At 65.6% G+C, this 57343-nt stretch carries 52 protein-coding genes and 2 pseudogenes (1 of these 54 cut by a window edge); 18 read left to right on the top strand and 36 right to left on the bottom strand.

Annotated elements, in window-relative coordinates:
- The 9 genes from HWX22_RS18035 to HWX22_RS17995 form a co-directional block, all read right to left on the bottom strand.
- Window positions 1-647, bottom strand: partial view of a fatty acyl-AMP ligase gene (locus HWX22_RS18035; protein ID WP_244135240.1) — the beginning only. 1147 nt of this gene lie to the left of the window's left edge; the window shows 647 of its 1794 coding nt (coding positions 1-647); the start codon lies at window positions 645-647; its stop codon lies beyond the left edge, outside the window.
- 73 nt (window positions 648-720) lie between these two features.
- Window positions 721-2139 (bottom strand): MFS transporter, encoded by a 1419-nt coding sequence (locus tag HWX22_RS18030; protein ID WP_175916148.1) that lies wholly within the window; start codon window positions 2137-2139, stop codon window positions 721-723.
- A gap of 4 nt (window positions 2140-2143) precedes the next feature.
- A complete protein-coding gene (locus tag HWX22_RS18025) occupies window positions 2144-3016 on the bottom strand; it encodes a hypothetical protein (protein WP_244135239.1) in 873 nt (290 codons plus the stop codon).
- 47 nt (window positions 3017-3063) lie between these two features.
- Window positions 3064-4068 (bottom strand): aromatic ring-hydroxylating dioxygenase subunit alpha, encoded by a 1005-nt coding sequence (locus tag HWX22_RS18020; protein WP_175906816.1) that lies wholly within the window; start codon window positions 4066-4068, stop codon window positions 3064-3066.
- Between the two features lie 77 nt (window positions 4069-4145).
- Window positions 4146-5228 (bottom strand): fatty acid desaturase, encoded by a 1083-nt coding sequence (locus HWX22_RS18015; protein ID WP_175906818.1) that lies wholly within the window; start codon window positions 5226-5228, stop codon window positions 4146-4148.
- Between the two features lie 108 nt (window positions 5229-5336).
- Window positions 5337-6722 carry an NAD(P)/FAD-dependent oxidoreductase gene (locus HWX22_RS18010; RefSeq protein ID WP_175906820.1) on the bottom strand — a complete coding sequence of 462 codons (1386 nt, stop codon included), beginning with the start codon at window positions 6720-6722 and terminating at the stop codon, window positions 5337-5339.
- Between the two features lie 171 nt (window positions 6723-6893).
- Entirely contained in the window at window positions 6894-8186 is a 1293-nt protein-coding gene (fabF, locus tag HWX22_RS18005; RefSeq protein ID WP_175906822.1) for a beta-ketoacyl-ACP synthase II, read from the bottom strand.
- Window positions 8187-8280: 94 nt separating this feature from the next.
- Window positions 8281-8889 (bottom strand): acyl-homoserine-lactone synthase, encoded by a 609-nt coding sequence (locus HWX22_RS18000; protein WP_244135238.1) that lies wholly within the window; start codon window positions 8887-8889, stop codon window positions 8281-8283.
- A gap of 440 nt (window positions 8890-9329) precedes the next feature.
- Window positions 9330-9713 carry a DUF4902 domain-containing protein gene (locus HWX22_RS17995; protein ID WP_175906825.1) on the bottom strand — a complete coding sequence of 128 codons (384 nt, stop codon included), beginning with the start codon at window positions 9711-9713 and terminating at the stop codon, window positions 9330-9332.
- A 509-nt stretch (window positions 9714-10222) separates the two neighbouring features.
- Here HWX22_RS17995 and HWX22_RS17990 point away from each other — a divergent pair.
- The 3 genes from HWX22_RS17990 (at window position 10223) to HWX22_RS17980 (ending at window position 13170) form a co-directional block, all read left to right on the top strand.
- On the top strand, window positions 10223-10936 hold the full coding sequence (locus HWX22_RS17990; protein WP_059532258.1) for a LuxR family transcriptional regulator: 714 nt from the start codon (window positions 10223-10225) through the stop codon (window positions 10934-10936).
- 209 nt (window positions 10937-11145) lie between these two features.
- Window positions 11146-12492 (top strand): MFS transporter, encoded by a 1347-nt coding sequence (locus tag HWX22_RS17985; RefSeq protein ID WP_175906827.1) that lies wholly within the window; start codon window positions 11146-11148, stop codon window positions 12490-12492.
- A 105-nt stretch (window positions 12493-12597) separates the two neighbouring features.
- Window positions 12598-13170, top strand: coding sequence for a PAS and helix-turn-helix domain-containing protein (locus HWX22_RS17980; protein ID WP_059818573.1), 573 nt, complete (start codon window positions 12598-12600; stop codon window positions 13168-13170).
- Between the two features lie 123 nt (window positions 13171-13293).
- On the opposite strand, the gene HWX22_RS17975 is transcribed toward HWX22_RS17980, so the two are convergent.
- From HWX22_RS17975 to HWX22_RS17960, 4 genes are all read right to left on the bottom strand, one after another.
- Window positions 13294-14466, bottom strand: coding sequence for an FAD-binding oxidoreductase (locus HWX22_RS17975; protein ID WP_175916146.1), 1173 nt, complete (start codon window positions 14464-14466; stop codon window positions 13294-13296).
- 194 nt (window positions 14467-14660) lie between these two features.
- The gene (locus HWX22_RS17970) at window positions 14661-15812 is read right to left on the bottom strand and encodes a branched-chain amino acid ABC transporter substrate-binding protein (RefSeq protein ID WP_059819714.1); all 1152 of its coding nucleotides are present in this window, start codon (window positions 15810-15812) and stop codon (window positions 14661-14663) included.
- Between the two features lie 427 nt (window positions 15813-16239).
- On the bottom strand, window positions 16240-16431 hold the full coding sequence (locus HWX22_RS17965) for a CsbD family protein (RefSeq protein ID WP_059532268.1): 192 nt from the start codon (window positions 16429-16431) through the stop codon (window positions 16240-16242).
- A gap of 155 nt (window positions 16432-16586) precedes the next feature.
- Window positions 16587-18131 carry a helix-turn-helix transcriptional regulator gene (locus HWX22_RS17960; RefSeq protein ID WP_175906830.1) on the bottom strand — a complete coding sequence of 515 codons (1545 nt, stop codon included), beginning with the start codon at window positions 18129-18131 and terminating at the stop codon, window positions 16587-16589.
- Window positions 18132-18535: 404 nt separating this feature from the next.
- On the opposite strand from HWX22_RS17960, the gene HWX22_RS17955 reads away from it, so the two are divergent.
- Genes HWX22_RS17955 through HWX22_RS17945 form a run of 3 tightly spaced genes read left to right on the top strand, consistent with a single transcriptional unit; the run spans window position 18536 to window position 19356 of the window.
- Window positions 18536-18700, top strand: a complete 165-nt coding sequence (locus HWX22_RS17955; RefSeq protein ID WP_167357956.1) for a hypothetical protein — start codon at window positions 18536-18538, stop codon at window positions 18698-18700.
- Window positions 18701-18757: 57 nt separating this feature from the next.
- A complete protein-coding gene (locus tag HWX22_RS17950) occupies window positions 18758-19105 on the top strand; it encodes a BON domain-containing protein (RefSeq protein ID WP_059819716.1) in 348 nt (115 codons plus the stop codon).
- Window positions 19106-19158: 53 nt separating this feature from the next.
- Complete coding sequence (locus HWX22_RS17945) at window positions 19159-19356, top strand: CsbD family protein (protein ID WP_059819717.1); 198 nt, start codon at window positions 19159-19161, stop codon at window positions 19354-19356.
- A gap of 228 nt (window positions 19357-19584) precedes the next feature.
- Here HWX22_RS17945 and HWX22_RS17940 read toward each other — a convergent pair whose 3' ends face one another.
- Complete coding sequence (locus HWX22_RS17940; protein ID WP_175916145.1) at window positions 19585-20613, bottom strand: DUF1338 domain-containing protein; 1029 nt, start codon at window positions 20611-20613, stop codon at window positions 19585-19587.
- A 227-nt stretch (window positions 20614-20840) separates the two neighbouring features.
- On the opposite strand from HWX22_RS17940, the gene HWX22_RS17935 reads away from it, so the two are divergent.
- Complete coding sequence (locus tag HWX22_RS17935) at window positions 20841-21797, top strand: LysR family transcriptional regulator (RefSeq protein WP_175906832.1); 957 nt, start codon at window positions 20841-20843, stop codon at window positions 21795-21797.
- A 12-nt stretch (window positions 21798-21809) separates the two neighbouring features.
- Here the strand turns inward: HWX22_RS17935 and HWX22_RS17930 are convergent, their stop codons facing one another.
- Window positions 21810-22046 (bottom strand): hypothetical protein, encoded by a 237-nt coding sequence (locus HWX22_RS17930; RefSeq protein WP_175906318.1) that lies wholly within the window; start codon window positions 22044-22046, stop codon window positions 21810-21812.
- A complete protein-coding gene (locus tag HWX22_RS17925) occupies window positions 22043-24172 on the bottom strand; it encodes a TonB-dependent siderophore receptor (RefSeq protein ID WP_175906834.1) in 2130 nt (709 codons plus the stop codon). Before HWX22_RS17925 ends, HWX22_RS17930 begins: the two co-directional genes overlap by 4 nt.
- 916 nt (window positions 24173-25088) lie before the next feature.
- On the opposite strand from HWX22_RS17925, the gene HWX22_RS17920 reads away from it, so the two are divergent.
- A complete protein-coding gene (locus HWX22_RS17920; protein WP_175906836.1) occupies window positions 25089-26717 on the top strand; it encodes an NADP-dependent glyceraldehyde-3-phosphate dehydrogenase in 1629 nt (542 codons plus the stop codon).
- 91 nt (window positions 26718-26808) lie between these two features.
- Here the strand turns inward: HWX22_RS17920 and HWX22_RS17915 are convergent, their stop codons facing one another.
- Window positions 26809-27441 (bottom strand): LysE family translocator, encoded by a 633-nt coding sequence (locus tag HWX22_RS17915; protein WP_059819738.1) that lies wholly within the window; start codon window positions 27439-27441, stop codon window positions 26809-26811.
- A gap of 620 nt (window positions 27442-28061) precedes the next feature.
- Here HWX22_RS17915 and HWX22_RS17910 point away from each other — a divergent pair.
- Window positions 28062-28385 carry a hypothetical protein gene (locus HWX22_RS17910; protein WP_059466123.1) on the top strand — a complete coding sequence of 108 codons (324 nt, stop codon included), beginning with the start codon at window positions 28062-28064 and terminating at the stop codon, window positions 28383-28385.
- A 36-nt stretch (window positions 28386-28421) separates the two neighbouring features.
- Here HWX22_RS17910 and HWX22_RS17905 read toward each other — a convergent pair whose 3' ends face one another.
- Window positions 28422-29657: an NADH:flavin oxidoreductase/NADH oxidase family protein gene (locus tag HWX22_RS17905; protein WP_175916144.1), complete on the bottom strand. Its 1236-nt coding sequence runs from the start codon at window positions 29655-29657 to the stop codon at window positions 28422-28424.
- A 78-nt stretch (window positions 29658-29735) separates the two neighbouring features.
- Between HWX22_RS17905 and HWX22_RS17900 the strand changes: the two are divergent.
- Window positions 29736-30146: pseudogene (locus HWX22_RS17900) on the top strand (MerR family transcriptional regulator); the annotation flags it as partial.
- 163 nt (window positions 30147-30309) lie between these two features.
- Here the strand turns inward: HWX22_RS17900 and HWX22_RS17895 are convergent.
- Complete coding sequence (locus tag HWX22_RS17895; protein WP_175916143.1) at window positions 30310-31146, bottom strand: NAD(P)-dependent oxidoreductase; 837 nt, start codon at window positions 31144-31146, stop codon at window positions 30310-30312.
- Between the two features lie 113 nt (window positions 31147-31259).
- On the opposite strand from HWX22_RS17895, the gene HWX22_RS17890 reads away from it, so the two are divergent.
- Window positions 31260-32363 (top strand): LacI family DNA-binding transcriptional regulator, encoded by a 1104-nt coding sequence (locus tag HWX22_RS17890; RefSeq protein WP_059690394.1) that lies wholly within the window; start codon window positions 31260-31262, stop codon window positions 32361-32363.
- Window positions 32364-32475: 112 nt separating this feature from the next.
- On the opposite strand, the gene HWX22_RS17885 is transcribed toward HWX22_RS17890, so the two are convergent.
- A complete protein-coding gene (locus HWX22_RS17885) occupies window positions 32476-33768 on the bottom strand; it encodes an MFS transporter (RefSeq protein WP_175916142.1) in 1293 nt (430 codons plus the stop codon).
- Between the two features lie 343 nt (window positions 33769-34111).
- Between HWX22_RS17885 and HWX22_RS17880 the strand changes: the two genes are divergently transcribed.
- Both HWX22_RS17880 and HWX22_RS17875 read left to right on the top strand, forming a co-directional pair.
- Window positions 34112-35587, top strand: a complete 1476-nt coding sequence (locus HWX22_RS17880) for a DNA-3-methyladenine glycosylase 2 family protein (RefSeq protein WP_175916141.1) — start codon at window positions 34112-34114, stop codon at window positions 35585-35587.
- Window positions 35584-36117 (top strand): methylated-DNA--[protein]-cysteine S-methyltransferase, encoded by a 534-nt coding sequence (locus HWX22_RS17875; RefSeq protein ID WP_175916140.1) that lies wholly within the window; start codon window positions 35584-35586, stop codon window positions 36115-36117. Before HWX22_RS17880 ends, HWX22_RS17875 begins: the two co-directional genes overlap by 4 nt.
- Before the next feature lie 37 nt (window positions 36118-36154).
- On the opposite strand, the gene HWX22_RS17870 is transcribed toward HWX22_RS17875, so the two are convergent.
- Window positions 36155-36652 carry an Lrp/AsnC family transcriptional regulator gene (locus tag HWX22_RS17870; protein WP_175916139.1) on the bottom strand — a complete coding sequence of 166 codons (498 nt, stop codon included), beginning with the start codon at window positions 36650-36652 and terminating at the stop codon, window positions 36155-36157.
- Between the two features lie 157 nt (window positions 36653-36809).
- On the opposite strand from HWX22_RS17870, the gene glmS reads away from it, so the two are divergent.
- Window positions 36810-38639, top strand: coding sequence for a glutamine--fructose-6-phosphate transaminase (isomerizing) (gene glmS, locus HWX22_RS17865; protein WP_175916138.1), 1830 nt, complete (start codon window positions 36810-36812; stop codon window positions 38637-38639).
- 54 nt (window positions 38640-38693) lie between these two features.
- Here the strand turns inward: glmS and HWX22_RS17860 are convergent, their stop codons facing one another.
- The gene (locus tag HWX22_RS17860; RefSeq protein ID WP_244135243.1) at window positions 38694-39443 is read right to left on the bottom strand and encodes a hypothetical protein; all 750 of its coding nucleotides are present in this window, start codon (window positions 39441-39443) and stop codon (window positions 38694-38696) included.
- 168 nt (window positions 39444-39611) lie between these two features.
- Complete coding sequence (locus tag HWX22_RS17855) at window positions 39612-40442, bottom strand: helix-turn-helix domain-containing protein (RefSeq protein ID WP_175916137.1); 831 nt, start codon at window positions 40440-40442, stop codon at window positions 39612-39614.
- Window positions 40443-40562: 120 nt separating this feature from the next.
- Here HWX22_RS17855 and HWX22_RS17850 point away from each other — a divergent pair, with 120 nt between their 5' ends.
- Window positions 40563-41222, top strand: a complete 660-nt coding sequence (locus tag HWX22_RS17850; protein WP_175912457.1) for a glutathione S-transferase family protein — start codon at window positions 40563-40565, stop codon at window positions 41220-41222.
- A 53-nt stretch (window positions 41223-41275) separates the two neighbouring features.
- Here HWX22_RS17850 and HWX22_RS17845 read toward each other — a convergent pair whose 3' ends face one another.
- The 11 genes from HWX22_RS17845 to HWX22_RS17795 form a co-directional block, all read right to left on the bottom strand.
- Window positions 41276-42364, bottom strand: coding sequence for a porin (locus tag HWX22_RS17845; protein ID WP_175916136.1), 1089 nt, complete (start codon window positions 42362-42364; stop codon window positions 41276-41278).
- A gap of 245 nt (window positions 42365-42609) precedes the next feature.
- The gene (locus HWX22_RS17840; RefSeq protein WP_175912454.1) at window positions 42610-42945 is read right to left on the bottom strand and encodes a Rieske 2Fe-2S domain-containing protein; all 336 of its coding nucleotides are present in this window, start codon (window positions 42943-42945) and stop codon (window positions 42610-42612) included.
- Window positions 42946-42948: 3 nt separating this feature from the next.
- Window positions 42949-43260: a YciI family protein gene (locus HWX22_RS17835; RefSeq protein WP_059532344.1), complete on the bottom strand. Its 312-nt coding sequence runs from the start codon at window positions 43258-43260 to the stop codon at window positions 42949-42951.
- 5 nt (window positions 43261-43265) lie between these two features.
- The gene (locus HWX22_RS17830) at window positions 43266-44141 is read right to left on the bottom strand and encodes an intradiol ring-cleavage dioxygenase (RefSeq protein WP_175916135.1); all 876 of its coding nucleotides are present in this window, start codon (window positions 44139-44141) and stop codon (window positions 43266-43268) included.
- 28 nt (window positions 44142-44169) lie between these two features.
- Window positions 44170-45237: a maleylacetate reductase gene (locus HWX22_RS17825; RefSeq protein ID WP_175916134.1), complete on the bottom strand. Its 1068-nt coding sequence runs from the start codon at window positions 45235-45237 to the stop codon at window positions 44170-44172.
- Window positions 45238-45244: 7 nt separating this feature from the next.
- Window positions 45245-46711 carry an aldehyde dehydrogenase family protein gene (locus tag HWX22_RS17820; RefSeq protein WP_175912448.1) on the bottom strand — a complete coding sequence of 489 codons (1467 nt, stop codon included), beginning with the start codon at window positions 46709-46711 and terminating at the stop codon, window positions 45245-45247.
- Between the two features lie 32 nt (window positions 46712-46743).
- The gene (locus HWX22_RS17815; RefSeq protein WP_175912447.1) at window positions 46744-47763 is read right to left on the bottom strand and encodes a hydroxyquinol 1,2-dioxygenase; all 1020 of its coding nucleotides are present in this window, start codon (window positions 47761-47763) and stop codon (window positions 46744-46746) included.
- A gap of 41 nt (window positions 47764-47804) precedes the next feature.
- Entirely contained in the window at window positions 47805-48299 is a 495-nt protein-coding gene (locus HWX22_RS17810) for a hypothetical protein (protein WP_059819734.1), read from the bottom strand.
- Window positions 48300-48413: 114 nt separating this feature from the next.
- Window positions 48414-49343, bottom strand: a complete 930-nt coding sequence (locus tag HWX22_RS17805) for a LysR family transcriptional regulator (protein WP_175916133.1) — start codon at window positions 49341-49343, stop codon at window positions 48414-48416.
- A 139-nt stretch (window positions 49344-49482) separates the two neighbouring features.
- Window positions 49483-50733, bottom strand: a complete 1251-nt coding sequence (locus tag HWX22_RS17800) for an MFS transporter (protein ID WP_175912445.1) — start codon at window positions 50731-50733, stop codon at window positions 49483-49485.
- Between the two features lie 135 nt (window positions 50734-50868).
- Entirely contained in the window at window positions 50869-51162 is a 294-nt protein-coding gene (locus HWX22_RS17795; RefSeq protein WP_175912444.1) for a hypothetical protein, read from the bottom strand.
- Between the two features lie 76 nt (window positions 51163-51238).
- Here HWX22_RS17795 and HWX22_RS17790 point away from each other — a divergent pair, with 76 nt between their 5' ends.
- Window positions 51239-52723, top strand: a complete 1485-nt coding sequence (locus tag HWX22_RS17790) for an aminotransferase class V-fold PLP-dependent enzyme (RefSeq protein ID WP_175916132.1) — start codon at window positions 51239-51241, stop codon at window positions 52721-52723.
- A gap of 178 nt (window positions 52724-52901) precedes the next feature.
- Here the strand turns inward: HWX22_RS17790 and HWX22_RS17785 are convergent, their stop codons facing one another.
- Window positions 52902-54017 carry a DJ-1/PfpI family protein gene (locus tag HWX22_RS17785; protein ID WP_175916131.1) on the bottom strand — a complete coding sequence of 372 codons (1116 nt, stop codon included), beginning with the start codon at window positions 54015-54017 and terminating at the stop codon, window positions 52902-52904.
- A gap of 88 nt (window positions 54018-54105) precedes the next feature.
- On the opposite strand from HWX22_RS17785, the gene HWX22_RS17780 reads away from it, so the two are divergent.
- Together HWX22_RS17780 and HWX22_RS17775 are read left to right on the top strand one after the other, a co-directional pair.
- Window positions 54106-55116: a helix-turn-helix domain-containing protein gene (locus HWX22_RS17780; RefSeq protein ID WP_175916130.1), complete on the top strand. Its 1011-nt coding sequence runs from the start codon at window positions 54106-54108 to the stop codon at window positions 55114-55116.
- 296 nt (window positions 55117-55412) lie between these two features.
- Entirely contained in the window at window positions 55413-56945 is a 1533-nt protein-coding gene (locus HWX22_RS17775) for an amino acid permease (protein WP_175916129.1), read from the top strand.
- Window positions 56946-57067: 122 nt separating this feature from the next.
- Here the strand turns inward: HWX22_RS17775 and glyA are convergent.
- Window positions 57068-57343 (bottom strand): annotated as a pseudogene (glyA, locus tag HWX22_RS17770) (serine hydroxymethyltransferase); the annotation flags it as partial.

Raw genomic sequence — 57343 nt, 5'->3', positions numbered from 1 at the left:
ATCCGTTCGGCGATCACCGCGCAATTGCTGACGAGATTCTCGTGCGTGACGACTACGCCCTTGGGCTCGCCCGTCGATCCGGACGTGTACTGAAGCAGCGCCGGCCGGTCCAGGTCGACACGCCACTCCAGCGAGCCCCCAACGCCAAATGCCGAAGCTTCGATTTCGTGGAACGCACTTTCGTCGAGCGTCAGCAACGCAGGCGCGGCACGCTGACCGCCGTAGAGCTCGTCGAGCTGTGGCTGCAGTGAGCGATGAAGCTTGCCGGCGATGACCACGTCCGGGTGAGCGTCGCGACAAATCGATGCGAAGCGGGCCACCGCGCGCGCGCCGGCCGGTGGAAACGAGGGTACCGCGGTGGCACCCGCCAGCAGAATGCCGAACAGCGCCGCGACGTAACCCAGACCGGGTTCGAGCAGAAGCAATACGCGCCGGTCGTGCAACGGGTGCTGCAGAACCATGTCCCGCACATGGACAGCAGCGGCGGCGAACTGCCCGTACGACCAGCTCACGACATCGTCCTCGCCGTCGCGAAGAAAATGAAATGCGATCCGCTCCGGCGTTTGCTCGGCACGCTCTCGAAGAATGTCGAGCAGGGACGAGCGCTCCGCTGTCGCAGCGGAGGGGAAAATACTACCGGTCATCATGAGGCCCTCGGATAATCGATGTTGTTTTTGTGAAAGCTTTGTACGCGAACCGTTGCCGGACGATCCGCGCCCCTCAGCGTGCCACCGCGGATGCAAGCGCTCGAGGTCGCGTATCCACCGGCGCGCACAGGATCGCGGTAGCCAGGCCAAGCGCAATCTGCAGATAACAGAGCGTGTGGAATTCGGCGAGGCGCGTTATCGCGTTACCGGTGATGGCGACCGTCAGCGCCACGCCGAACACGGATCCCACCTGGCGTATCGCCTGGTTGACGGCCGAGCCGACACCGAATCGCGCCGGCGGCAGATGCGCGACGGCCGCCGCGGACAGCGAAGGCATGACCATGCCGACCCCCAGCCCGGTGAGGAGCGCGCCCGGCAGCCACGCATGCACATAATCCGGATTGACCCCAGGCACCAGCGCGAACCATATGCTCGCTGCCGTCGAGATCAGGCTGCCCGTCACCAGCAGAACCCGGTGCCCCGCGCGCGCCGCGAACCGTCCGCACACGATCGCCGTCGGAACGACGAGCAGCGGCCCGGGGCTGCCGGCCAGTCCCGCACGCGTCAGCGAATACGACCAGACTCCCGTGGTGAACAGGAACGTCTGAAAGAACATCATCGCAAAGCCGATCGCGAAGCACAGCGAAGCCAGATTGATGTAGCAGTAAGTCCGATCCCGAAACAGCGAGAGATCGATTGCCGGCGACCGTACCGTGCGAGCCCATGCAACGAATGCCGCCAGCATGCCCATCCCGCCTGCGATCGCGAATGCGACTTCCGGCGAAGTCCAGCCGACCGCCTCGGATCGCACCAGACCGACCGCGATGGAACCGACGCCGAGGATCAGCAGGACGACGCCAACCAGATCGAGCGGTGCACCGCGCTCGGGATCACGCGACTCGTCGAGAATGCGCCGTCCTTGCCATAGCGCGATTGCGCCAAGCGGCAGGTTGAGAAAGAAAGCCCAGGGCCAGCCGAAGCGATCCACCATGAACGAGCCGACGCTTGGACCCAATGCCCCGGCCACCCCGCTGACCGCGCCCCACAAGCTCACGGCCACGGACCGCTTGCCGACCGGAAACGCCGCGAGCAGGATCGACAGCGATGCAGGCAACAACAGCGCCGCCCCCGCGCCTTGCACCGCACGCATTGCCCAGAGCATCTCGACATGCGTGGCGATGCCGCAGCCGAAAGATCCTCCCAGGAACATGGCGAGTCCAAGCAGGAACGTGCGCTTGCGTCCGCGCAGGTCGGCGAGGCGGCCCGCGGGCACGAGCAACGCGGCGAAGACGAGCGTGTACGCGTTCAGAACCCACGACAGGCCGGCAGAGTCGGTATCGGGAAACGCCCGTCGCAAAGCGGGAAATGCCGCATACAGCACGGTTACGTCGATCGAGACGAGAAACACCGCGACACTGGCGATCCAGAACACCGGCCACGGCGAAATCGCGCTCGGCTGCGCCTGCGCGGCGGACACGCTGGGTCCGTTCATGGACTTATACCTCGCGAAGCTGAACGGGCGTCACGTCGTCATTCGATTCGGATTCCGATTCGGATTCCGATTCCGATTCGAAATACGACCGATCGAGAAACGGGAGCGTTCGCGCCCGCATCCGCGCCTGAAACAGCGCGACGACCGGCCACGGGCGCATCGCCATTGCCATGCCCTTGACCGTACGCGCATCTTCCCAATAGATGACGTTCGCCACTTCCAGCGGCAGCCCGCCGACCTCGCCCGTCCAGAGGCTCAGCGTCGTGGCGTTTGCCGACAGACGCGGCCCGCTCGCACGTCCGCCGTAGACCGCCATCGAATGGCCGCACACGCGCTCGACGTCGTCACGGCCGCGAATCGGTTTGCAGGCCACCGGGCTGGTCAGAAACATCTCGTCGACGATGGGGAACGGCAACTTGGCGTCCAGCACCTCGTCGGCAGGTATCGGCGGCAACGCCGTTTCGATTCCCGGCGGCAGCACCCACGCGTCTGCGTCGACGAGATCCCGGCTCGCGTCATACAGCGCCCGGCGCACCGGTGCGGGAAACGAGCCAAGGAAGATGTCGACCTGGATGCGTGTACCGGACCGGCGCGCCACCGTCACGCCGCGAATCCGGCGACCCTGGAAGAGGCCGTGCCATTCGCGCCCGCCGATGTCCGCACCGCTCCACGCGTTTTTCGACTCGACTTCGGAAAAGATGCCGGCGGCGGCCGTCGCAAGACGCTCGACGCGGTCGCGACCGACGATCTCTCCGAACGTCATGGGATGCAGCAAGCCGACTTCGTCCTGCGTCGACATTCCGAGTTCGCTGAGCAACTCGCCGACATAAAGGCTGGACTGTCCTTGGTGACGCATCGTCGCTTCCTTCTCGATCATCGTCGTTTCCTCTTCCGCGTGCGGCACGCGCTCCGTCCCGACGTGCGTCATACGGCCGCTCGAATGGATGCGTTCGCACCCATTCGCTCCAAGATCCGCCGCGCGGCGAACGCCGGGCGATCGAGCTGGATGTCGATCATCGGCGCCGTGGGGCTCCAGTTCGCCTGCAGGCTCTCCGCGACATCCTTGTCCTCCATCACGGTGGCGAACACTTCCTTCGCGGTGAACTCGGTAAACCGCTCGTTGTCGACGTCGAAATCGCGATGCATGCCCACGAACACATGAGTCGTGGTATCCGTGGCGGGCGTGAAGATCGTCGTCGTATAGACGTGGAAGACCTGGCCGCTCGAATCGTCGCAGGCGTGAGCCCTCGTTTCGACCCGCGTGTTGCCGATGGGCCAGTAGAGCACCTCCTGGAAGCGGTCGATGTAGTCGAGCTTCAGGATATGGGTGTAGAGCGGCGGCGTCTTCTCGCGGCGCAGGTAACGGCGCACCCGGACTTCATCGTCGTTGATCACGATTTCGGGCGGCGTCTCGACGATGTCGAGCGAGCCGAGCGTCTTCGCATGCACGAAGGCGGCGTGCGAAATGTCGAGGATGTTGTCGATGCCGAACAGGTAGCTACACGCGATCGTGCAATAGCTCATCTTCCCGGCAAGCTCGGGCGCCGAACAGACCCAATGGTTGGGGATCGCCGCCTCGTCGACCTTGTCGGGCTCACCGGTCCACAGCCAGATGAAGCCGTATTTCTCGACGGCGGGAAACGACCGCACACGTGCGCCCTTCGGGATCACGGTCTGGCTCGGAATGCTGACGCACGCACCGGAGCAGTCGTACCGGAGCCCGTGATACCAGCACTGGAGTTCGTCGCCGACCACGCGCCCCCGCGATAGCGGAACCTGCCGGTGCGGGCACCGATCCTCGAGCGCGACGATCTGATTCGCCTGCGTACGGTACATGACGATCTTCTGGTTCAGAATCGTCCGGGCAAAGGGCTCCCTCTGGACTTCCGCTGAAAGTGCTGCTGCGTACCACGCATTCTGGATAAACATGATTCCTCACTTTGCTACATGGGCGGCGGTGGCACACCGACGCGAGCTCGCGTCGCCGTGTGCGCTCGTGATCGGTTCTATCTGCGCGCGACGGCGACCATCCGTTCGTCGTCCCGGGCGTCGGCTCCGGCCGCTTCGCGATCGAGACGGCCGTCCGCCATCTGCTCGAGAAATTCGTCCGACGCGGACTGCAAATTCACGCAGGGATACTGAAAGCGGCCGGTCGTATAACGAAGCGCGCCAAGGAAGGACGGCTCGACCGGCGCGCCTTCCGCCTCGAACAGCCCGTGCGACGCCAGATACGTGTGAAGCGCGGGCAACCGGTAGCACGGGACGGCCGGATACTGGTGGTGTTCAAGGTGGAAGTTGCTGCCGAAGAACAGCGCCGTATAGATCGGCGACGTGTAGCTGCGACTGTCGCGATATCGCCCCGGCACGGTATCCGTGTGTTCGATGTATGCGCGAATGGTGCTGAATACGTACACCCCGATATACGGAATCAGCATGACGGTGAAACCGAGCCACAGCGAGCGATGCCAGATGAATCCATAGGCCGTTATCGCGCACAGGCTCAGCGCGATGTTGATCCGCGAGATCCAGCGCATTTCGCGCTGGCTGAACGGCAACCGCGTGTTCTCCGGCCACGGCAAACCTGCCGCCATGCGCGCGGCGTTCCGAGTGTAGATCCGCACGCCCTTGGAACGCGCGAGAAAGAAGCGCGACCAGAAGGTTCTGTACTGCGAATAGATCTGCACATCCGGATCGATGTCCTGACCGGTGAAGCGATGGTGCTTCCAGTGCGTCATGCTGAAGCCCACGATCAGGAAGCCCGGCACCAGCGACGAGCAGATGAGCGCCAGCGCGGCGCTCACGTACTTGTTGCGATGCAGGTTCGTATGCATCCCCTCGTGTCCGACGAAGGTCAGCAAATGCATGCCATGTCCGCCGATCACACCCAGGACGATGGCCAACGCAATTCGGACCGGCGTCGACATCGGGATATCGACGACGGCGAATGCCACTGCGGCCGGAATCAGGAAGAACGCGAGCGCGTGCGCCAGATAGAGGATCGTGGCGACGGCGCTGATCCGGTGGAAGTGCCGTGGCAGCTTGAGCCGCGACAATGCGACGTCACTGTCCAACGTGGCTGCGATGGTCATGGCCTCTCTCCTCGATTGATGCGATGCAGTGCCGGCGATTGGCGAACGTGCCGCGCCGTGGCTTGAAATCGCGTGGCCGCAACGACCACGCACCGCTGTTGCGCGCGTTCAAATGGATTCCCCGACCGACGCGACGTGCTCGGCGCCGGCGGCAAACGATTCCAGCTCGTCCGACTCGCGCACGCGGGACCGCCGGGCGCGCGCCTCCTCTGCGATCTGCACGCGCCGCGCCATCTCGGCGCGAATCGCCTCGCCTCGCCGGGACATGTCGATCAACGGCTGGATCACGCCCGTTTCGCCGCCGGCCATTGCCTCGTCCGCCCACTTCTTGATATCGCTCGGATCGAATACGGCAAACGGCGAGCACTGGCGATTCTGCGAAGCGAGCAAACGCGCCTGCAGTTCCGGATCGTTCGCAAGCTTGCGATAAAGGATCCGGCTGAGCGGATTGTTGTGGCCGAGTGCGCCGCGGCCGCGCGAGTATTCGAACAGGTCGATCGAGGTTGCGTCGCGCTGGCGCCAGTAGCACTCCAGCGCATGCTCATCGCCCTCGACGATGGCCTGGGCGAGCGAACGCGCATCGCGAAGTGCGTCGGTAATCCCGAATCCCGGCGACGGGTCCATGAAGAGACCCGCATCGCCCACGAGGGCCCAGCCGGGTCCTGCGGCCTGACGGAAGAAAAAGTGCAGCTTCAATGCGCCGAGCACCTTGCTGGCGGGCGCGTCGGCAACCAGCGGCGCCGTGTGAGGGTTGCCCTTCAGCGTCTCCGTGAGCTTCTCGAGCACACGGCCCTTCCATTCCGGCAACTCCATTTTCGGGAACGCCACCCCGATCAGCAGCAGGTCACGGTTGGTCGGAAAAACGAAGACGATGTCGTCGCCGAAGGTGCAGTTCATCGCTCCGCCGCGATAGCGCGGATCGGTGTCGAACCAGTCCGGCCGCGGCCAGTACGCCCAATACATTGCACGCGGGCCGTCGTAGCCGTGGTACTCCTCGGCACCGACGAGATCCGCCATCGTCGAGTGCTGGCCATCCGCGCCCACCACGACCCGCGCCCGGATCTCTTCACGCACGCCGTCATGTTCCACCACGGCGCCCGTCACCCGTTCGCCGTCGCGCAACAGACCGACCAGCCGGGTCCGCGTGCGGACCTGAGCCCCCGCCGCCCGCGCCTCCTCCAGCAACAGCGCATCGAGATCCATCCGACGCGGACAGGAGCAGCCTCCGCCGACGGGATACTCGATGCAGCCGAGCACGTCGTCGCCCCCATACATCATGCTGGGCACCGGCGGCGCGAAACGGCGAACCTTGTCGCCAAGCGCCAGTTCGTCAAGGAGCGCCATGCCGTAAGGCGAAATCCAGTGCGTGGACAATGGCTGGTCGCTCGGGAGATTGCTCGCATCGATTGCCAGAACGCGCTTGCCGGCGCGCGCCAGATGAATCGCGAGCGTGGCGCCCGCGCAGCGAGCGCCGACGATGAGGGTGTCTAACACGGAGAATTTCCTTCGGATAACGATCGGAACCGGAATGGCACGTGACGCGACCTCGCCATCGCCGTCACCATCGAGTCGATGAAGAAGCGGCGAACCATGGCACAGCGCCGGACACGGACGACACGACGTACTTGCGAAATCGGACGCGTACGCGAAGCCGGTGCGCGTTGCTCAATGCGCGCCTGCGGCGCGATCCGACGGATATCGCTTGAACAGTACCGACGCGTTCACGCCACCAAACCCGAAACCGTTGGACAGCGCGATTTCGACGGGAACGTGCCGGGCAGAGGGGCCGATCAGATCGAGTCCGGCGGCCGCCTCGTCGGGGTGCTCGAGATTCAGCGTTCCGGGCAGCACGCCATCCCGCAGCGCGAGAATGGAGAACGCCGCCTCGATCGCGCCGGCCGCCCCGAGCAAATGCCCGGTCGCCGACTTGGTCGATGAAATCGCCGGGCCGGCGCCCACGCCGAAGACCGTCTTCAGCGCCTCGATTTCTCCGGAGTCGCCGACCGGCGTCGATGTCGCATGCGCGTTGACGTAGTCGACCTGCTCCGGGGCGATGTCGCCCATCGCGAGGGCCAGTTTCATCGCGCGCATGGCGCCGGATCCGTCGTCGGGCCCGGCGGTCATGTGGTAGGCGTCCGCCGTGGTTCCATACCCGATGATCTCCGCGATCGGGCGGGCACCACGCGCGATGGCGTGGTCGAGAGACTCGACCACCAGCATGGCGGCCCCCTCGCCCATGACGAATCCATCCCGCTCGCGGTCGAACGGCCGCGACGCGCGAATCGGCTGATCGCCGAAGCCGGTCGACAGCGCTCTCGCCGCAGCGAATCCGCCCAGGCTCACCTTGTCGAATGCCGCTTCCGCGCCGCCGGCCAGCACGACATCGGCCTCGCCGTTCCGGATCAGGCGCAGTGCATCGCCGATTGCCTGCACGCTCGCCGCGCAGGCAGTCACGGGACAGCCGATCGGCCCGCGAAACTGATGCTTGATCGAAATCTGGCCGGCTGCCAGATTCGACAGAAAGAACGGAATGGTGAACGGCGACAACCGGCGCACGCCGCGCGTCTCGCCGATTCTCACCGCCTCGGCCAGGCCCGGAAATCCGCCGATGCCCGACGCGACGACGGTGGCCGTCCGCTCGCGCTGATGTTCCGCCTGTGGCGCCCATCCCGCTTCCGCGAGCGCCTCATCCGCGGCAACCATCGCCATCTGGATGAAGCGGTCCATCTTCCTCAGCTCCTTGTTCGGCACCGAGCTCTCCGGATCGAAACCGCCGTCAGGGTCGTCGGCCTTCGCCGGTACGGTCCCGCCGACCTTGGCGGGCAGATCGCCGACGATCTCGTCACCGAGCCGGCGAAGCCCCGACGATCCGCCGATCAGGCGCTGCCACACCAATTCCTTGCCGCAACCCAGCGGAGACACAATGCCGATACCGGTTACCACCACTCGAAGCGTCATTTCACATTCCTCTCGCGGACCGGGACTTGCCGAGCCACATCGTTAAGCTGTTCATCTTCATGCGCACCTTTTGAAACACTGCATGCACGCCCAATCACACGGCTTGCTCGAACGCATGCGACGCACGCAGACCGCGCGGCATGTCGAGCGGCACGCCGTACTCCGATCCGTCGAGGTCCAGCGCGGAACGCGTCTGTTCATCGATCTCGATCCAGAACGGCAGAGTCGGCTTGCCTTCGATCATTTGGGGCGGCGCGGCGCGATGCACATTGACACCCATGCGCTTCAGAAGCCGTTCGTTACCGATCACGGAAAATGCAATGAGACGGTTCGCGCCATGTGCGTGCGCGACGCGGACGATTTCGGACATGAGCGCGCGCGTGTTTTGCCACGACGCTTCGGCAGTCAACGACTCGCCGCGCGGCATGCTCATCGCGAAGCGGGACAACTCCCAAACATCGCGCGCCCGGGGAAGAGAAGCGTCGCCCATCAAATCCGAAAAAACATTACCGAGAAGATAGGGCTCGTCGGTCGGCAGCAATCGACCGCAACCGACAATTTCACTATTGCGATCGCAAGCGACAACGTAAAGCGTGTCCGCGTGATCGAAATCGTCAAATTCGATGCCATTGTCAGTCGGCAATGACCAACCGAGTTCCTGTATGAAGACCTTATGCCGAAACTTCGCGAGTCGATACATCATCTCGCGACTCAAATCAGCGCTTCGCCCCGACAATAAAGTCAACATCTGAAAGCCCTCTCTCTCATCTCAGAATTGTTAGCGCGATTGAACCCGAAATTGCCGCGACAACATAGCTGCCCGAATGGGCAGGTCACGCGCTTTGGACGAGGCTCATCGCGCCGAGTGGGCTGAAGCACGCCGGCGGGAAAACGGATTCTGGATTTAACTGGCGAGGGGAAGCGGGGCGCTTGCGAACAAACATCGCGAGCACGCCTGTCATGAACGGCTCGAAGCACGGCTCGCGTGGTGCCGTGTCACGGCATGGATAATCGTGCCGCCATCGAAACTTCGCTGAGGCCGATGAGGACGATCGGCGGAAACTGGCGGCTGCGCGGCACGAGACTTTAACGGCGAATCATTATTTACTCGCCGAGAAATAATGAGGCACCTTGAACACAGAATCAGTGATCGGCAACAATGGCCGATTCAAGTTCGCGTTGACGCATTCCCGAGCACAGCCAGTTCTGGATCAACGCCCGGCTGTATCGCGCGCCATAATCGTCGCCGTCCGTGTCGAGGAGCATGACGTTGCTGCTGACGTCGTCCGTCCCGACTTTCACGTCGGACCGCCCCGCTGCCACGTACCATACGCAGCCGACGCTCGCGGCGGGTTGCGTCTCGGTGCAGACCAGCTCGTAGTAGCCGGCATTGACGGCGCTGATCCCCTCACCCCATAAGTCATGTAGCAAATCCGGGGCTTGCTGACACATATGTTGACGGAAACGCAGCGCGTAGAACGCGGGCAGGGTCAATCGCACATATCCGTCATTCAGCTTTTTTGGCATGTTCGTTCTCACAACGTGGCACCTGTTAAAATTCGCACGGCATAGTTCTGACAAGATTAGCAGCAGAAGCCGGCCACAAGGCCTTTCAACGCTCGTAGCGCTCCTGTTACGACTTGAATATCCGCTGCCATCACGTACGGGTTATTTACAATTATTACAGACCATCCGGGGAATGCCATTGCATCACGCACGGTCACCGCGAGCGGAAATTGCCCGATGACGCATCGATCATGAAGCAATTCCAGGATTTTCGAATTTGCGACTCCCGAAATTGAAACGCTCTGTGCGATCCAGATATATACCTACCCACATGCAAGATCCCGAAATTCGATCAACGGAAAGTCCCTACGCCATCTCGAAATCGATTCAATAAGAATTTGCATTCGACGTCATGTTTGCCGCTCGATACGTCGAAGCGTGAGACCAGCCCCTGAACGACTTTTGAAGGACCGGCCAACGCCCCTGGCAACACGATTCCTTGGGGCACGATTGACCGCAAAGGTAACGATATGCATGCATGGAAAGAAAAGTATCTGAATGGATACGCCGCGGCAAAATCCGAGGCCGACGTGTTTTTGGAGTTTTCGGCGGACGTGCGCGCCCTTGGATTCGAGTACTGTTCGTTCGGTCTGCGCATTCCGTTCCCGGTGACCAATCCGCAGTTCATGCTGCAGTCCAACTATCCGGAGACGTGGGTCACGCGTTATGTGAGTCAGAACTACTTTGCCGTCGACCCGACCGTCCGACACGGGCTCAGCCAGTTGATGCCATTGATCTGGCGTGCCGACACCCAGACTCAAAGCATCGAATTCTGGAAGGAGGCGGATCATTTCGGCTTGCGCCACGGCTGGTGCATGCCGTCCGTCAGCCGAACCGGCGCGATTGGACTCGTGACCATGGTGCGGTCGAGCGAGCCGATCGACGAGTGTGAGCTCGAGCAAAAGGGATACCAGATGTCATGGCTCGCGAACACCGCCAACTGTGCGATGAGCATGCATCTGCTCGCGCAGCGCGCGCCCGAATATGCCGTCGAGTTGACCGCTCGCGAGCGGGAGTCGCTGCAATGGTCTGCCGCCGGGAAAACCTACGTCGAGATCGGCAAGATCATGCATGTCGACGAGCGCACCGTGAAGTTTCACCTCGTCAATGCGATGCGCAAGCTGAATGCGACCAACAAGACCGAGGCCGCGGTCAAGGCGACAATTCTGGGACTCCTGTTCTGACGCCATTCTCTTCACCGGCCGCGCGGAACCATGCTCGCGGGACGGAAACACCGTCAAAACGGCAACGCCGGTTGCCCGTTCCAATACCCGTCGGCCCCGCCCCCCGCCCCCGATTACCTAGGTAATTGACACGTATGGACCTAGGTAATTGGCGTCCCTACCATGGTTTTCGACGCGAATCCAAGCGCCCACATGAAGAGGACACGACCATGACCACCCAGGACGTCGATACCCGCACGCTACGACGCGTGATCGCCGCAGCGTCGATCGGCAATTTCGTCGAATGGTTCGATTTCGCCGCATACGGCTTTCTCGCCACCATCCTGACGCGCGAATTCTTCCCCAGCGGCGACCCCACGGTCGGGCTCCTGAAAACGTTCGCGGTGTTCGCGGTGGCCTTCGCGTTCCGCCCGCTGGGCGGCCTCGTCTTCGGTGTGATCGGCGACCGGATCGGACGCAAGCGCACCCTTGCGCTGACGATCCTGATGATGGCCGGCTCGACGACGTTGATCGGCCTGCTGCCGACCTACGCGAGCATCGGCTACTGGGCACCGTTGCTGCTCACGATCATTCGCTGCGTCCAGGGGTTCTCGGCAGGCGGTGAATATGCCGGCGCATGCGCGTACGTGATGGAACATGCACCGCGCCGCCGCCGCGCCTTCTTCGGCAGCTTCGTGCCGGTATCGACCTTCTCGTCGTTCGCTTGCGCGGCAGTGGTGGCCTATCTGCTCGAATCGTCGCTGTCGTCGCAGGCAATGGTCGAATGGGGCTGGCGCGTGCCGTTCCTGATCGCGGCGCCGGTCGGCCTCATCGGCGTCTACCTGCGTGTCAGCCTGAATGAAACGCCCGCGTTCCAGGCGCTCGAAGGCAAGCACGACATCGCGCATGCGCCGTTGATGGAAACGCTGCATTCGCAGTCGAAGAATATCCTGAAGCTCGGCGCGTTCGTGTCCGTGACGGCGCTGTCGTTCTACACGTTCACGACGTATTTCGCGACCTACCTTCAAGTCGCCGGGCACCTGTCTCGCGGCACGTCGCTTCTCGTGACGGTGCTCGCGCTCTTCTTCGCCGCGGCCCTGTGCCCGGTCGCCGGCTTCTTCTCCGACCTCGTCGGCCGCCGCGCGACGATCGCCACGACCGGCATCTTCATCATCGTGTCGGTTTATCCGGCGTTCTCGCTCGGCGGCTCGGGCGTGCTGTCGCAATCGCTGATCGGCGTCGCGCTGCTTGCGATCGGCGCGGTGTTCTCGGGCGTGGTGACGGCGCCGCTGATGTCGGAAGTGTTCGCGACGAAAACGCGCTACACGGCATCGGCGATCACGTACAACCTCGCCTACACGATCTTCGGCGGTACCGCGCCGCTCGTCGCCACATGGCTGATCGCCGCGACCGGCACCAACCTGTCGCCCGCGTATTACCTGATCGCCGTGTCGATCTTCGCGATGATCGGCGGCCTGGCGCTGCCGGAAACGTCGAAGACGGCGCTCGAGGAAGCCGGTCCGGCGACCGCGGGCGCCGCTCGGGCCGCCAAGCGCGGCGTCTCGGGCGCCGTTTGAGCACGGGCCACGGATGAGTTGCCTGCAGGCGCTACCGCTACAATCCGGCAGGAGCAAACCCGCCCGATAGCCTTGGTCCGAACACGGTTCGGACCCGTCGACACGATGCCGACCATGACCGACACGATGCCAAGCCTCGACTACGAAGATCTCTTCAGGCATCTGCCCGTCGCGGCCATCGTCGCCAGAGAACGCATCATGGTCGACTGCAACGAGAAGGCGCTGCAACTGTTCCGGGCCACCCGCGACGACATCGTCGACCAGTCGTTCGCGAAGCTGTATCCGCAGCGGAAGGACTTCGCGACGACGGGCCGCCGCCTCGCGCCGCTGCTCGCGAAACATGCGGGGTTCAGCGATGACCGCATCATGCGTCGCGTCGACGGCAGTCATTTCTGGGTCACCGTATGCGGCTTCGGCTACAACTCGAAGCGGCCCTTCGAGCTGGCCATCTGGACCTTCACCGACCTGTCGGAGAACGCAAAGCATCCCGACGTCGCCAGCACGTTGACCGATCGCGAGCGCGACGTCGCGGCATTCCTGGTTCACGGCCTGACCAGCAAGGAAATCGGCAAGGAACTGAGCATCAGCCCGCGCACGGTCGATATTCATCGTGCGAGCTTGTTGAGGAAGTACGAGGTACGCACGACCCACGAACTGATCACGTGCCTGCTGGCGTGAGTTGCGCGCGCAGGAACGGCGCATCCGGCATCCCGCTCCGAAAAAAAGCCCGGCAAAGCCGGGCCAATCAGATTGAGACACAAGGAGAATCCCGCCCACCCCACACCGGGCGGTCACGCCGCGCTACACGACGTTCTTTTCGACGATCGGCCGGTTTTCGAGCACACGCTCCCAGCCGAGCGACGACAGGTCGAGCGATTCATACCGCCCGCCCAGGATCAGTTCACTCACGCCACGCCCCGTCGCGGGCCCTTGCTGCAGCCCGTGTCCGCTATACCCGTTCGCGAATACGACGTTGTCGAGTTCGGGGTGATATCCGATGATCGCGTTGTGATCGAACACGTTGTACTCGTAGTACCCGGACCAGCAGTTCTCCACGCGCAGCGCTTCGAACTCCGGCACGCGATTCGCGAGCGTCGGCCAGATCACCTCGTCGAACAGGTCGTGATCGACCTCGTCGAGCGGCAGGTCGTCGGGATCGCGATCCGGGCTCGGCGACGTCCCGCAAATGTACGTGCGCCCTTCCGGCCGGAAATACACGCCCGTCGGATCGATCAGCAGCGGGCAATCGGTCAGCTTCGCCGGCGACGACACGTTGAAGATGCTGCGACGCCGCGCATACACGGGAATGTCGATGCCCATCATCGACGACAGCGTGCGCGTCCACGCGCCGGCCGCATTGACGAGCGTGTCGCATGCGTAGCGCTCGCCGTCGTTCGTCACCACGTGCGTGATCTTGCGACCGTCGCGAACGACGCCGGTCACATCGGCCGGCACATACCGCGCGCCCAGTGCCTGCGCCTTCTTGCGCAGCGCCTGCACGAGCCCGTAACCGTCGAACCACCCTTCGCCGCTCACGCCATAAGCGCCCGACACGAGATCGTCGACGTTCAGCCACGGAAACTTCGCGCGCAGCGCATCGCGATCCATCAACCGGATATCGGCGCCGAGCTTGGTCTGCAGCGCATGGTTCTCGCGCAGCGTCACATCGCCCGCCGGCGTCGCGAGAAACAGGTAACCGCCTTCGTGCAGATCGATCGACGGCCGCGTGCCGTCGACCTCGAGCCGGTCGCCGATCGTGCGCAGGAAGTCGATCCCGAACAGCGACATCTCGATCGACAGCGGCGTCGAGAACTGCTGGCGAATCGACGCGGCCGACAGCGCCGACGACGACTTCGCATAGGTGGGATCGCGTTCGATGACGGTCACGGACACCGTCGGATCGGTAGCGCGCAGGAAATAGGCGATCGAGCTGCCGATCACACCACCGCCGACGATGACGACTTGAGAACTCACGACTGACTCCAGTTACACGTATAAGGCGCGGCCGGCCGGCCGCGCCCGAAGGTTGTTCGTGCCGCGTCGCGCGCGGCGTCGTGCGAGCAGGCCACTCGGCGAATCGCCCCGACGTGCGCCGCGACCGCATCCGATCGCTTCGGCTATTTCAGCACGTCCTGCATCGCCGCGAAAGTCCGCGCGCGTTCGGGTATTCAGTCCGCCGTTTGCGTGGTAACGGGCTGCCACGCGGCGTTCTTTACTTCATACAGCGTCGAGCTCGGGTTCTTCAGGTCGCCCGTGCTCGTGAACGCGATCGTGCCGGTGATGCCGTCGTAGCGCGTGCCCTTCAGCGCGCCGTTGAAATCGGCCGGCTTCGTCGAGTTCGCCTTCTGCATCGCGTTGATCGCGATCCACGTCGCGTCGTACGCGAACGGCGCATACGCGAGCATGTCGACGCCGTACTTCTGCTTGAATTTCGTTTCGAACTGCTTGCCTTTCGCGAGACGCGCGAGCGGCTGCCCGTATTCCCACACGGCCGCGCCTTCGGCCGCGTTGCCGGCGAGCTTGATGAAGTTCGCGTTCATCACGCCGCCGCCGGCCAGGAACTGCGCGCGGATGCCGAGCTGACGCATGCGCTTGACCAGCATCGCGGACTGCGCGTCGAGGCCGCCGAAAAACACCAGGTCGGCATTCGTACTCTTGATCTTGGTGAGCTGCGCGCTGAAGTCGACGGCTTTGTCGTTCGTGAATTCGCGCGCGACGATCGTGCCGCCGTTCGCCTTCGCGGCCTTTTCGAATTCGTCGGCTTCGCCCTGGCCGAACGCGGTGCGGTCGTCGATGATCGCGATGCGCTTCGCCTTGGTCACGCTCGCCGCATACGCACCGGCATTGCCGGCGTTCTGCGCGTCGGTCGCGATCACGCGATAGACGGTGCCGAGGCCGGCGCGCGTGATGTCGGGATTGGTCGCCGACGGCGTGATCATCGGAATGCCGGCCTTCGCGTAGAGCTTCGACGCGGGCAGCGTCGTGCCGGAATTGAAGTGGCCGATCACGACGGCCACCTGCGCGTCGGTCAGTTGCTGCGCGGCCTGCACGCCGATGCGCGGATCGCTCTGGTCGTCCTGCGACGCGACGACGAACTTCACCGGCTTGCCGCCGATCGTCGTGTGCGCGGCGTTCGCCTCGTCGACGGCCATGCGCACGCCGTTCTCGATGTCCTTGCCGTATGCGGCGCCGCCGCCGGTCAGCGGCACGGCCACGCCGACCTTGACGACCGTCTCCTGCGCGTGGGCCGCGCCGGTCTGGAACGCGAGGATCGCGGCGGTCAGTGCAATGCCGGAAAGCGAACGAATGCGGAACGTCATCGGCCAATCCTTCTTCTGTGGGTCGGGATGCGACGCGCGATCATCGCGCGCCGGCGACCTCCCGCGTGCCGGTGATTTTTCCGTCGCCGGCGTGCCGCCGATGGCGCATCACGTGCCGGTCGATCACCGCGGTTCCGTCTCCGGGAAACCTGTCGGCGCGAAAGAGGTGAACCGATTGTGGGTAGCCAATACGCGTGCAGCAAACGAAATATCGGAACTATGTTGTGAGGAATTATCATCAAGTGCCGACGCTACCGAGGGCACGCGGCCCGCGCGACGGCGGGCCGGGAAGAGGAAATGTCAGCGGGATGCGCGCATGCCGCGTTGCATCGGGCCTGCCCGGGTAATGCAGATGGAGCATCACCGCCGTATCGGGCAGCGGCAATGCACCGCACATCGCGCGATTCGGTCGCGGGCGCCGGGCCGGTCAATGCCTGTCGGTGCCCGTCTGCTTGCGCACCGCATCGGCCGCCTCGCCGGCCTTCTCCTGAATCTTGCCAGCCTGCTGTTCCGCCACGCCTTCCGCTTCCGTCTCGCGGTCGCCCGTCACCTTGCCGAGCGCTTCCTTGACCGAACCCTTCACCTGTTTGAGTTTGCCTTCGATGCGATTCCTGTCCATGGTCGTCTCCTGCGATGAGTTGGGGAGAGAGCCGACGGCACGGCAGCCTGCGCCGCACCGCCGAGTGGACAGGATCGCAGCCGCGCGCCATGCGCGGCAGATGCGGATGCACCAGCCTGCATGGTGCATTCGCACCGATGGCCCGACGCCCGGCGTCAGTCCTTGCCGTTCGCGCCGCCCTTGTCGGCGCCCTTTTCGCCTCGTGCGCCGTTCGCGTCGGATGCGCCGACGATCCCGCGCTCGCGCGCCCATACGATCGCCTCGCCGCGGCTATGCACGTCGAGCTTCGCGTAGATCGTCGCGACGTGATTGCGGACCGTGTTCGGCGCGAGCCCGAGGCGCGCGGCGATCTCCTTGTCGGCGAGGCCGTGACACAACAGGTCGAACACGTCGCGCTCGCGCGCGGTGAGGTCCGACAGCTGCGCGCCCGCGTCCGGCGCATTCGCGCGGCGCACGTTCGCCAGTTTTTCGATCAACGTGCGGCTGAACCACGACGCGTCCTGCATCGCGGTCTCGATCGCGTAGACGAGTTCCATCTCGGTGCGCTTGCGATCGCTGATGTCGAGCAGCGCGATCAGCAGGCAATCCTGCCCGTGAATCGCGACCGGTTCGGCCGACACGACGCAATCGCGTACGTCGCCGTCGCGCGTGCGGATCTGCACGTCCGCGTTGCGCACGTTGCCGTCGCGCGCGAGCTGGCCGTCGATGCACTGCCGGGCGCCGCGTTCGGCCCACAGCCCGATCTCGTCCGCGGACTTGCCGAGCAGATCGTCGCGCGCATGGCCGGCCATCGCGACGAAGGCATCGTTCACGTCGAGCAGCTCGAAGCGGTCGGCCGTGACGATCGCGGTTGCGACCGGCGCCATCCGGAACGCCTTCGCGAAACGCTCTTCGCTCTGCCGCAGCGCAAGCTCGGCCTGCTTGCGCGGCTCGAGATCCATGAACGTGAACAGCATGCACGCCTCGCCGTTCATGTCGATCGGCTGACCGGCGACCACCACCGCTTTCGTGCCGCCGTCCGCGCGCTTGAGCACGGCCTCCATCTGCGGGATCGTCGCGCCCTCGCCCAGCCGCTCGATCGCGAGTTCGCGCTGCTCGGCGTGTTCGAGCACGTCGAGTTCGTAGACGGAGCGGCCGAGCACGTCGTCGCGCGCATGGCCCGTCATCTCGAGGAAGCCTTGATTGACCTTCACGTAGCGCAGGTCGTCGAGCCGGCAGATCACGGCCGGCGCCGGGTTCGCGTTGAACGTGCGCTCGAAGCGGTCCTCGGCGCTCGCCCATTCCGTCGCATCGTGCAGCACGAGCGCGAGGCAGTCGGGCTCACCGGCCGCGTTCGTCAGCACGAGGCTGCGGATGCGGTGAACCCAGCTCACGTTCTCGTCGGCGGCCGATTCGACTTCGACGGTCACGTCGCCGAATTCCTCGCCCGCGATCACGCGATCCATCGGATAGTGGCCGTCGCGCACCGGATGGTTGTTCCGGTAGCGCAGCCGGAAGCGCTCGCGATACTCGGTGACGTCCGCGCCGAGCGCGTCGAGCTCGGTGACGCCGTGCATCGCGAGCGCGGCCTCGTTCGCCCACACGATGCGCTGGTCGGGTTCGATGAGGATCACGCCCTCGGTGAGCCCCGCGATGATCTGGTGCAGCTGGCGCCGGTCGGTATGCGACTTGAGCGCCTGTTCGTTGACTCGTTCGTCCATGGGTCGGTGGTCCACGTGGTCGACAGGGTTGCCGGGTCGGTCGCGTCCGCGCCGATGCGCGCCAGCCTGCTCCGGCCGGCGCGTGCACGCGATGATCGCGTGCGGCCGACGCAAGCGACAGGCGCGGATGCACCATGCGCAATAGTACATTCGCATGCCGCACAGGCTGCGTGCGCCATCCCGCCGAGCCACGCGCGGCACGGCTTGCGCGCCGGCATCCCGCATCGCGCGCATCACCACGCACACGACGCACTTCCCGTTCCCGCTCCTTCGTTCCGTCCCCGTGCAAACGCACTAGCCGATCCGGTGAATTTGCGCGATGTCCGCGTGCATTCGCGCCGGTACGCTGGTACTGCATCGGCGCCCACGCGCCGCCCTTTCATACCGCAGAGGAGGATCACCTGATGAAGCTCCATCAGACACCCGATCCGACGCGCCCCGAGCCGGCCCCGGACAATCCGCCCGAACCCTCGCCCGGCACCGATCCGCCGGTGCCGCTGCCGCCCGACGTGCCGCGCCCCGACATGCCGCCGCGCGAGCCCGGCTACGACACGCCGATCGCGCGGTAACGCGCGGCGCGCCTGCGCAGATTCCCCATCCACCACGCCAATCGAAGGAGCACATCCATGAACAAGACCTCGAACCTGTCGGCGCTGCTCGCCGTCAGCGCGGCGTTCCTGCTTTGCGCCGCTCCGCTCACGAACGCACAGGCGGCGTCGTCGACCGACGACGGCATGAAGACCGAATCGAACCAGCCCGTCACCGACACGTGGATCACGACCAAGGTGAAGAGCGAACTCGCGACCACGGATGGCGTGAAAAGCATCCACGTCGGCGTGAAGACGGTCGACGGCGTCGTCACGCTGACGGGCGTGCTGCCGTCGAGGGTTGCGGTGAAGAAGGCCGTCGCCGTGACGCGCTCGATCAAGGGCGTGAAGCACGTCGACGCATCCGGCCTGAAGGCGAAGGCCTGAACTGTCGCGCGGCCGAGCGCCGCGCTTTTTTCCCCTTACTCCAGGAGCACACCATGAACGAAGACAAGATCAAGGGTCAATGGAAGCAGCTGACCGGCAAGCTGAAGGCCAAGTGGGGCAAGCTGACCGACGACGATCTCGCGGTCGCCGAAGGCAACCGCGACTATCTGACCGGCCGGATCCAGGAACGTTACGGGATCGCGCGCGACGAGGCCGAGAAGCAGTTGAAGGAATTCGATCGCGAGCTTTGACGCGCCGGTCGTCTCACCCCGCCGCGATGCGTCCTGCGTCGCGGCCACGCGGAGGACCACGACATGGGCAAATATCTGATCGCATGGCTGCTCGGCGTACCGCTCGGCGTGCTGGTGCTGTTCTATCTGGTCACGCACCTGTTCTGACGATCGCGGCGCCCATCCAATGCAAACGGGCCGGCGGCTGTCATCAGCCGCCGGCCCGTTCGTCTGCATGCGTCGTCGCGCTTACTTCGCCGCGTTCGCCGTCATCTTGAAGATGCCTTGCGCGTTGCCCGCGTCGAAACGCAGGTCCGTCACCCAGCGGCGCGCCGCCTGGTCGAACGTGCGGCGGCGCGTGATGAATTCGTAGAACGAGCCCGGCACGTTGCGCTTCACGGTCCCGCCGTCGCGCGTGCGGAATTCGCGCTCGACGATGTCCGCGCGATACGCGGTCTGGAACACGCGGCCCGAACGCGAGCGCTCGACTTCCGGCTTCATCGGCCGGCCCTTCGCCTTCTCGTCGTCGGACAGCTTGAACACGTCGGTCACGCGATCGGTCGCGTGGTTGAACGCGTTGCCTTCGGTCGCGATCCACGCCATTTCGGCCGATTCGAGCAGCAGAGTCTCGTAATCGAGTTCGCTCGGCAGGTCGTGCTGACGCGCGAACGCGCCGACGATCTCCGGCAGCAGCGCATGCGCGGCGTCGAGCGGCAGCCAGCCTTCGCGCTCGATCTCCCACAGCAACGCGACGGCCGCCGGCGACAGCGGATCGCGCGACGAGCTCACGACGTTCGTCACGGCCTGCTGGAATTCCCGGGAGAAGCGCTCCGGATGCAGTTCGCTGACGAAGAACTGCGCGATCTCGTCCGGCGCGTCCTCATGCGCATATGCGCGGCCGGTCATGCCGAGCTTGTCGAGCGGATAACGGCCGTTCAGGCGGAAGCCGAGCGGACGCAGGATGCGCGTGAACGCGGCTTCTCCCGGCGGCAGCGCGCCCGTGTGCGACCAGCGCACCGTGCGCAGCGCGCCGTGGTCGAAGTAGACCGAGCCGCCGTTTTCGATCGCGTCGGCCGTGTATGCGCGGCCGTTCGCCGAACGTTCGAGCAGCCCTTCGAACAGCGCCATGTTCATCGCCTGCGCAATCTCCGCGCGCGTGACGACGTCGGTTTCCCATTCGTCGAGGATGGCCGGCATGTTCAGGGTCGCGAACAGGGCGTCGGTCTTCGCCTGTCCCAGCAGCTTCGTCAGCAGGCTCTCGATATTCGGATTGCGCATCAGGATTCTCGTGTTCGGGGGACCGCCGGCAAGCGTGCCGGCAACTCGAATGGCCGGCCGCCCAGCGGGCGCCTGGCCTTGCGTGGGATGCATTATTCAAAGGGTTGCAGCGGGGCGTAAAGCGAGATTAAATTGACACGTGATGAGTTTTTGGAATTATCGGCCGTCTCCGCATTCGTCCTCCGGCCCGCCGCGGGCGGGTCCGTTCGTCAGACAAAACGAGCATCATGCGCAAATTCAAGATCCCCAACATGGGTGCGCTCGTGGCTTTCGAAGCCGCGGCGCGCCACGAGAGCTTCACGCACGCGGCCAAGGAGCTGTTCCTGACCGAAAGCGCGGTATCGCGGCAGATCGCGACGCTCGAGGCAAGCCTCGGCGTGCGGCTGTTCGCGCGCGTGAAGCAGCGCGTCGTGCTGACGCGCGCCGGCAAACTGTACGGCACGCAGGTGCGGCGCGCGCTGGAGGCGCTCGATCGCGACACGCTGTCGATCATCGCGCACGGCAGCGGCGGCGGCTACCTGGAGCTCGCGGTGCTGCCGACCTTCGCGTCGCACTGGCTGATCCCGCGCATCAAGAGTTTCTACGACCGCACGCCGGACGTGCGCGTGAACATGGGCAGCCGCACCGACCTGTTCTCGTTCGAGGACACGCACTTCGAGGCCGCGATCCACTACGGCAAGCCGACCTGGCCCGGCACGTCGTCCGACTACCTGTTCGGCGAGGAAGTCGTGCCGATCTGCTCTCCCGCGCTGCTCGACGGGCCGGTCGAACGCGTGGAGGATCTGCTGGCGTATCCGCTGCTGCACTCGACCACGCGTCCCGGCGCTTGGGCGCAGTGGTTCGAGACGCATGGCGTCGAGGACATCCGCACGATGCAGGGCGTGCGCTACGAGCTGCACACGATGCTGATCAGCGCGGCCGCGGCCGGGCTCGGGATCGCGCTGGTGCCGAAGTTCTTCGTCGAGGAACAGTTGCAGCAGCTCGGCCTCGTCGTGCCGTGCGACGCGGCGACGGTCGGCGATTCGGCGTACTACCTCGTGTATCCGACGGAGTTCAGTCACAGCAAGCCGCTGGAGTCGTTTCGTGCGTGGTTGCTGGAGCAGGCGAGCGCGTATGCGGCGCCGGGGCGGGAGGGGGAGGGGGAAGAGGACGGCGACGCGGAGGATGACGAGGACGTCGAGTAACAGCGCTTCCGGCTATTTACGGTACGGCGCGGCGGCATTGCATGCGTGCCGCACCGGCGGCACACCGGCCGCGACGACCCTCACCAGCCGCGCACTGTCAGGCGTTTCCAGCCCCGGGCACGCCGTATTCAGATCGCGGATCACGAGCGTCGCACCCCCGTCGAAGACGGCATATCCCGTCTGGCCGGGGGACGGGCCATCACGACGATGACCCGCATTGTCGCGCACCACATGCGTGACGTGCGTCACATGTGCCACTTCACCGTGGCGGTCAGCGTACGCGGATCGCCGGGCATGTTGTACAGGTCCGCGTTGCCGTGCGCGGCGATGAAGTAGCGGCGATTGAACAGATTGTCGAGCGTGAGCGTCACGTCAACCTTCTTGCTGCGATAGCCGGCCCCCAGGTTGAATACGGTAAACGACGGCAGCGTGACCAGATCGCTCGCCGACGTATAGCGCGCCGACTGGAACTGCATGCCGGCCGCCGCATAGAAGCCGTACGGCAGCTCGCGCTTTAGCCACAGGTTCGCGCTGTGGCGAGGCATCAGCCCCGGCGTGTTGCTCGACACCGTGAGGCCGGCCGCCGTCGATTGCGGGGAGCCGTCAACCGTGCCGTTCATATACGCGTAACCCGCATACACCGACCACTTCGGCGCAATCTCACCGGTGAAGCCGAGCTCCATCCCGCGCACGTGCTGCGTGCCGATCGGCAGCGCATAGCCCGGGTTCGCCGGGTCGCCGATCTGCTGATTGGTCTGGCGCATGTCGAACAGCGCAACGCTGGCCGTCGCCTTGCCGCCAAGGTCGAAGCGCGAGCCGACTTCATACGCGGTGGTCTTCTGCGGTGCGAGCGCGGCGCCGTTCGCGAACGCGCCGGAACTGATCAGCGTATCGGCCAGCGGCGAGAACGACTGGCTGAACGAGCCGTACAACGTCAGCCATTCGAGCGGTTCATAGATCAGGCCGACGCGCGGGCTCCACGCGTGATCGGTCCGGTCGAGATTGACGTTCGACGACGTGTAGTCATGCCGGATCTGGCTCAGGTAGTCGAAGCGCAGGCCCGCGAGCACCTTCCAGTGTTCGGTCAGCGAGATCAGGTCCTGCGCGTAGACGCCCGTGAGCCCGACCACGGTCGACGCGTTCGTCTTCGCCGGCGCGCCGGTCGGCACGCCGGGCAGGACCACCTGCTGCGGATTGAAGAGATCGTAGGTCGCGACCTTCGTCACGCTGTAGACCGTGTCGAATTTCTGCTGCTGCGAGAGTTCGAGCCCGTACAGCAGCTCGTGACGCATGCCGAACAGCGATGTCTTCTGCGTGAGCTCAAACAGCCCGTCGATGCCGTGGTCGGTGCGCTGGCGCGTCGACTGGTCGAGCGTGACGACCGGATGCGCGGACGTCCTGATCGGCTCGAACGTCACGTAGTTCTTGCGTTCGAGCGAGAAGTCATACGCACGGATCGCGCCGTGAAACGACAACGAATCGCTGATGCGACGATCGAGCGACACCGTCGCGCTCTTCGCGGAGATGTCGTTGTATGAGCTGTTCCCCCCATCGGCCGAACCGAAATACGTGTTGATCGGCACATCGACGGGCCGGCCGCGGTACGCTGGCAGCCCCTGGTCCGACGTACGGCGATCGTGCAGATAGTCGAATTCGACGTTCAGCACCGTGTCGCTGTCGAGCTTGAACTGCGCGGACGGCGCGATCGCCTGTCGGTTGAGCTGAAACTGGTCGCGGAAGCTGTTCGAGTTTTCGGCTGCTCCGGTAAGGCGAAAGCGTGCGGCGTCGTTCGCATTCCAGCCGAGGTCGAACTCGCCGCGCCGCTCGCCGCGCGTGCCGAGCGTCACGCCCACATCGTTCACCGGGTTCGCCTGCGGCCGCTTCAGCACGCGGTTCACGATACCGCCCGCCGAGCCGCGCCCGTACAGCACGGCAGCCGGCCCCTTCAGCACCTCGACGCGATCGACGTTCGACAGGTCGCGGTAGTACAGCGCATCGTCGCGAATGCCGTCGACGTACTGGTCTGTAATGCTGTTGAAGCCGCGGATCGTGATCTGGTCGCGCTGGCCGTCGCCCACCGAGAAGCCGACGCCCGGCACGTTGCGCAGCGCATCCTGCATCGACGTGGCGTTCTGGTCCTCGATCACCGCGTGCGGGACAACGTTCACCGTCTGCGGCACGTCCATCAGCGACATGTCGGTCTTGGTCGCGGCGCGCGAGCGGCCACCGTCATACGACGCGTGGTCGGCGGCCGCGTTGACGGAGATCGCGGGCAGGGTCGCGGCGGCATCGCTCGCCTGGGCAAACGAAGTGCGGGCGCCAGCCAGCGCCGTGGCGATCAGAAGCGCATGACGGGCGCTCTTGTTGAGTTTCATCGTGAACGTAGAGGTGTCGAATAAAAACGGCGAACGGGAACGTGTCCGGCCAGCGCGCCACTCGCGTGGCGAATCGACCGACGAAGCCCGTTCCTTCAGGAAGACGACGCGCGCGGAGGACCGCCCCGTCGTGCCTGCCGGGCGGCACGACCGGCACGAAAAAAGCCGTAACGTGGCATCACGGCTCGTAATGGGGCGAAATAATAAACGAGAATGATTCGTGTTTTTAGTTAATTTTCGGCGTGTCGCCTGCCCGCAACGCGAGCGCGCATTCGCGCCTCACATTCCTGACGAATGCCTTTCTGTTTTGCGCTATCGAGCCGCTTGGCTCGCATCAAAACGAAAGGATTCAATCGGCCGCAACGTGCGGTAGCCGCTATGAAAAAAGGTGGACTCGGGGAGACTGCGGCGGGGAAGGAACGCTGAAGAGGATTGCGAAGGATCGGGGTAAGGCAGGCAGGATGCATTCAAAGTCCGGTGCGCGCCGAGCCGGGCAACCCCGACCCGGCGCTCCGGGCAGCCGACCTCGCTTCGGCAGCGCGGCGGACCTTCTCTCTTTTCTTCACTGCGTATGTTTTCTCTCAGGTTCCGGGGCAATTTTTTCTTCGCCGCGTCGGGCCATTATCCGCCCAATCCCGCCGAAGTGAAACGTTTGCGCACGCTCTACGCCGCTTATACCCGCCATTCGGACACATTCCTTCAAATCGCTTACGCGTCGTGCGATCGCATTCGGCAAATCTTGCAATCGGTTCGGCGTTCCTTTTAAATGGAACTGGTTCCATTCCGCGTTTCGGCCACGCCGTCGCGTGACGCCGCTTCGTCCGCGCGTCATGATGCCGATTCAGGATCGAGGATCGTTCAGCTCAGGATTCCGCATCGCCCGTCCTTCCCGGACACCCCGTCAAACGAGACCGTCATGCCCGATTCCGCCTCCCTGCAGCAGCTGTTTCCCGCCTATCAAGACATCCCCGCCGAGTTTCGGCTCGCCGCGCCGATCCACCAGCGCGTGTCGCTGGTCGACGGCGAGTTGCGCCCGTGGGACGGCGCGACCAAGACCGTGCTGTCGCCCGTGTGCGTGCGCCAGCCGGACGGCAGCGTCGCGCAGATGGAGATCGGCAGCTATCCGGTGATGGGCGAGACGGAAAGCGATGCGGCGCTCGACGCCGCGGTGCGCGCATACGACTCGGGCCGCGGCGAGTGGCCGACGATGAAAGTCGAGCAGCGCATCGCGTGCATGCAGGACTTCATCAAGCGGATGGTCGCGCAGCGCGAGCTGGTCGTGAACCTGATCATGTGGGAGATCGGCAAGAGCCTCGCCGATTCGCAGAAGGAGTTCGATCGCACCGTCACGTACATGACGCAGACGATCGACGCGCTGAAGGAGCTCGACAACGCGAACTCGCGCTTCGTGATCGCGGAAGGCACGATCGGCCAGATCCGCCGCACGCCGCTCGGCGTCGTGCTGTGCATGGGGCCGTACAACTATCCGCTGAACGAAACCTTCGCGACGCTGATCCCCGCGCTGCTGATGGGCAACACCGTGGTGTTCAAGCCGCCGCAGTACGGCACGCTGCTGTTCGAGCCGCTGCTCGAGGCGTTCCGCGACGCGTTCCCGAAAGGCGTGATCAACACGATCTACGCGCCGGGCGCGGTGGTCGTGCCGCACATGCTCGCGTCGGGCAAGATCAACGTGCTCGCGCTGATCGGCTCGAGCAAGGTCGCCGATCACCTGAAGAAGCAGCATCCGAAGTCGCACCGCCTGCGCGCGATCCTCGGCCTCGATGCGAAGAACGCGGCGATCGTGCTGCCCGACGCCGATCTCGATCTCACCGTGAAGGAGTGCCTGCTCGGCGCGCTGTCGTTCAACGGCCAGCGCTGTACCGCGCTGAAGATGCTGCTCGTGCATCGCTCGATCGTCGACGAGTTCCTGAAGCGCTTCACCGCCGCGCTCGAACAGCTGAAGATCGGCATGCCGTGGGAGAAAGGCGTCAGCATCACGCCGCTGCCGGGCATGCATCGCACCGCATACATGACCGACGCGATCGACGACGCGAAGGCCAGGGGCGCGCAGGTCGTCAACCACTCGGGCGGCGAATTCAGCAAGACGCTGTTCTACCCGGCCGTCGTGTATCCGGTGTCCGAAGGGATGAAGCTGTATCGCGAGGAACAGTTCGGCCCGATCATTCCGGTCGCGCCGTTCGACGACGTGGAAACCGCGCTCGACTACGTGACGACGTCGGAGCACGGCCAGCAGGTCAGCATCTTCGGTTCCGATCCGGCGCAGATCGGCGCGCTCGTCGATCCGCTCGTGAACCAGGTGTGCCGCGTGAACATCAATTGCCAGTGCCAGCGCGGGCCGGACGTGTTCCCGTTCGCGGGGCGCAAGGATTCGGCGGAAGGCACGCTGTCGGTGACCGACGCGCTGCGCGCGTTCTCGATCCGCTCGATGGTCGCGGCGAAGCAGACCGACGGCAGCAAGCAGCTGCTCGATTCGATCGTGTCGGATCACTACTCGAAGTTCGTCAACACCGGCTTCATTTTCTGAAGCGCCGAAGCCGATCCGCCGCGTGTTCGCGCGGCGGATCGCTCGTCTGGTTGCACGCGTGCGGGCTGTCCGCTCACACGGTTCACACGATTCAAACGTTCGACGCCAGCAACCGGATCCCCGCCACGCCGAACACCACGGCGAGACACGCTTCCATCGCGCGGCGGCCGCGCACGTACAGCCGGCGTGCGCCGTCCGTCGAGAACACCAGCGCATAGCCGCCGAACACCAGGCATCCGATCGCGATGCAGCCCGGCACGACCGCGCCGTGCGACGCGCCCGCGCCGTTCGACGACAACGCGACGATCGACACCCACACCAGGATCGCTTTCGGATTCGTCAGATGCAGCATCGCGCCGCGCACGTAGAAGCGCGACAGCTTCCGGTCTGCCGTCGCCTTCGGCGTGGCCGCCGCCTTGGCCGACCACGCGGTGCGGCCCGACTTGAACGCGAGCCACAGCAGGTACACGCCGCCGAACAGCTTGATCGCGACCAGCAGTTGCGACCATGCGAGCAGCGCGGCCGACACGCCCAGCGCGGCCACCGTCGCCCAGAACATCGAACCCGAGATGACGCCGAGCGCGAACACGAGCGCCGCCTTGCGGCCGTGGTTCGCGGCGACCGACATGATCGCGAGATTGCTCGGGCCGGGGCTGGCCGTACCGACGAAATAGGCCGTGTAGGCCAGCAGCAGATTGGCCGAGAAGAAGGCGTGGACGCTCATGTCGAACCTCGCGGAGATGATGCGGTGATTGTTCGCAAACACGGCGCGGCTGCCCATGGACAGTTCTCCGGTTATTCGCTGGGCCAGTTGGGCGGCGCGCGTGACACAGGTTGCGCACACATCCGGCATGCGGCGAACGAGACGTCTCGGATATGAAACATCCGGCGCATGCGTCGCGAGCGTTCGTCGTGAGGCGGGTGACGCCGCGGCTCGCCGCGCGAGACCGTCCCGACCTCGGGCCGACGCCCGGAGCGGCACCGGCACACGCGCGACACGACATTCCCCCGGTTCGTCGACGAAACACACGGCCCGTTTCAGCCCGGCGTTACGTTACATCGATGAAGCATTTCATTCGTCCGGCCCCTGCCGCGCTGCCCCTCGCGATCGCGCACGGCGTATGGACGCCCTTCTCGATTTTTCGTGAAAGCCAGTATCGGCGGGACGCGATGACCGCTGCCGCACCCCGCGTCAACATTGCTCAACACTTCGATCGCGGGGCTGGTACGGAACCTGCATTCCCATCGGATGACAATCGCGCCGCCGATCGGCGCGGACATGAACCCGGATCGGGGCCTCCATCGGACACGCCCGAACGATCCACGCAAGTTATGAGGCTCTTCATGGATGCGCTGCCCAACTCATCCGATACGTCGTTCCAGATCTTTCTCGCGAAACTGCTCGAACAGCCGCAGCCCGAATGGACGGAAAAACAGCAGATGGAACTCGAGATGGCACGCACGCTGTCGACCCAGATGGTCAACTACGCGGAAGGCATGCGCGGCGGCAACGCGGATCTCGCGCGCTGCCTCGTGCTGTTGCGCTACGCGAAGGTCCTCGACTTCATGCTGACGTCGCTCGCCGCGCACCGCGACATTCATCCGCAGACGCTGCGCACGCTGTTCCGGCTCGCGAACCTGAAGGTCGACGATGCGTATCCGGTGTGAGCGGGCATCGGGCAGCCCGACGCCACGCCTTCGCGGCTAGCGCGCCGCCCGCCCCGCCATCCACTTGCGGTAACGCCGCGTCTGGCACTGCGCGGCGAGTTGCTGCGACACCAGCGCGCGCAGCGGCGACACGCCCGGGTGCGTGCGCCGCCCGACACTCAACCGCGCGAGCTGGAACTTCACGACGGCCATGTTCGCCAGCGCACCCAGCGCCTTGTTCTTCCAGCGGATCGGCTGCAGCGCCGGCGCGCTGTCCTTGCCGGCCTGCCAGTCGCGCGGCAGGTTCGGCTCGATCGACAGCGCGGTCGCGATGCCGACCATCGCCACGCCGCTGGCGACCACCTGCTCGGCCACCGCGCGGCGCCGGATCCCGCCCGTGACCATCAGCGGCATGGCCGCGACGGCCGTGATGTCCCGCGCGAATTCGAGGAAATACGCTTCGCGGGCCAGCGTGCGCCCGTCGCGCGCCTCGCCCTGCATCGCGGGCACTTCGTAGCTGCCGCCCGACAACTCGACGAGGTCGACGCCGAGCGGATTCAGCAGTTCGACGACGCGCTTCGCATCGTCCGCGCTGAAGCCGCCGCGCTGGAAGTCGGCCGAATTCAGCTTGACCGACACGACGAACGCCGGCGACACCGTCGCGCGCACCTCGCGCACGATGTCGAGCAGCAGCCGCGCGCGATGCTCGATGCTGCCGCCCCACGCGTCCTGCCGGCGGTTCGTCAGCGGGGACAGGAACTGGCTCAGCAGATAACCGTGCGCCGCGTGGATCTGCACGCCGGTGAAGCCGCTCTGCTCGGCGAGCTGCGCGGCGCGCACGAAGCGCCGCCGCACGTCGACGATGTCGGCTTCCGTCATCTCCTTTGGCACCGGGAACTGCTTCGACAGCGCACCGAGCGCGAGCGGCACGGCCGACGGCGCGAGCGTCGTCTGGCCGAGCGCCGCCTGCATCTGGCGCCCCGGGTGATTGATCTGCATCCACACGTGCGCGCCGCCGGAGCGCGCGACCTGCGCCCATCGCCGGAAGCGGTCGAGATGCGCGTCGCTGTCGAGCACGACACCGTTCGGCCCCGTCATCGCGCGGCCGTCCACCATCACGTTGCCGGTCAGGATCAGGCCTGCCCGGCCGTCCGCCCACGCCTGGTACAGGCGCAGCAACGCGTCGGACGGCGCGTGGTCCGCATCGGCCAGGTTCTCTTCCATCGCGGCCTTGGCGAGTCGGTTCGGGATCACCGCGCCATTGGGCAGCGTGAGGGGCGCAAACAGGTTCATGGTGGACATCCTCGATTGACGATGCCCAACCATAACTTTAAAGTCAGCTTCAAGGTCAAGCCCCTCTGGAGCACAGCGATGAAGATCGGCGAGCTGGCGCGAACCAGCGGCATCGCAGCGTCGCGCATCCGCTTCTACGAAGCGAGCGGCCTGCTCGAGCCGGCGCGCCGGCAGGCGAACGGTTATCGGGAATACGGGCCGGAAGCGCTGACACGGCTCGCGATCATCGACCGCGCGCAGCGCGCGGGCTTCGCGCTCGACGAGATCCGCGCGGTGCTGCCGCCCGATCTCGGCGCGTGGCCGCGCGACGAACTGTTGCAGGCGTTGCGGCACAAGGTCGACGAAATCGCGCTGCTCGAACAGCGGCTCGCGCAGAACCGGCGCAACCTGCAGGCGCTGATCGACGAGATCGCGAACAAGCCCGCCGGCGAGGATTGCGCGGGCGCCGCGCAACGCATGCTCGACAAGCTGTGCAAGGAAGCGGCCGAGCTGGAATCGGCGCCGGCAACCGTGCCGCACCCGCGGCCGATGTCCGTGACGTGCGGCACGCGGCACGCGAGCGGCCCGTTGATCCTGATCGACGGCGTGGACGAACGGCACAAGGCGACGGACATCCTGCGCTGATCCGCGACGCCGGCGGCGCCCGCGATGCCTACTTCGCGTTGCGCTCCATCGGCTCGCCGACGACGAAACCGCCGCCCTGGTAGCGCTGCGCGGGATCGTCATACTCGGCGGTCGGCGCCGTCACCGGGAACAGCCCGGCGAACTGCTCGGAGCTGTCCTGCGGCCGATAGCCGAGGAAGCCGGTCTTCGTGTTGTCCCACCATTTCACCGGGTTGTCCGACACGCCGTAGACGATCGCGTGCCCGACGCGGTTCGTCAGCAGCGAGCAGCGCACGAGCTCGATGAGGTCGCGATAGCTGAGGAACGTCACCAGCATGCGCGGATTCTTCGGCGCCTCGAACGACGAGCCGATCCGCAGGCACACCGTCTCGATCCCGAAGCGGTCGAAGTAGTAGCGCGACAGCGACTCGCCGAAGCACTTCGTCACGCCATACAGGCTGTCCGGACGCTGCGGCGAATCGGCGTCGAGCACTTCCGTGACCGGATGAAAACCGATCGCATGGTTCGAGCTCGCGAACACGACGCGCTTCACGCCGTGCTTGCGCGCGGCTTCGTACAGGTTGTACGTGCCGGTGATGTTCGCATCGACGAGATCGTCGAACGGCGCGTCGACCGAAATGCCGCCGAGGTGGACGATCGCGTCGACGCCGTCGACGAGCGCCATCACCGCCGGCCGGTCCGCCAGATCGACGACCCGGATTTCTTCATGCGGGGCCGCGTCGTCCAGCGCGGCGATGTCGCTCACGCGCACGACGTCGGCCCAGTTCGCCAGCGCGCCGCGCACCTGACGGCCGAGGTTGCCGGCCGCGCCGGTCAGCAGCAGGCGCCCGAACGGCTTGCGTGCGCCGGTGGATGTGGCGTTCATCGAATCTCCTTGAATCTGTTCTGAAGTGTCCTGGACGTCGCCCGAAACCGAGCGGAATCAGACGGAACCGGAAAACGTTTTCCAACTATACGCGGGACAAAAGCCGACCGTCAATGGTCGAATCCGCTCGCAGTCATCCGCACTTTCCCGATATCGGTCGGCGGCCGGACGCCGGCTTTTTCTGCCACAATCCGGTGCAATCGAACGAAAACGTTACCCTTCCGATGAAAAAAGTTTCCCCGACGATCCGCGACGTGGCGGCGGAAGCCGGCGTGTCGGTCGCGACGGTATCCAAGTATGTGAACGGCACGCAGCGCTTTTCGCCGACCGTCGAAGCGCGGCTCAAGGAAGCGATCGAGCGGCTCGGCTACCGTTCGAACCCGCTCGCGCGCTCGATGATCACCGGGCGCACGCGCACCATCGGCCTCGTGATCCTCGACATCAGCAACCCGCACTTCACGAACGTCGTCAAGGGCGCGAACCGCGTCGCGCTTCAACACGACTACACGCTGCTGCTCGTCGATACCGAAGAGAACCAGGCGCGCGAACGCTCGCTGATCGAGGCGCTCGCGCAACGCGTCGACGGGCTGATCGTCAGCACGCGGATGCCCGACGACCAGGCCGGCTGGATGCTCGACCTGCACAAGCCGCTCGTGCTGCTGCGTCGCAGCCCCGGCCTGCCGATTCCGAGCGTCGGCATCGACAACCGGCTCGCCACCTACATGCTCGCGCGTCACCTGCTCAATCTCGGCCATACGCGCATCGCGTACCTCGGTTTCGGCACCGCGCGCGTGAACGACGAACGGATCCAGGGCGCGCGCGACTGTCTCGCCGAAGCGGGGCTCACGCTCGACGTGCACGACGCGCATGCGCCGACCGCCGAAGCCGGCGAGCGCGCATGTTCGCGCGTGATGCTCGGGCCGCACCGCCCGCAAGCCGTGATCTGCTACAACGACCTGATCGCGCTCGGCTTCATGAAGGAAGCCGCGTCGCTCGGGTTCCGGCTGCCGCAGGACGTGTCCGTCGCCGGCGTCGACAACGTGCCGTACGGCGCATACGCGGCGCCCGCGCTGACCACCATCGACATCCAGAGCGAGAACATGGGCGAACTCGCGATGCAGAAGCTGATCGACGCGCTCGCCGGGCGCACCGACGCGAGCTATTCGACGTTCGAGCCGCGGCTGATCATGCGTGCGTCGACGGCCGCGGCCGGTTGAAGCGCGCGGTCGCGTCCGCCGCCTGCCGCCTGTTCGTCGTCACTTCGTTTCCGTCCATCGCAAATGAAAACGCGCCGCCTCCGGGGCGGCGCGTTCGTTTTCCGGCACGCGATCAAGCGTCGAGCTTCGCGGGCTTCATCTTCGGTGTGAGCATGTGCATGACCGCCAGCGCGAGCAGATAGGCCAGCGCGCCGATCGCGAACAGCACCCAGTAGTGGCCCGTGCGTTGCAGTACCTGGCCGATCACTTCCGAGAACAGCACGCCGCCGATCGAACCGGCCATCCCGCCGATGCCGACCACCGACGCGACCGCGCGGCGCGGGAACAGGTCGGACGCCGTCGTGAACAGGTTCGCCGACCAGCCCTGGTGCGCGGCCGCCGCGAGGCCGACGATCAGCACCGCGATCCACAGGCTCTGCACCTGCGACACGAATGCGATCGGCAGCACGCAGCACGCGCAGATCAGCATCGCCGTCTTGCGCGCGCCGTTCACGCTCCAGCCCGCGCGCAATAGCATCGACGACAGCCAGCCGCCGCCGATGCTGCCGACCGTCGTCAGCGCATAGATGCACACGAGCGGCAGGCCGATATGCTGCATGTCCATCCCGCGCGACTCGTTGAGCCATTTCGGCAGCCAGAACAGGTAGAACCACCACACCGGGTCGGTCAGGAACTTGCCGATCAGGAACGCCCACGTTTCGCGCTTGCGGATCAGTTCGCCCCAGCGCGGCGCGCCGGCATCCGCGTTCGCCGCGTCGAGCGCTTCGGCTTCGTCGCGCGGCTCGTCGTATTCGGCGGCGAGCGCGCGCGTGTCGGCCGTGCGATACATCACCAGCCAGACCGCGAGCCACACGATGCCGATCGCGCCGATGATCACGAACGCCGCGCGCCATCCGTAGGCCACCGCGATCGCCGGGATGATCGCCGGCGCGAACACCGCGCCGATGTTCGCGCCCGAATTGAAGATGCCGGTGGCGAGCGCGCGCTCGCGACGCGGAAACCATTCGGCCGTCGTCTTGATCGCGGCCGGGAAGTTGCCGCCCTCGCCGATCCCGAGCAGCGCACGCACGGCCGCGAAGCCCATCACGGAGCCGACCGCCGCGTGCAGCATCGCCGCGATGCTCCACACCAGCATCGCGACCGCATACGAGATGCGCGTGCCGAGCCAGTCGACGATGCGCCCGAAGCCGAGCAGGCCGATCGCGTAGAACGCGGAAAACGCCATCACGATGCGGCCGTACTGCACCTGGCTCCAGCCGATGTCGTGCTGGAGCATCGGCGCGAGCAGGCCGAGGATCTGTCGATCCATGTAGTTGATGACGGTCGCGAAGAACAGCAGCGCACAGACGGTCCAGCGGTAGCGGCTGGCGGCCGCGCGCACCGCGCCGACGACGGCAGATTGCATGAGTGTCTCCGATGCGCGGCCGCGCCCGTCGCGCCGCTGGATGTTGTCTGTCCGTGACCGGCGACGGGCGCCGGGGCGGACGGCGGCCACGCCCCTTGCGTGGCACGGCCGCTCGTCCGTCGAGTTCTGGAAAACGTTTTTCAAAGCATAGGGCTTGGCCCGGTGCCGTGTCAGTCGGGGATTTCGATGAGTCATCTCAAATCCAGCCACGCAAAAAGAGATGACTGTTCCGCAGAGTGGCATTAACCGTTTTTTCGGGACTTTCCTGCGTTCGAAACGGGGGCATGACGCGAGCCGGCGCGTCAAGACACATGTCCGATTCCAGCCAGAATCGGCGGAGCGGATGGTTTACAGTCGTCTCATGCACCTCGATCCAGACACCTGCTACGACGCCCTGCTTTCGCGGAACCGCCGTTTCGACGGCTGGTTCTTCGTCGGTGTGTCGACGACGGGCGTGTATTGCCGCCCCGTTTGCCCGGTGAAGCCGCCGAAGGCGCGCAACTGCAGCTATTACCCGACCGCCGCCGCGGCGGAGAAAGCCGGCTTTCGGCCGTGCATGCGGTGCCGGCCCGAACTCGCGCCGGGCCACGGGCTGCTCGACCTGTCCGGCAATCTCGCCGACGCGGGCGCGTCGCTGATCGAGGACGGTTTCCTGAACGAACACTCCGTCGATGCGCTCGCGCGGCGAGTCGGCGTGACCGAGCGCCATCTGCGCCGAATCTTCGCCACGCAGTTCGGCGTGTCGCCGGTCGAATTCGCGCAGACGCACCGGCTGCTGATGGCCAAGCGCCTCCTGACCGATACCGCGCTGCCGGTGGCCGTGGTTGCGTCGACTGCCGGGTTCGGCAGCGTGCGACGCTTCAACGATCTGTTCCGCCAGCGCTACGGCCTCAATCCGCTGCGCCTGCGCAAGGGCACCGGCGCATCCGCCAATGGCAGCATGACCTTCCCGCTACCGTATCGGCCGCCGTTCGCATGGCCCGAGTTGATGCGCTTTCTCGCGCAGCGCCAGATCGACGGCGTCGAGCGGATCGATGCGCACGGCTATGCGCGCGTCGTCGCACTGCCGAACGGGCACGGCGACGCTCAGGTGACGGGCTGGCTGTCCGTCACGCACGTGCCTCAGCGGTTCGCGCTCGCGGTGACCGTGTCGCCCGCGCTGACGCCCGTCGTCCCGGCCGTGCTCGCGCGCGTGCGGCGGCTGTTCGATCTCGACAGCCGCCCGGACGTGATCGACGCGCATCTGGGCGAACTCGCGGACGGCTCGCCCGGCCTGCGCGTGCCCGGCGCGTTCGACGGGCTCGAGATCGCGATTCGTGCGATCGCGGGCGAACGATTGGCGCAGACACAGGCAGGCGCGGTGCTGGCGTGCGTGGCCGAACGCTTCGGCACGCCGGTTGACCACGCACCGCAGGGGCTCACGCATGCGCTGCCTTCCGCCGCGACGCTGGCGACGGTGCCGCCGGCGGCGCTCGAAGCCATCGGCGTGACACGTGACGCGGCGCGGGCGATCGTGACGCTGGCGCGTGCAGTCGCGGACAGCACGCTCGCGCTCGAACCGATGGCGCCGCTCGACGCGACGCTCGATGCGTTGCGCGCGCTGCCCGGCTTCGACGAACGCGCTGTGCAGTATGTCGCGATGCGTGCGATGGCCTGGCCGAACGCGTTCCCCGCGGACGACGCGTGGCTTGCACCGCGCGCCGCCGCCGAGCGTCCGCGCAGCATCGCATCATCCGCGCCGCATGCGTCGCGCTGGGCACCGTGGCGCGCATATGCCGCACTGCATGTGTGGCGCCTTCATGGAGACGCTTCGCGATGACTCCCGCTCATCTGATTCCGAGCCCGCTGGGCGACATCGCCGTCCGTATCGAGGACGATGCCCTGACGGGCCTCTTCTTCGTCGGCCAGAAATACTATCCGTCGCTGGCGGTCGCACCGGATGCGGATGCACGCAACGCGTCGCCGCTCGCGCGCAAGGTTGCCGACGAAGTCGCCGAATATTTCACCGGCACGCGCGAAACCTTCTCGGTGCCGATTCATCTGCGCGGCACCGCGTTTCAGCGCAGCGTGTGGAAGGAATTGCTCGCGATTCCTTTCGGCGAGCTCGTGTCGTACGGCGACATCACCGAACGCGTCGGGCTGCCGATGAGTGCCGCACGCGCCGTCGGCGGCGCGGTCGGCCGCAATCCCGTGTCGATCATGGTGCCGTGCCATCGCGTGATCGGCGCGTCCGGCAGCCTGACCGGTTATGCAGGCGGCATCGAACGGAAACGCGCGTTGCTGTCGCTCGAAGGCGCCGGGTTCGCGCGCGGCGAGCGCCATCCGAGGCAGCAGACGTTCGCGTTCTGACATCGCTCGTGTACACGTTCGACGTGTGTCGTGCGGTCTAGTCGTCGCCGCGCTTGCGCATCGCATGCGTGACCCGCGCGTTCGCCTCGAACTTCGCGCGATGCGTCGAGAAGAACGTCCGCACGTTGCGGACGTTCGATGCGCCGGTGAACAGCCGCCGCGCGAATGCGTCGTATTCGGCGACGTCGGCCAGATCGGCCACCACCACGAAATCCGGCCCCGGCGACACGCGGTAGCACTGCGTGACCGCCGGCTCCGCGCACACGTAAGCTTCGAACGCGTCGTAGTCTTCCGCCGCCTGCCGGTCGAGGCTGATCTCGATCAAGGCCGTGACGGCCGTGCCGATCGCGACCGGGTCGAGCACCGCGACCTGGCGGCGAATCACGCCCGCTTCCGTCAGCCGCCGCACGCGGCGCATGCACGTCGGCGGCGACGACAGCGCGCGCTCGGCGAGTTGCAGATTCGACACCGATGCGTCGTCCTGCAGGATCGCGAGAATGCGCAGGTCGAGATCGTCGAGCGTGATGCCGGCCACGGGTGGCTCCTTCCGGTCAAGGTTGTGAAATTTAATTTCAACACGATATCAGATCTATTGCTTGTTTCATTTTCTTACGTATTTTGAAATTTAATTCCATTCAACCGCTTCTACCATCGCTGTCACGGGTCCAGACAGGACATTTACGGAGCGCGATATGTGTGGAATTGTCGGGGCGGTTGCCCAGCGGGACATCCTGCCGAACCTCGTCGACGGGCTGAAGCGGCTCGAATACCGCGGCTACGACTCGTGCGGCGTCGTGGTCTATCGCGACCGTGCGCTGGCACGGGCGCGCAGCGTCGACCGCGTCGCCAACCTGCAGCGCGAGATCGCCGCGCACGCGCTGTCCGGCTACACAGGCATCGCGCATACGCGCTGGGCAACACATGGCGCGCCCGTCACGCTCAACGCGCACCCGCACTTCTCGCCGAGCGACGACAACGCGCGCATCGCGCTGTCGCACAACGGGATCATCGAGAACTGCGATCAACTGCGCGCGCAATTGCAGGCGCACGGTTACGTGTTCGCGAGCCAGACCGACAGCGAAGCGATCGCGCATCTGATCGACCACCTGTATGACGGCGACCTGTTCGACGCGGTGCGCCGCGCGGTCGCGCGGCTGCGCGGCAGCTATGCGATCGCGGTGATGTGCCGCGACGAACCGCACCGGATCGTCGGTGCGCGCGACGGGATGCCGCTCGTCGTCGGTGTCGGCGATGGCGAGAATTTCCTGGCATCGGATGCGATCGCGTTGTCGGGCATCACCGATCGCATCGCCTACCTCGAGAATGGCGACGTCGCCGATATTCAGCTGCATCGCTACTGGATCGTCGATGCGGCCGGACAGCGCGTCGAGCGCGCGGTGCAGCGCGTGGCCGCGCACAGCGGCGCAGCGGACCTCGGCGCGTATCGCTACTACATGCAAAAGGAAATCTTCGAGCAGCCGCAGGCGGTGGCCGATACGTTGCTCGATGTCGGATCGATCATGCCCGAGCTCTTCGGCGACGGCGCGTGGCGCGTGTTCAACGATGTCGATTCGGTGTTGCTGCTCGCGTGCGGCGGCAGTTATCACGCGGCGCTGACCGCGAAATACTGGATCGAGAGCATCGCGCAGCTGCCGACGAGCGTCGAGATCGCGAGCGAGTTTCGCTATCGCGACAGCGTCCCGAATCCGCGCACGCTGGTCGTCGCGGTGTCGCAGAGCGGCGAGACGGCCGACGTGCTCGGCGCCGTGCATGTCGCGAAGCAGCGCGGGATGATGCATACGCTCGCGATCTGCAACGTCGCGACGAGTGCGCTGATGCGCGACTGCGCGCTGCAGTTCGTCACGCGTGCGGGAATCGAGATCGGCGTGGCTTCGACGAAGGCTTTCACGACGCAGCTCGTGGCGTTGTTCTTGCTGACTTTGTCACTGGCGCAGGTGCGCGGGCGGTTGAGCGATGACGACGAGAAGGCGCATCTGCGTGCGCTGCGGCATCTGCCCGATGCGATGTCGAAGGTGCTCGCGCTGGAACCGCAGATCATGGGCTGGTCGGAGCTGCTCGCGCGACGCGACAACATGCTGTTTCTCGGACGCGGGATGCATTATCCGATTGCGCTCGAAGGCGCGCTGAAGATGAAGGAGATTTCGTATATCCACGCGGAGGCTTATCCTGCCGGGGAGTTGAAGCATGGGCCGCTGGCGTTGGTCAGTAATGAAATGCCCGTCATTGCCGTGGCGCCAAATGACGTGCTGCTCGAAAAGCTCAGGTCGAACATGCACGAGGTCAGTGCGCGGAACGGCAGGCTTTTCGTGTTCGCCGATGTGGACTGCGGGTTGGTGCCGAGTGAAGGGATCGAGGTGATTCGGCTCAACGAGTACTACGGGCCGCTTTCGCCGATTCTGCATACGGTGCCGATGCAGTTGCTGGCTTATCACGCGGCGTTGGCAAGGGGAACGGATATCGATAAGCCGAGGAATCTTGCTAAATCGGTGACGGTGGAGTGAGGGTCCGGGCAAACCGGCATCCGATCAGCATCACCACCCCGCCCAAGAAAATCGCTACTTCGACAAACTCAGCTTCTTCGACAACACAACCCCGCTCGACGGGCTCACCAGCGAGATGGATTGGAGATCCATGTGCAGCCTGGAGATCCGGGTCGTAATGTCCGTCGGCTCCTCGATGCTCGGATCGGCATGCTCGGTCTGTTCGGTCAGGTAAGGCCTAACCAGGCGCCCCGATAAAACGAGCGCGAAGTCGCCATGCGCCTGGGCGTACACGGCAGGCGAAATTCGCATGCGGCTGCGAACCGTGCTCTTCTTCCCTTGCCCGGACTCAAGCTCGATGATGTCGACCTGCTGGATGTACCCTTTTGCCTTCGCTTCGGGTGCGATCACGAGCCCTCGCCCTCGTGGCCCCGTCGTGACCTTTCTGAGCAGGATGCGCGTCCGGTCGTCGCGCTCCGCGTCGAACAGGTCGACGTCCAGCGTCAACAGGTGCCGCTGCGACTGATACCTCAGCCCATACCGCACCGGCACCACGAATGTCACGTCACGATCGAGATTGATGGGCGCCAGGTCGGGATTCGGGCCGTGCCGGTCGGTCGCGTTGGAGACGAGGCCGCGAACCCGTGCACTCAAGGAAGGTGCGGCGGCGCTGAAATGCTGCTTCTTCAGCGCATCCCGGATGGCAACCGGATCGTCGCCGACAATCGGCCGGACGTGCGACGTGTCTTGACCGACAGCGGGCGCGTTGCGCGTCGAGCCGTCGACAGACGCCGCCTGTGCATGCACCGCCACTGGCGCCAGCATCACCGCCACGGCGACGGCCCACGCGAATTTCGAGCGACCCAACTTGGATTTCCTGTGCGGCACGACGAACTCCTGATTTTCTGGCAGATCGGTCAACGACGAGCACTATAGGGCGGAATGACCGGCAACGCATCCACCGCGTGAAATGACCCATGGTGCGGTCGCCGATCAGGAGTCGGCACCCTCATCCCGTCCATCCTCCCGCCGATATTCCGCCGGCGCCTTCCCCACCAGTTTCCGAAAATCGCGCGTGAAATGCGCCTGGTCGAAATACCCCAACGAATGAGCCAGTTCCGCGAGATCGACCGGCTCGCCGCCGGCGAGCTTGTCCGCGGCCTCATGCAGGCGAGAACGGCAGATCACCCACTTCGGCGTCACGCCCACATGGTTGGAAAAGAGCTGCTGCAGCGTGCGCTCGCTCAACCCTGCGCGCTCGGCCAGATCGCGCACCTGCGTGAGCCCGAGGTCCTGCTGCAGCATCTGCAAGATGCCATGAATGCGCTCGACCTGCGGATCGGCCGGCGGCAGCACGCGCAACAGCAACGCCTCCGCGGCGGCCACCATCCCGGCATCATCTTCGGCCCCGAGCACGGCGTCTTCGGCTTCTGCATCGCCGCAATCGAGCAGCGTCGACACCGGCAGCACCTTGTCGGTCGACAAATGCACCGGCTTGCCGAAGAACGCCCGAAACGCCCCCGGCCGAAACCGCAAGCCGATCACCCTGCCGGCGCCGGCCAGCGTCGTCTCGAACGCCCCCGACACCACACCGAAGATCCCCGTCCGCCGCCGGTCGAACACCAGATTCACGCACGGATACGGCAGCGTGCGCTGCACGTACGGCGGCTGGTCGCGCAGATCCCATTCGACGATCCAGTGGTGATCCAGCACCCCGGCCAGTTCGGCACACGGGTAATAGCGATTCAGGCGGAAGCGCTGATTGAAGGCTTTCGGGCCGACGACGCCTTTGGGCGTCTCGGTCACGTTACGCAAGTCGGCCATGATGACGAACCGTTGAGGTGACCGCGTGATGATGCACCGCCACAGCGGATTTTTCCAAGACGAAGCCGCGCGGCCGTCCTACATTGGAATACTTGTCCCGAACGCACACCGGAGCCCGCGATGTCGCAAGACCGTCACCTGACCCTGTACCACTCCCCGCGCAGCCGATCGGCCGGCGCGCGGATGCTGCTCGAGGAACTGAGCGCCGACTACGAACTGCACGCGTTCGACCTCTCCGCGGGCAAACATCACGACGCCGAATATCTGCGCCTCAACCCGATGGGCAAGGTGCCCGCGCTACGTCACGGCGACGCGATCGTGACCGAACAGCCCGCCGTCTACATGTACGCGGCGGAACTGTATCCGGAAGCCGGCCTGTCGCCGGCGCCCGGCGATTCACTGCGCGGCCCGTACCTGCGCTGGATGACGTTCTATGGTTCGTGCTTCGAGCCGGCCATCGTCGACCGCTCGATGAATCGTCCGCCCGCGGCCTATTCGACGTCGCCGTACGGCGACTTCGACACCGTCATCAACGCGATCGATGCGCAACTGGCAAAGGGGCCCTGGCTGCTGGGCGAGCGCTTCACGGCCGCAGATGTGCTGTGGGGCTCCGCGCTGAACTGGACCACGATGTTCAAGCTGGTGCCCGAGACGCCGCGCATTCGCGCCTATATCGATCGCGTGCTGGCGCGCCCGGCCATCCAGCGCGCGCAGGCGGCAGATGCGGCACTCGCGGCGGAGCAGGACAAGGCCAAGGAGGCAGCGTCCGCCGCGAGGTAGTCCGGTGCGGGGGCGGGGGGCGGACCTTGACGCAAGTTCCGCCCGGCGCCCCGTCAAAACATCGTATGCACCCCGACGCGCGCGACGGCCTGACTCGCCGAGCTCGACGCCCCGTTCGGATCGAGCACGCCGTTGATCTGCGCGTTCGCGCCGCTGTTCGCGCGTTGATAATCCGCTGACACGTAAACCATCGTCCGTTTCGACAACAGGTACTGAAGCGCGACGCTGACCTGATGCGCATGGTTGTCGTTCACGGCTTCGTTGCCCTTCATGTACATGTACTTCGCGCCGAGAAAGACGTCCGGCCTGATGCGCCACACGCCACCTGCTTCGGCCATCCACACGCCTGCGTCGTTGAACGAATTGCGTACGGTCGTCAGCAGCGCCTTTGCACTGACCGCGCCGAAGTCGTAGTGCATCCCGACGCCCCAGTTGCGCACACTGGTCGACGGCGTACCCGGCGCCGGACCATACTTCTCGTTCGTATAGGCCGCACCGATACCGAACGCTCCGACTTCGTAGTTCAGCCCGACGCTCACGGTATTGTCCGCGCCGACGGAACCGGCCACGCCGCCGAACGCATACATCACGCCCCCGGAAAACCCGGCGATCGTCGGCGAGCTGTACTTGACCGAATTCGCGACCGGCTTGCTGCCTGCCGTGCGGTCCCAGTCGAATGCGCCGGTCGGATTGCCCGGCAGCGCGAGACGCTGAAACGGGCCATTCCTGAACCCGTACAACCCCGTGAGATCCATCGAGATCGCGTTCCCCTTCGCAAACAGGGAATCCACCATGAAGTCGTACTGATTCCCCAGCCTGATGCCGCCGAACCGGTCGCTCTCGATGCCCACGTATGCATTGCGCCCGAAGATTCCGGTCCCGATGATGCTGCCGTTCGCCATCGAGAACTGGTTCACGAGCGCGAACGTCGCGTGATATCCGCCACCGAGATCTTCCGTTCCGCGCAAGCCGAACAGGTTCGGCGTGAAGATGCCGTCGTCGAACTTGACGCTCTTTCCACCACCTTCGTTGCTGACATACGAGATGCCGCTGTCGATCAATCCGAACAGCGTCACGCTGCTCTGCGCGTACGCACCCTGCGCGATGACAAGCATCGCGACTGCTCCAAACCTTAGTTTCATTGTGTCTCCGTCTTTTTTCTGTCAATGCGAACCGGTCGCCCGCTGTCTCGCGGGTCTCGCCCGATGCTTCGTGAAACAACGGCTCCCCCGGCCCGGCTTCGCATTCATCCGGGTCGGAAAAACTCGTATTTGATTAGCTTTACTGATTTAACAGAACGAATGAAATCCCGCTCATTCCCGATTTCATCCCGCGCAATGCGATTACCGCGCGTCCAGACTGCCGTTGGGCAATCCGACCTTCCGAATCAAGCACCCCGACAAATCACCCAGGCCGCCGAATCGACCTCGACAGTCACGGCTTCCAGCCCGGCGCCCGAACACGGTCCGTCGATGCACACGCCATCGTCGAACCTGAACAGCGCGCTGTGATGCGCACACATCAGCACCTGGGACCGGTAGCACGAAACGTTGCCCGGCACGAAATCGAGCGGAACCGAGAAATGCGGGCAACGATTCACATACGCCCACACCTGCTCCCCACGCCGCACGACGATGACGGGACGCCCGATACGCGCTTCGTCGACGACCCGTGCCCCACCGTCCGGCACATCAGAGAAGCGGCAGAGTTGCGCGGCACCCATGACTCACGCTCTCCGCTCGGGATTGCCGAGGCTCCAGTCCCACGGTCGAACCTCCACCCGCGAGAACAGCCCCTCCTTCACGTACGGATCGTTGCCGACGAACTGCATCACCGCATCGATGTCGTCCGCCTCGACGACGAGCAGCGTGCCGTTCATCGCATCGCCCTGCGGATCGAGCGTCGGTCCGCCGAGCCGCACATACACACCGTGCTGCGCGGCGGAGCGCAGGTACGTCCGATGCGTGGACCGCACGCGGTCGCGCACGTCGCGCATCCCGGGCTGGTCCGTCGCAAACACTGCAAAGAATCGCGCCATGTCGGTCAACTCCGGTCGAGCACGAAGTCGTATGTCGCTTCGCGATATGCGCCCGTCAAGCCGACGCGGCGCGCGAGGTCATCGCCCGCCGCACGCGGACGATAGGACACCATCAGCGACGGCTTCACGCCGAAGACGGCATCCGACTTCAGATACGCATCCTCCTCGTCGAACAGATGCGTGACGAGCTTGCGATAGCCCGGCGCGTCGATCATGAAGTGCAGATGCGCGGGCCGCCACGGATGACGGCCGGTGGCGTCGAGCATCTTCCCGACCGGGCCGTCGGTCGGAATCGGGTAGCTGACCGGCAGGATCGTCGTGATCGCATAACGGCCTTCGGCGTCGGTCCGGTAGCGGCCGCGCAGATTGCCGTGCGGCTGCGCCTTGTCCTGCCCGGAATACATGCCGTTCTCCGCGGTCTGCCATACGTCGAGCACGGCGTCGCGCACCGGCGCGCCATCTGTGGCGAGCACGCGGCCGTGCACGACGACAGGCGCGCCGGGCGTGAACGCCATGTTCTCGCCATACGCGCGCTCGGGCATGCCTTCGATGTAGAACGGGCCGAATACGGTCGTTTCCGTCGCGCCGGTGGCGAAGCGATGATTGATCGCATCGACCAGCATCGACACGCCCAGCGTGTCCGACAGCAGGATGAATTCCTGACGCACGACGTCGTCGCACATCTGCCCGGTTTCGGTCAGGAAGCGGATTGCGGCCATCCACTCGGCCTCGGTCAGCTCCGTCTCGCGGACGAACGCATGCAGATGCCGCACGAGGCTCTGCATCAGCACGCGCAAGCGCGGGTTCGGCGTATCGTCGAAGCTGGCGACGACCTGCTCGGTCAGCCGCGTATCGCCGTCGTCATGAAGATCGTTCGTCACGTTCGTCTCCTGTGATGCAGCCGGCCGCTCAATGCGGCTCGCGCCCTTCCCACGCATGCTGAAGCAATTCGCGAATCGGCGCACGTTCGATCGGCCGCGGATTCGCATACGGATTCCGGCAGGCGAGGTCGGCGGCTTCGTCGAGGCCCGCTTCCGGCATCCCGATGTCGGCAAGCGCCGGCGACAGGCCCAGTTGCCGATTCAGCCGGAACAACAGCGTGCCGGCGTCGGCCGCATCGATGCCGCCCAGCGCACGCGCGACACGGCGCAGCGCGTCGGGCGCCGCGGCATGGTTGTAGTGCGCGGTATGCGGCAATATCGCGGCGTGCGTCTGCGCATGCGGCAGGTTGAAGGTGCCGCCGAGCGTATGACACAGCTTGTGGTGCAACGCCATGCCGACCGCGCCGAGGCACGTACCGGCGAGCCATGCGCCATACAACGCGCGGCTGCGCATCTCGCGGTCGTCGGGTATGCGAACGATCTCCGGCAGCGCCTCGCCGAGCGCACGAATCGACTCCTCGGCCATCAGGCTGATCACCGGGTTCGTATCTTCCGCGTAGAGCGCTTCGACCGCGTGCGCCATCGCATTGACGCCCGACGCCGCCGAAATCCCCGGCGGCAGCGACAGCGTCAGGGACGGGTCGTAGAGCACGGTTCGCGGCAGCACGCGCGCGTCGCGCCCGGTGCGCTTCAGCCGGCCTTCCGTGAGCCCGAAGATCGGCGTCATTTCCGAGCCCGCGTAAGTCGTCGGCACGGCGAGGATCGGCAGCGACGACTCGAGCGCGATCGCCTTGCCGAGCCCGATCGTCGAGCCGCCGCCGATCGCGATGCAGCAGTCCGCGCCCAGCTCGGCCGCCATTTCGCGCGCGGCACGCGCGACTTCGATCGGCACATGCATCACGGCCTGCGCGCATACGCCGGCCGCGCGCGCGCCGAGCACGCGCCTGACCCGTTCGGCGAGCGGCTGCTGCTCGGGCGTCGACAGAATCAGCGCCCGCTGCGCGCCGAGCGCGGACAGCTCGTCCGGCAGCCGTTCGAGCGCGCCCCATTCGAACACGACGCGCGACGGCGTTCCCTGATAGACGAAGCGCTCCATTTCAGCCTCAACGCTTGAAGTGCGGCGGCACCTTGCCGTCGACGTTGACCCACACCGAGCGCGCTTCCGTGTAGTCGTGCATCGCCTCGAAGCCCATCTCGCGGCCGTAGCCCGACTTGCCGATGCCGCCGAACGGGCTGCCCGGGTTCACGCGCTTGTAGCAGTTGATCCAGCACATGCCCGCGTCGATCCGCGACGCCATCTTGTGCGCGCGGGACAGATCGTTGGTCCACAGGCCGCTGCCGAGCCCGTATTCGGTCGCGTTGGCGATCGACAGCGCTTCCTCGTCGCTGCCGAAGCGCAGCACGGTGACGAACGGGCCGAACACTTCCTCCTGCGCGACGCGATCGGCGGCGCTCTTCGCTTCGATGACGGTCGGGCGCACGTAGTAGCCGTCGGCGAGCGCGGCATCCTGCGGCGCGCTGCCGCCCGCGAGCACGCGGCCGCCCTGCTCGCGCGCGACATCGACGAACGACAGCACGCGATCGAGGTGCAGCTTCGACGTCAGCGGGCCCATCTCGGTGTCCGGGTCCAGCGGGTTGCCGACGCGGATCGACGAAGCCAGCGACACGAAGCGCTCGAGGAATGCGTCGGCGATGCGTTCATGCAGCACGAGACGCGAACCCGCGATGCACGCCTGCCCCTGGTTGTGAAAGATTGCCCACGCGGCGCCGTTGATGGCGGCATCGAGGTTCGCATCGTCGAACACGATGTTCGCGCCCTTGCCGCCCAGTTCCAGCTGCACGCGCTTCAGGTTGCCCTGCGAGGCCGCGACGATCCGGCGGCCCGTCGCCGTCGAACCGGTGAACGCGATCTTCCCGACACCTGGGTGTTCGGCAAGCCGCTGGCCTGCCGTATGACCGTAGCCGGGGACGATATTGACGACGCCCGCGGGGAACCCGACCTCGGCCATCAGCTCGACGATGCGCAGCGTCGACAGCGGCGTGATCTCCGACGGCTTGAGCACGACCGTGTTGCCGGCCGCCAGCGCCGGGCCCATCTTCCAGCTCGTGAACATCAGCGGGAAATTCCACGGCACGATCTGGCCGACGACGCCGATCGGCGCGCGCTGCACATAGTTCAGGAAGCCGGTTTCGACGGGAATCACCGAGCCCTGCAGCTTGTCGGCCATGCCGCCGAAGTAACGGAAGCATGCCGCCGTGCGCGGCACGTCGAGCGCGCGCGAATCGCGAATCGGATGACCGGTGTCCAGCGATTCCAGTTGCGCGAGCTCCTCGGCGTTGGCTTCGATCGCGTCGGCAAGGCGCAGCAGCAACCGGCCGCGTTCGGCCGCCGCCATTGCCGACCACTTCGGGAACGCGCGGGTGGCGGCTTCGACCGCCAGGTCCACGTCCGCCGATGTGGCCGCGGCGATCTTCGTGATCAGCGAGCCGTCGTGCGGATTGAGCACGTCGATGGTGCCGCGCTCGACGGCATCGACGAAGCGCCCGTCGATGAAGAGTTGGGTTTGCATGAATCGTCCTCGATTTATTGCTGAAGTGCTGCTTAGAACGCGATCGGATACGGCGCCAGCTCGCCGCTCTCGTATCGCTGCGGCAGGTCCGGCGTCGCGTTTTCCCAGACCAGCAGCATCGAGCGCTTCGTCGAGTAGCCCTGGTGCCGGATGTCGGCGGGCATCGCGCAGATGTCGCCGGCCCGCATCGTGATGCGCGCGCGCGGCGCGCCGGTGTTCTTGTCGCCGATGTCCCACACGATTTCGTCGGACAGTTGCAGGAACCATTCGACGCGGTCGTTGCCGTGGAACACCGGCAGGATGAATTCCTCGGTGGTCGGGCAGAACAGGCTGCGCCCACACACGGACGTGACCGACGGATTCCACGTCACGTCCGAACGCGACAGGTACTTGAACAGGTTGAACGCGTGCAGTTCGCCTTCGAAGCCCGGCTTCACGTGCACTTCCGGCTCGTCCTGGCCGACGTCGAGGAACGCGCGGTTGACCGGCAGCGCGTCGCGCAGCGGCGAGTCGCCTTCGAGGCCCGGCATGCGGCGCGTCGCGATGCGCGTGCGTTCGATCGCCGCGCCGTTCTCGCCGTGCTTGCGCCCGAACGCCGTGCCGGTTTCCTCGGGTGCGGCGAACGGATCGAAGCCTTCGTTGGTCCAGTCGTGCAGCATGGCCTTGAAGGTCGCCATGATCGTCGGCGTTTCGAACGTCTCGGTGTAGTCGACGCCGGCTTCCTTCAGGATTCCGTTGAACGTGCCCGCGTAGACGTCGACCTTGCCGTAGTGATTGCGCGTGCCGAACACGTGATCGAAGTTCACCCAGCCGTAGAAGAAGCCCCACGCAACGTCGCGCATCATCGCGCGCAGGAACGCGTCCGCGGGCATCGCATGCGTGCGCGTCCGGCCTTTCGCCGGCCAGCTGATTTTCACGAAGTATTCGTCGCGCTGGAACGCGAACTCGCCGAGCTGGAAGCGGCGGTAGCCGGTGACGGCATCGGCTTCCGTGGCCTGCACCAGATCGGCGGCGAAGCCGGCGGAAAGATCGAGGGTCTCGAGGGTGGCCATAAGGTGTCTCCTGGAATATTTGAACGGGGCAGTCGAATGGATCAGTGCAGGCAGATGTCGGCCCACTTCTCGACGGACAGCTCGCCGAGCACGGTCTGCACGAGCGCGACGCCCGGCTTGCCGGCAGCGAAGCGATACGCGCAGCCGGCCGGCAGCAGCGCCTGATGCCCCTTGCGCAGGACGACGTAGCCCATCTCGCGGCCCGCCGGCTGCGTGCCGGCGCTCACGGTGCCGCGGCCGATGGTCGGCGGGTTGTCGAGCTTGATGAATTCGATGCGGACTTCGCCATCCATCTGGATCGCGAACTCGTCGTGCGCGCACGCGAACCATGGCGACTGGCCTTCGGTCCGCAGCACTTCGATCACGTATTCGAGGTTCTTGCCGGCGACGACCTTTTCGTAAGGCGCCGACTTCGATGCGATCTCGAAGACGTTCGAGAAGGCGTAGTGTTTTGCGCTGCCGCTGGTGATTTCGATCTCGCCCTTGGCGTGGCTGTCGAGCGAGCCAAAGACGGTGTGGAATGCCGTGTCGGTCATTGCTGTCTCCTGAGTTGAACCGCTTGTTGGATTCAACTCTAGGGGCAAGGGCGCCCCTCAACAAGGCAACGGACCGCGACTACGGCATTTGCGATTCACGAATAATCGCTTCGTTCAGCGAACCCAGCCGCGCTCGAGCAGCGGACGGTCCCACGGCGTCTCGTCGCCGATGTATTCGACGAGGAATTCGACCAGCGCCTTCACCTTCAACGCTTGTCGCTGCGTTGCGGGATAAACGGCGGCGAAGCTCAGCGGCGCGATCTGGAAATCGGTGAGGATGGGCACCAGCCGGCCCGCGACGAGCGCGTCGCTCGCAACCAGCGTGGGCAGGCACACGACACCGCCGCCCGTCAGCGCATACTCGCGCAGCAGGTGCACGGAGTTCGAGCGGATCATGCCGGGCAACTCCATTTCGACGACTTCGTCGCCGCGCGTCAGGGTCCAGCGGTTGCGCGACGGATAGCCGGAATACAGCGCCGTGGTGTGCTGCAGCAATTCGCGGGGATGTTGTGGCGCACCATGTGCTTCGAGGTAGGCCGGCGCCGCGCAGAAGAGGCGTCGGACCACGAACAGTCGCCGCTCGATCAGCGACTCGGATATCGGCGGGAAGATCTGGAACGCGATGTCGAACCCTTCTTCGACGGGGTCCACGACACGGTCATTGACGATGATGTCGAGCTGAATGCCCGGGTAGCGGCGATTGAACTCGGCGAGCGGCACGCCGAAGTGATCGAGCGCGAAACCGGGCAGCATCTGGATACGCAGCCGTCCGGTCGGCGTCGCGCGCAGTTCGCGCATCTGGTCGGTCAGCTCGTTGACGCGCCCGACCACCTCGGCGCATTCGCGGTAGAAGGTCTCGCCCACTTCGGACAGGCGCACGTGGCGCGTGCTGCGATGGAACAGCGGTGCGTTGACGAACTTCTCCAGCTGCTGGATGCGGTTCGTCACGACCGAACTGGTGACCCCAAGCTGTCGCGCCGCTTCCGCGAAACTGCTCGCCTCCGCGACCCTGACGAACGCCTCGATGCTCAGAAACCGGTCCATGCTGCGCCCTTTCCGAAAGCGAAACCGGCAGTCTAACCGCACCGGCCGGCCGGTTGGGTCAAGCCGAACGCGTCACACTGTCACCAGGCGGGTGTCAATCTCGCCGGCGCCCCGGGCGCGGGTAACACCGCGCGGTACGTTACGGCTGCTTGCCCGCCGACAGCTCCGGCTGCAAGCCCACGCGACGCTGCAGCACGGCCGGCGCGGTTTCCCGCAGCAGCAGGCTGACCACGATGCCGAGCAGCACTGCGCCCATCGGCAGCCACAGAATGTTCTGGATCCCGAAGTGTGCGGCGACGTAGCCGCCCATCGCCGGTGCGATGCCGCCGCCGAAGATCTCGCCGCAACCGACCACCACGCCGATCGACGTCGACACGAGGCCGACGGGCGCGGCTTCGGTCGCCACCGGGCCCGAGAGCAGCGACACCAGCCCGAGCGTGAAGAACGACGCGACGAACAGCACCACGAACAGCACGAGCGGCTGCGGGCCCAGCCCGCGAAAAACGTAGAGCATCACCGCCGTGCCGGCAAAACCGACGATGCTCGCGAGGCGCCGGCCCACCAGGTCGGAGAGGCCCGGCAGCCCGAACTGTCCGAGAAAGCCGCCGAAACCGATCGCCGACACCACGAGGCCCATCTTCTGCGTGCCGAGCGCAAGGTAATCCGTCAGGTACAGCGGCAACAGCGCGCCGAGCACGAACACGCCGGTCATCGCGCAGCACAGCGCGGCCATCGCGACGAGGATGTTGCGGCTCTTCAGCACGTGGCCGAGCGACGCCGGCGCATGTTCCGTCACCACCTCCTTCGCGCGCTTCGGTTCGCGGATCACGAAGAACATGATCGCGCCGAGGATCAGCCCGGGAATCGCCACGAGCGCGAACACCCAGCGCCACGATACGACGTTGAGCAGTTGCGTCGCGATGATCGGCGACAGCGCGAGCCCGAACAGCGCGAAGCCGCTTTGCTGCAGCCCGAGGTTCAGGCCGCGCCGCCGCGGATGCGACGCGTCGGCGGTGGCCGCGAAGCTGGTCGGGCAGAACGAGCCTTCGGCGACGCCCATCAGCCCGCGGATCGCGATCAGGCCGAGCAGCCCGCCCGCGAGCCCCGAGAAGCCGGACAGCAGCGAGAACGCGATGATCGCCGGGATCAGGACCTTGCGGCGGCCGATCTTGTCGGAAATGCCGCCCATCAGCGCCGCGAAGATGCCCCACGACAGGCCGAGCACGCCGATGCAGTTGCCGACGTCCTGCGCGGTCAGGTGCAGATCCTTCATGATCGAAGGGAACAGCGGCGCGATGAGCCAGCGGTCGAGGCCGACCAGCCCGAAACCGAGCGCCAGCAGCGTCACCGCCTTCCACTCATAGGAGGTATCCCACTCGTTTGCTTTCATGTCCGTCTCCGTGGACCGGTCCGCCTGCACGCGCCGGGGGCGTCCGTGCATGAGCCGGGTCCGTTGTCTTGTGTGTGCGATGCGACGTGAGTCACGAGGAAGTGGCGGCCGCCTGTCCGGTTGCAGGCGTCGAATTCAATCAGCCGACGCCCGAACGATAGGTGCGCGCACGCAGATCGGGTATGGAACAACCGGCGAACGCGCCATTCGCGAAACGCAAATAATCGGCGGATCGCTGCGGGAGGCGTCAGCGGACAGCGCGGAACGCGCGGCGCGCACCGGCGAAATGGCCCGGACGCGTGCGTCACCGGGGGAATCCCTCATGGACATCGGCGGATCGTTGCCGGGTGTCGCCAGGCGGCGGCAGGATCCGATTCCATCCAGATCGGCCTCGATGGAATATTTTTCTTCAAATTGGTGAACATCCAACCGTTTTTGGATCCTTTTTCCCCGCTCCTCCTCGTATCATTTCTCCCGTTACGAAAAGAACGAGCCAGAGAAGGACATGAGCGACACCACCCCGCTGCACTACCTCGACTACGCGGCCACCACCCCCGCGGATCCCCGCGTGATCGAAGCGATGACGGCCTGCCTCGGTGCCGACGGCATCTTCGGCAATCCCGCGTCGAGCTCGCACGCCGCCGGCCGGCTGGCGAAGGAAAAAGTCGAGCATGCGCGCGCGCAGGTCGCCGCGCTGATCGGCGCGGACGCCGACGAGATCGTCTGGACGTCGGGCGCCACCGAATCGAACAACCTCGCGCTGAAAGGCTATGCGGAGACCGCGACCGACAAGCGCCACCTGATCACGAGCCGCCTCGAACACAAGGCCATCCTCGACACGATGGCGAACCTGTCGAAGCGCGGCATGACCGCGACCTGCCTGTCGCCCACCGCCGACGGCGAAATCACCGTCGACGCCGTGGCCGCGGCGATCGGCCCCGACACGGGCCTGGTGTCGCTGATGCTCGTCAACAACGAACTCGGCACGTTGACCGACATCGGCGCGATCTCGCGCATCGTGCATGCGGCCGGCGCGCTGCTGCACGTCGACGCCGCGCAAGCGCTCGGCAAGACGCCGATCGACGTGCGCGCGCTCGGCATCGATCTGCTGTCGATGTCCGCGCACAAGGTGTATGGGCCCAAGGGCATCGGCGCGCTGTTCGTCCGCCGCGAAATCGCCGACCACATCGCGCCGCAGATCCACGGCGGCGGACACGAGCGCGGCCTGCGCTCGGGCACGCTCGCGACGCACCAGATCGTCGGAATGGGCACCGCCTGCGAGCTGGCCGCCGAAAAACTCGAGCGCGAAGCCGTGCGCATCGCGGCGCTCAGCGCACGCCTGAAGGACGCGCTGCTCGCGCTCGGCGGCATCACGCACAACGCGGCGGCGGCACGCCGCATCCCGCACACGTTGAGCCTCACGGTGAACGTGCCGGGCTTCTTCCCGTTCATGCTCGGCGATGCGCTCGCCGTGTCGTCGACCTCCGCGTGCAACTCGATGAGCGGCGCGCCGTCCCACGTGTTGACCGCGATCGGCCTCGACGCCGAAGCCGCGGGCCGCACGGTGCGCGTCAGCTTCGGCCGCTTCACGACGGAGCAGGACGTCGATTTCGCGATCGCGTGTTTCGCGCGCGCGCTCGAGCAATGCCGTGCCGCGACGGCGACCGGCTTCACCGCGTCGCGACAGATCTCGCCGGCGGACCTGAAAGCGATTCACAACGCGGGCTTTCGCGCGGTGATCTGCAATCGGCCGGACGGCGAAAGCGCCGATCAGCCGGCCTTCGAGGAAATCGCCGCCGCCGCGCGCGAACTCGGCCTCGACGCGCGCTATCTGCCGGTCGAACGCGACCGGATCGGCGACGCGGAAGTCGATGCGTTCGGCGCGCTGGTCGATGCGCTGCCGAAGCCCGTGCTCGCGTATTGCGGAAGCGGGAGCCGCGCCGGAATGCTGTGGAATCGGTTGACGGAGCGGCGAACGGCAACGGTCTGAGCGCAATTCGTTCGTCACGACGCATCGCCCGCGTTCGCGCTCAACGCCGAATGCAAGTCGGTGGAAGGCGCGCGCGATGGGCTGCGCGCATTTCCGCTGGCACACGCCGGGCTCGTCGAGCGGAACGTCATTCCGCTCGGGCGTTGTTTGCTTCGGGGGTTCATCAGCGCCGCAGCCGCTACCGCGCATACTCGAGTTGCAGGGCCACCCAGTCCGACGTCGCGTCGCCGTAGCGCGCCGCGACGTCTCCGAGCACACCGGGCAGCACACCGTCACCCCGCCGTCCCGCGGGAATCGTGACGCGCGGGTGGCCGGTATCGGCCGGCTGCGTCAGGAGGCGCAGCCCGTGCTTCGATTCGATCACGCGCGCGTCCGCCGTTGCGACGACGTCGCTGCGCCACGTCCGCGCCCATGCATCGGCGCTGAGCGCAACCGAGAGTTCATCGAATCCGCTCGCGACCGGCAGATCGAACGTCCGATGCCGCCAGAACGCGACGCGATTCGTCAGCGCGGTCGCCACGGCACGCGCGGTCAAACCGAACCGGCTGCCGTCGTGAACGTCGCTCCATCCCTCCGCGCCGATGTTGCGTGCCGCTTCGCGCGCCACCACCGGCCCCGCCAGTGCATTCACCAACGCAAGCGACGCGGGAATCGACGCCGACACACCGGCCGTCGTCATCACGTTGCCATCCATCACGTAGCGTCGATCGTCGAGCCACGCGGTATCGGCAAAACGGCGACGCAGCCCGGCACGCGAGTACCAGTGCGCGGTCGCCATACGGTCCCGCAACAGCCCGGCGTTCGCGAGCACCGCCGCGCCATCGCAGATCGCCACCATCGTGGCGCCGGCAGCGGCTTGCTTGCGCAGCCATGCCAGTACGGCCGGCCGGTCGGCTCGATGCAGCGCAGGCACGATCACGATGTCGGCCCCCGAAGGCACGGCCGCGTCGAATCGGTCGAACGTCGTATCCGCCAGCATCCGCAGTGCGGGCATCAGTTCGACCGCGCTGGCGTCGACCGACACAGCCACGACATCGGCAGCGCCCGACGTCTTCAGAATCGCGTACGGGACCATGAAATCGGTCGTCTCCGTTCCTGCATTGTCCGCGACGATCGCAACGAGCGGCCGCGTGCGACCCGCTTTCGGTACGTTCACGGTCAGCGTTTGCTTGACCGTTCGGGCGCCGTGCGCGACCGACGGCCCGGGCTGCCCCGACATGCACGCGCCCAGCACCGCGCACACGATCAGCACCATTGCCACGCGTGCCGCCCCGTTTCTGTTCCGTTCCCGCATCGCCCACCCGAGTCAATCGATTGCATGTCCGGAAAATTACAAGGATCATGCTCGCGGTCACAAGGACAACTCCACCGCACTTTCCGCCATGTCCCAGTCAACCGGTTCAGCGCGCGACATCGTCGTCGTCGGCTTCGAAGGCGTCCAGTCACTCGACATCACGGGCCCGATGGAAGTGTTCGCTGTCGCGAACCGTCACCTTCCCGGCCATGTCCCGCGCTATCGGCTCACGCTCGCGTCACAGCATGGTCACGACATCGTCACGCATGCGGGCCTGCGTCTTGCTGGCCCGACCGCGCTTGCGGCCTTGCCCGAACGCATCGACACGATCGTCGTCGCGGGCGGCAGCGAAGCGGCGCTGCGACACGCGGCGTCGAACGCCGGTGTGCTGCCGTGGCTGCGCCCCCGGATCGCGAACACGCGGCGCATCGCGAGCATCTGCACGGGCGCGTTCGTGCTCGCCGCGGGCGGATGGCTGGACGGCAGGCGCGCAACCACGCACTGGAATCAGTGTGCGACGCTGCAGGCGCTATGCCCTGACGTGCGGGTCGAGCCGGATGCGATCTACGTGAGCGATCCGCCGTTTCATACGTCGGCCGGCGTGACGGCAGGCATCGACCTGTGTCTCGCGCTCGTCGAAGCCGACTGCGGCGCGCCGACCGCGCTCGCGGTCGCACGCGAGCTCGTGCTCTTCATGCACCGCCCCGGCGGACAGGCGCAATTCAGCGTCGGCCTCGACATCCAGGCAAACGCGACACCGCCGATGCGCGCGCTGCTCACGTCAATCGCCGACGACCCGACCGGCGACCTCGGCGTCGCCGCGCTGGCCGCGCGCCTGCACATGAGCGAGCGGACGTTTGCGCGCAATTTCCTCAAGGAGACGGGGCTTCCGCCCGCGCAATTCGTGCTGGCCGCGCGGGTCGAGCGCGCGAAGGTGCTGCTGGAGCGGGCAGACTGGCCGCTCGAACGGGTCGCGCAACGTTCGGGGTTCGGCAGCGTGGATGCACTGCAACGTGCGTTCGCGAAGCGGGTCGGGATAACGCCGCACGACTACCGCGCGCGCTTCGGACCGAAACACGGCCGGCAGCAAATCGAGTAGGCCGTCGCGGGTATTCCCCGGCCGACTCACGCCCCGATCCGTACGGATTTCTTACAAAGTTTCACCCCGCCATGCGATGCCCCCGAACGGTGCACGCATCCGGAGTTTCACCGCATTGCCGAAATCCGATATCGCCGCGAGATTTGGCTTCATACCGTTCCCGTATCGGACCGGCGCGCGCCCGTCGTCACCGCATGACATCGCGCGCCACCGACGAATTCCAGGAGCGGGCCGCCGTGCCGGGCCCGGGCAGCGATGACGGTCCTGCCTCGCAGGACATTCGTGACGGAGCGAACATGGATGCGAAAATCCAGCCTGATACAGGCACCGACAGTGACGTAAGCCTTCTCCACAAGATGGGATACGCGCAGGAGCTGTCGAGACGCATGAACGGCTTCTCGAACTTCGCCGTGTCGTTTTCGGTGATCTGCATTCTGTCGGGCGGCATCACGGCGTTTCAGCTGGCGTTTTCCGCGGCCGGCGGCGCATCGATCGGCCTCGGCTGGCCGCTCGGCTCGCTGTTCGCGCTGATCGTCGCGGTGTCGATGTCGCAGATCGCGTCCGCGTTTCCGACCGCCGGCGGCCTCTATCACTGGGGCGCGATCCTCGGCGGGAAGAAATGGGGGTGGATGACGGCATGGCTCAACCTGATCGGCCTGATCTTCGTGATCGCGGCGATCAACTTCGGCACCTACGATCCGTTCTTCAAGACGCTGATCGCACCGATGTTCGGCGTCAGTCCGGACAGCCTGACATGGTGGCATCAGACCGCGTTCATCGCGATCATCACCCTTTCGCAGGCAGTCCTGAACGCACGTGGCATCAGGATCGCGAGCAAGATCACCGACCTGTCCGGCTATCTGATCTTCGTCGTGACGATCGCGCTGGTCGTGTCGCTGCTGGCCTACTCGCCGGTCGCGTTCGACCTGCATCGGCTCGTCACCTTCACCAATTACACGGGCGTCGACGGCGGCGCCTGGCCGAAACAGGCCACGCCGCTCGCGTTCCTGTCCGGCCTGCTGCTGGTGACCTACACGATCACGGGCTTCGACGCATCCGCGCACACGTCCGAAGAAACGCACGACGCGGCGAAAAACGTGCCGCGCGGCATCATCGGCTCGGTGTTCTGGTCCGCGGCGTTCGGCTACGTGATGGTGTGCGCGTTCGTGCTCGTCATGCCGGACCTGACCGCCGCGATGAAACAGGGCACCGGCTTCTTCGAAGCCATCCTCGCGCCGATTCCGAAGACGCTGCGCGTGTGCCTCGAGCTCGCGATGTTCTTCATCAACTACGTGTGCGGGCTCGCGGCGATCATGTCGACCTCGCGCATGATGTACGCGTTCGCGCGCGACGGCGGGCTGCCCGCGTCGAAACTGCTGCGCAGCGTGAATCACAACCACCGGACGCCCGGGCCCGCGATCTGGACGTGCGCGGTGCTTGCCATCGCCGTCACGCTGTACGGCGACGCGTTCTCGGTGTTGAGCGCGGGCAGCGCCGTGTTCCTGTTCATCTCGTATGCGATGCCCCTCGGCTCGGGGATGCTCGCCGAAGGCCGCACATGGACCGAAAAGGGCCCGTTCCAGCTGGGCATCTGGTCGAAGCCGTGCGCGCTGCTCGCGCTGGTGGGCGCCTGCGTGCTCGCATACGTCGGCATCCAGCCGCCGAACGAGAAAGTGCTCTACGTGCTCGTCGCGTTCGTGGCGGCGCTGATGGTCATCTGGTACGGATTCGGTGTGCGCAAGACCTTCGCCGGGCCGCCGATGCTCAAGGACACGCGCAATGACGAGCGCATTCGCGAACTCGAGGCGAACGTCGATCCGACGGTGTGACGCGACACCGATTCGCACACAGCGCAAAAATCCGGCTCGCGATTTGCGAGCCGGATTTTTTTACGCTGCTTCGGTGCGGACGAGATTCAATCGCGCTGGCGGTTGAACCCGATTGCCGCGTGTTAGCCGTAGACCGGGAAACGCTTGGTCAGCTCCGCGACCAGACCACGGACGCGCTCGATCGTCGCCGCATCTTCCGGCGCCTCCAGCACATCGGCGATCAGGTTGCCGACCGTCTCCGCTTCCGCCGCGCCGAAGCCGCGCGTCGTCATCGCCGGCGAACCCAGACGGATCCCGCTCGTCACGAACGGCTTTTCCGGATCGTTCGGGATCGCGTTCTTGTTCACCGTGATGTGTGCCGCGCCCAGCGCCGCTTCCGCCGCCTTGCCCGTGATGTT

Origin of the sequence: Burkholderia sp. BCC1638, assembly GCF_902833195.1 — a bacterium.
GTDB classification, from domain to species: domain Bacteria; phylum Pseudomonadota; class Gammaproteobacteria; order Burkholderiales; family Burkholderiaceae; genus Burkholderia; species Burkholderia diffusa.
This window is presented reverse-complemented; position numbering and strand designations above follow the sequence as displayed.

Coding starts and splice junctions, on each gene's coding strand:
- HWX22_RS17890 (WP_059690394.1), top strand. CDS start 31,260: ATGGTCGAATCCGCTCGCAGTCATCCGCACTTTCCCGATATCGGTCGG.
- HWX22_RS17950 (WP_059819716.1), top strand. CDS start 18,758: ATGAACAAGACCTCGAACCTGTCGGCGCTGCTCGCCGTCAGCGCGGCG.
- HWX22_RS18030 (WP_175916148.1), bottom strand. CDS start 2,139: ATGAACGGACCCAGCGTGTCCGCCGCGCAGGCGCAGCCGAGCGCGATT.
- HWX22_RS17940 (WP_175916145.1), bottom strand. CDS start 20,613: ATGCGCAATCCGAATATCGAGAGCCTGCTGACGAAGCTGCTGGGACAG.
- HWX22_RS17935 (WP_175906832.1), top strand. CDS start 20,841: ATGCGCAAATTCAAGATCCCCAACATGGGTGCGCTCGTGGCTTTCGAA.
- HWX22_RS17955 (WP_167357956.1), top strand. CDS start 18,536: ATGAAGCTCCATCAGACACCCGATCCGACGCGCCCCGAGCCGGCCCCG.
- HWX22_RS17885 (WP_175916142.1), bottom strand. CDS start 33,768: ATGCAATCTGCCGTCGTCGGCGCGGTGCGCGCGGCCGCCAGCCGCTAC.
- HWX22_RS17780 (WP_175916130.1), top strand. CDS start 54,106: ATGTCCCAGTCAACCGGTTCAGCGCGCGACATCGTCGTCGTCGGCTTC.
- HWX22_RS17920 (WP_175906836.1), top strand. CDS start 25,089: ATGCCCGATTCCGCCTCCCTGCAGCAGCTGTTTCCCGCCTATCAAGAC.
- HWX22_RS17800 (WP_175912445.1), bottom strand. CDS start 50,733: ATGAAAGCAAACGAGTGGGATACCTCCTATGAGTGGAAGGCGGTGACG.
- HWX22_RS17960 (WP_175906830.1), bottom strand. CDS start 18,131: ATGGACGAACGAGTCAACGAACAGGCGCTCAAGTCGCATACCGACCGG.
- HWX22_RS17945 (WP_059819717.1), top strand. CDS start 19,159: ATGAACGAAGACAAGATCAAGGGTCAATGGAAGCAGCTGACCGGCAAG.
- fabF (WP_175906822.1), bottom strand. CDS start 8,186: ATGACGCTTCGAGTGGTGGTAACCGGTATCGGCATTGTGTCTCCGCTG.
- HWX22_RS17845 (WP_175916136.1), bottom strand. CDS start 42,364: ATGAAACTAAGGTTTGGAGCAGTCGCGATGCTTGTCATCGCGCAGGGT.
- glmS (WP_175916138.1), top strand. CDS start 36,810: ATGTGTGGAATTGTCGGGGCGGTTGCCCAGCGGGACATCCTGCCGAAC.
- HWX22_RS17970 (WP_059819714.1), bottom strand. CDS start 15,812: ATGACGTTCCGCATTCGTTCGCTTTCCGGCATTGCACTGACCGCCGCG.
- HWX22_RS17880 (WP_175916141.1), top strand. CDS start 34,112: ATGGTTTACAGTCGTCTCATGCACCTCGATCCAGACACCTGCTACGAC.
- HWX22_RS17855 (WP_175916137.1), bottom strand. CDS start 40,442: ATGGCCGACTTGCGTAACGTGACCGAGACGCCCAAAGGCGTCGTCGGC.
- HWX22_RS17995 (WP_175906825.1), bottom strand. CDS start 9,713: ATGCCAAAAAAGCTGAATGACGGATATGTGCGATTGACCCTGCCCGCG.
- HWX22_RS18025 (WP_244135239.1), bottom strand. CDS start 3,016: ATGATCGAGAAGGAAGCGACGATGCGTCACCAAGGACAGTCCAGCCTT.
- HWX22_RS17810 (WP_059819734.1), bottom strand. CDS start 48,299: ATGACCGACACGGCATTCCACACCGTCTTTGGCTCGCTCGACAGCCAC.
- HWX22_RS17965 (WP_059532268.1), bottom strand. CDS start 16,431: ATGGACAGGAATCGCATCGAAGGCAAACTCAAACAGGTGAAGGGTTCG.
- HWX22_RS17905 (WP_175916144.1), bottom strand. CDS start 29,657: ATGAACCTGTTTGCGCCCCTCACGCTGCCCAATGGCGCGGTGATCCCG.
- HWX22_RS18000 (WP_244135238.1), bottom strand. CDS start 8,889: ATGATGTATCGACTCGCGAAGTTTCGGCATAAGGTCTTCATACAGGAA.
- HWX22_RS17790 (WP_175916132.1), top strand. CDS start 51,239: ATGAGCGACACCACCCCGCTGCACTACCTCGACTACGCGGCCACCACC.
- HWX22_RS17990 (WP_059532258.1), top strand. CDS start 10,223: ATGCATGCATGGAAAGAAAAGTATCTGAATGGATACGCCGCGGCAAAA.
- HWX22_RS17925 (WP_175906834.1), bottom strand. CDS start 24,172: ATGAAACTCAACAAGAGCGCCCGTCATGCGCTTCTGATCGCCACGGCG.
- HWX22_RS17895 (WP_175916143.1), bottom strand. CDS start 31,146: ATGAACGCCACATCCACCGGCGCACGCAAGCCGTTCGGGCGCCTGCTG.
- HWX22_RS17875 (WP_175916140.1), top strand. CDS start 35,584: ATGACTCCCGCTCATCTGATTCCGAGCCCGCTGGGCGACATCGCCGTC.
- HWX22_RS17860 (WP_244135243.1), bottom strand. CDS start 39,443: ATGCTGGCGCCAGTGGCGGTGCATGCACAGGCGGCGTCTGTCGACGGC.
- HWX22_RS17820 (WP_175912448.1), bottom strand. CDS start 46,711: ATGCAAACCCAACTCTTCATCGACGGGCGCTTCGTCGATGCCGTCGAG.
- HWX22_RS17815 (WP_175912447.1), bottom strand. CDS start 47,763: ATGGCCACCCTCGAGACCCTCGATCTTTCCGCCGGCTTCGCCGCCGAT.
- HWX22_RS17835 (WP_059532344.1), bottom strand. CDS start 43,260: ATGGCGCGATTCTTTGCAGTGTTTGCGACGGACCAGCCCGGGATGCGC.
- HWX22_RS17980 (WP_059818573.1), top strand. CDS start 12,598: ATGCCGACCATGACCGACACGATGCCAAGCCTCGACTACGAAGATCTC.
- HWX22_RS17825 (WP_175916134.1), bottom strand. CDS start 45,237: ATGGAGCGCTTCGTCTATCAGGGAACGCCGTCGCGCGTCGTGTTCGAA.
- HWX22_RS17915 (WP_059819738.1), bottom strand. CDS start 27,441: ATGAGCGTCCACGCCTTCTTCTCGGCCAATCTGCTGCTGGCCTACACG.
- HWX22_RS17785 (WP_175916131.1), bottom strand. CDS start 54,017: ATGCGGGAACGGAACAGAAACGGGGCGGCACGCGTGGCAATGGTGCTG.
- HWX22_RS17985 (WP_175906827.1), top strand. CDS start 11,146: ATGACCACCCAGGACGTCGATACCCGCACGCTACGACGCGTGATCGCC.
- HWX22_RS17775 (WP_175916129.1), top strand. CDS start 55,413: ATGGATGCGAAAATCCAGCCTGATACAGGCACCGACAGTGACGTAAGC.
- HWX22_RS17805 (WP_175916133.1), bottom strand. CDS start 49,343: ATGGACCGGTTTCTGAGCATCGAGGCGTTCGTCAGGGTCGCGGAGGCG.
- HWX22_RS17840 (WP_175912454.1), bottom strand. CDS start 42,945: ATGGGTGCCGCGCAACTCTGCCGCTTCTCTGATGTGCCGGACGGTGGG.
- HWX22_RS18020 (WP_175906816.1), bottom strand. CDS start 4,068: ATGTTTATCCAGAATGCGTGGTACGCAGCAGCACTTTCAGCGGAAGTC.
- HWX22_RS17850 (WP_175912457.1), top strand. CDS start 40,563: ATGTCGCAAGACCGTCACCTGACCCTGTACCACTCCCCGCGCAGCCGA.
- HWX22_RS18015 (WP_175906818.1), bottom strand. CDS start 5,228: ATGACCATCGCAGCCACGTTGGACAGTGACGTCGCATTGTCGCGGCTC.
- HWX22_RS17910 (WP_059466123.1), top strand. CDS start 28,062: ATGGATGCGCTGCCCAACTCATCCGATACGTCGTTCCAGATCTTTCTC.